General features: G+C 73.7%; 52 protein-coding genes (1 of these 52 running past the window's edge). 19 read left to right on the top strand and 33 right to left on the bottom strand.

What is annotated here, in order from left to right:
- From WMF33_RS10735 to WMF33_RS10720, 4 genes are all read right to left on the bottom strand, one after another.
- On the bottom strand, positions 1–495 hold the 5' end (the start) of the coding sequence (locus WMF33_RS10735; protein ID WP_437337053.1) for an adenylate/guanylate cyclase domain-containing protein. It extends 945 nt beyond the left edge of the window; only the first 495 of its 1,440 coding nucleotides appear in the window; the start codon lies at positions 493–495; its stop codon lies off the left edge, out of view.
- A complete protein-coding gene (locus WMF33_RS10730) occupies positions 492–2,504 on the bottom strand; it encodes a hypothetical protein (RefSeq protein WP_437337052.1) in 2,013 nt (670 codons plus the stop codon). Before WMF33_RS10730 ends, WMF33_RS10735 begins: the two co-directional genes overlap by 4 nt.
- Before the next feature lie 2 nt (positions 2,505–2,506).
- Complete coding sequence (locus WMF33_RS10725) at positions 2,507–2,728, bottom strand: Franean1_4349 family RiPP (RefSeq protein ID WP_044985711.1); 222 nt, start codon at positions 2,726–2,728, stop codon at positions 2,507–2,509.
- A gap of 89 nt (positions 2,729–2,817) precedes the next feature.
- The gene (locus tag WMF33_RS10720; protein ID WP_437337051.1) at positions 2,818–3,936 is read right to left on the bottom strand and encodes a geranylgeranyl pyrophosphate synthase; all 1,119 of its coding nucleotides are present in this window, start codon (positions 3,934–3,936) and stop codon (positions 2,818–2,820) included.
- A gap of 134 nt (positions 3,937–4,070) precedes the next feature.
- Here WMF33_RS10720 and WMF33_RS10715 point away from each other — a divergent pair, with 134 nt between their 5' ends.
- Complete coding sequence (locus WMF33_RS10715; RefSeq protein ID WP_437337050.1) at positions 4,071–6,074, top strand: C1 family peptidase; 2,004 nt, start codon at positions 4,071–4,073, stop codon at positions 6,072–6,074.
- 9 nt (positions 6,075–6,083) lie between these two features.
- On the opposite strand, the gene WMF33_RS10710 is transcribed toward WMF33_RS10715, so the two are convergent.
- From WMF33_RS10710 to WMF33_RS10685, 6 genes are all read right to left on the bottom strand, one after another.
- The gene (locus WMF33_RS10710) at positions 6,084–6,881 is read right to left on the bottom strand and encodes a TetR/AcrR family transcriptional regulator (RefSeq protein ID WP_437337049.1); all 798 of its coding nucleotides are present in this window, start codon (positions 6,879–6,881) and stop codon (positions 6,084–6,086) included.
- 151 nt (positions 6,882–7,032) lie between these two features.
- Positions 7,033–7,380 carry a hypothetical protein gene (locus WMF33_RS10705; RefSeq protein ID WP_437337048.1) on the bottom strand — a complete coding sequence of 116 codons (348 nt, stop codon included), beginning with the start codon at positions 7,378–7,380 and terminating at the stop codon, positions 7,033–7,035.
- A 135-nt stretch (positions 7,381–7,515) separates the two neighbouring features.
- On the bottom strand, positions 7,516–7,962 hold the full coding sequence (locus WMF33_RS10700; RefSeq protein ID WP_437337047.1) for an NUDIX hydrolase: 447 nt from the start codon (positions 7,960–7,962) through the stop codon (positions 7,516–7,518).
- Positions 7,959–9,617, bottom strand: a complete 1,659-nt coding sequence (locus WMF33_RS10695; RefSeq protein WP_437337046.1) for a transglutaminase-like domain-containing protein — start codon at positions 9,615–9,617, stop codon at positions 7,959–7,961. The genes WMF33_RS10700 and WMF33_RS10695 overlap by 4 nt, the downstream gene beginning before the upstream one ends.
- Before the next feature lie 102 nt (positions 9,618–9,719).
- A complete protein-coding gene (gene pcnB / locus WMF33_RS10690; protein WP_020734128.1) occupies positions 9,720–10,970 on the bottom strand; it encodes a polynucleotide adenylyltransferase PcnB in 1,251 nt (416 codons plus the stop codon).
- Between the two features lie 397 nt (positions 10,971–11,367).
- A complete protein-coding gene (locus WMF33_RS10685; protein ID WP_437337045.1) occupies positions 11,368–12,327 on the bottom strand; it encodes a serine/threonine-protein kinase in 960 nt (319 codons plus the stop codon).
- A gap of 403 nt (positions 12,328–12,730) precedes the next feature.
- Here WMF33_RS10685 and WMF33_RS10680 point away from each other — a divergent pair, with 403 nt between their 5' ends.
- Entirely contained in the window at positions 12,731–13,762 is a 1,032-nt protein-coding gene (locus tag WMF33_RS10680; protein WP_437337044.1) for a site-2 protease family protein, read from the top strand.
- Between the two features lie 12 nt (positions 13,763–13,774).
- Here the strand turns inward: WMF33_RS10680 and coaD are convergent, their stop codons facing one another.
- From coaD to WMF33_RS10665, 3 genes are read right to left on the bottom strand one after another with little or no spacing between them, the layout of a single operon-like run.
- Complete coding sequence (gene coaD, locus WMF33_RS10675) at positions 13,775–14,272, bottom strand: pantetheine-phosphate adenylyltransferase (RefSeq protein WP_044987969.1); 498 nt, start codon at positions 14,270–14,272, stop codon at positions 13,775–13,777.
- Positions 14,273–14,277: 5 nt separating this feature from the next.
- Positions 14,278–15,741 (bottom strand): tetratricopeptide repeat protein, encoded by a 1,464-nt coding sequence (locus WMF33_RS10670; RefSeq protein WP_437337043.1) that lies wholly within the window; start codon positions 15,739–15,741, stop codon positions 14,278–14,280.
- A gap of 7 nt (positions 15,742–15,748) precedes the next feature.
- On the bottom strand, positions 15,749–16,645 hold the full coding sequence (locus tag WMF33_RS10665) for a 3'-5' exonuclease (protein ID WP_061621746.1): 897 nt from the start codon (positions 16,643–16,645) through the stop codon (positions 15,749–15,751).
- Between the two features lie 322 nt (positions 16,646–16,967).
- Between WMF33_RS10665 and WMF33_RS10660 the strand changes: the two genes are divergently transcribed.
- Positions 16,968–17,633, top strand: a complete 666-nt coding sequence (locus WMF33_RS10660; RefSeq protein WP_437337042.1) for an HNH endonuclease — start codon at positions 16,968–16,970, stop codon at positions 17,631–17,633.
- Positions 17,634–17,690: 57 nt separating this feature from the next.
- On the opposite strand, the gene WMF33_RS10655 is transcribed toward WMF33_RS10660, so the two are convergent.
- Positions 17,691–18,179 (bottom strand): hypothetical protein, encoded by a 489-nt coding sequence (locus tag WMF33_RS10655; RefSeq protein ID WP_437337041.1) that lies wholly within the window; start codon positions 18,177–18,179, stop codon positions 17,691–17,693.
- A gap of 145 nt (positions 18,180–18,324) precedes the next feature.
- On the opposite strand from WMF33_RS10655, the gene WMF33_RS10650 reads away from it, so the two are divergent.
- Both WMF33_RS10650 and WMF33_RS10645 read left to right on the top strand, forming a co-directional pair.
- The gene (locus tag WMF33_RS10650) at positions 18,325–18,972 is read left to right on the top strand and encodes an AgmX/PglI C-terminal domain-containing protein (RefSeq protein WP_437337040.1); all 648 of its coding nucleotides are present in this window, start codon (positions 18,325–18,327) and stop codon (positions 18,970–18,972) included.
- A gap of 28 nt (positions 18,973–19,000) precedes the next feature.
- Positions 19,001–20,611, top strand: a complete 1,611-nt coding sequence (locus WMF33_RS10645; protein WP_437337039.1) for a hypothetical protein — start codon at positions 19,001–19,003, stop codon at positions 20,609–20,611.
- A 416-nt stretch (positions 20,612–21,027) separates the two neighbouring features.
- Here the strand turns inward: WMF33_RS10645 and WMF33_RS10640 are convergent, their stop codons facing one another.
- A complete protein-coding gene (locus tag WMF33_RS10640) occupies positions 21,028–21,408 on the bottom strand; it encodes a hypothetical protein (RefSeq protein ID WP_061628413.1) in 381 nt (126 codons plus the stop codon).
- A 477-nt stretch (positions 21,409–21,885) separates the two neighbouring features.
- On the opposite strand from WMF33_RS10640, the gene WMF33_RS10635 reads away from it, so the two are divergent.
- From WMF33_RS10635 to WMF33_RS10625, 3 genes are all read left to right on the top strand, one after another.
- Entirely contained in the window at positions 21,886–22,710 is an 825-nt protein-coding gene (locus tag WMF33_RS10635; protein ID WP_437319210.1) for an OmpA family protein, read from the top strand.
- Positions 22,711–22,720: 10 nt separating this feature from the next.
- Positions 22,721–23,656, top strand: a complete 936-nt coding sequence (locus WMF33_RS10630; RefSeq protein WP_437337038.1) for a Ppx/GppA phosphatase family protein — start codon at positions 22,721–22,723, stop codon at positions 23,654–23,656.
- A gap of 623 nt (positions 23,657–24,279) precedes the next feature.
- Positions 24,280–24,786 carry a CarD family transcriptional regulator gene (locus tag WMF33_RS10625; protein ID WP_012234339.1) on the top strand — a complete coding sequence of 169 codons (507 nt, stop codon included), beginning with the start codon at positions 24,280–24,282 and terminating at the stop codon, positions 24,784–24,786.
- Between the two features lie 140 nt (positions 24,787–24,926).
- Here the strand turns inward: WMF33_RS10625 and WMF33_RS10620 are convergent, their stop codons facing one another.
- Both WMF33_RS10620 and WMF33_RS10615 read right to left on the bottom strand, forming a co-directional pair.
- Positions 24,927–25,442, bottom strand: a complete 516-nt coding sequence (locus WMF33_RS10620; protein WP_437337037.1) for a hypothetical protein — start codon at positions 25,440–25,442, stop codon at positions 24,927–24,929.
- A gap of 92 nt (positions 25,443–25,534) precedes the next feature.
- Positions 25,535–26,053 carry a tRNA (cytidine(34)-2'-O)-methyltransferase gene (locus WMF33_RS10615; RefSeq protein ID WP_044987962.1) on the bottom strand — a complete coding sequence of 173 codons (519 nt, stop codon included), beginning with the start codon at positions 26,051–26,053 and terminating at the stop codon, positions 25,535–25,537.
- A gap of 291 nt (positions 26,054–26,344) precedes the next feature.
- Here WMF33_RS10615 and WMF33_RS10610 point away from each other — a divergent pair, with 291 nt between their 5' ends.
- Positions 26,345–27,406, top strand: a complete 1,062-nt coding sequence (locus WMF33_RS10610; protein WP_437337036.1) for a hypothetical protein — start codon at positions 26,345–26,347, stop codon at positions 27,404–27,406.
- A 44-nt stretch (positions 27,407–27,450) separates the two neighbouring features.
- Here WMF33_RS10610 and WMF33_RS10605 read toward each other — a convergent pair whose 3' ends face one another.
- The 3 genes from WMF33_RS10605 to WMF33_RS10595 are packed head-to-tail and all read right to left on the bottom strand — an operon-like array spanning position 27,451 to position 29,011.
- Positions 27,451–27,870 carry a hypothetical protein gene (locus WMF33_RS10605; protein ID WP_020734115.1) on the bottom strand — a complete coding sequence of 140 codons (420 nt, stop codon included), beginning with the start codon at positions 27,868–27,870 and terminating at the stop codon, positions 27,451–27,453.
- Positions 27,867–28,691: a ribonuclease III gene (rnc, locus tag WMF33_RS10600; protein ID WP_044987960.1), complete on the bottom strand. Its 825-nt coding sequence runs from the start codon at positions 28,689–28,691 to the stop codon at positions 27,867–27,869. Before rnc ends, WMF33_RS10605 begins: the two co-directional genes overlap by 4 nt.
- A 26-nt stretch (positions 28,692–28,717) precedes the next feature.
- Positions 28,718–29,011: a 4a-hydroxytetrahydrobiopterin dehydratase gene (locus WMF33_RS10595; RefSeq protein ID WP_020734113.1), complete on the bottom strand. Its 294-nt coding sequence runs from the start codon at positions 29,009–29,011 to the stop codon at positions 28,718–28,720.
- 138 nt (positions 29,012–29,149) lie between these two features.
- Here WMF33_RS10595 and WMF33_RS10590 point away from each other — a divergent pair, with 138 nt between their 5' ends.
- Both WMF33_RS10590 and WMF33_RS10585 read left to right on the top strand, forming a co-directional pair.
- Positions 29,150–29,779 carry a hypothetical protein gene (locus WMF33_RS10590; RefSeq protein WP_437337035.1) on the top strand — a complete coding sequence of 210 codons (630 nt, stop codon included), beginning with the start codon at positions 29,150–29,152 and terminating at the stop codon, positions 29,777–29,779.
- A gap of 325 nt (positions 29,780–30,104) precedes the next feature.
- Positions 30,105–30,911, top strand: a complete 807-nt coding sequence (locus WMF33_RS10585) for a hypothetical protein (RefSeq protein ID WP_437337034.1) — start codon at positions 30,105–30,107, stop codon at positions 30,909–30,911.
- 107 nt (positions 30,912–31,018) lie between these two features.
- Here WMF33_RS10585 and WMF33_RS10580 read toward each other — a convergent pair whose 3' ends face one another.
- From WMF33_RS10580 to WMF33_RS10565, 4 genes are all read right to left on the bottom strand, one after another.
- A complete protein-coding gene (locus WMF33_RS10580) occupies positions 31,019–32,053 on the bottom strand; it encodes a peptidyl-prolyl cis-trans isomerase (protein ID WP_437337033.1) in 1,035 nt (344 codons plus the stop codon).
- Between the two features lie 32 nt (positions 32,054–32,085).
- Positions 32,086–32,616: a hypothetical protein gene (locus WMF33_RS10575; RefSeq protein WP_437337032.1), complete on the bottom strand. Its 531-nt coding sequence runs from the start codon at positions 32,614–32,616 to the stop codon at positions 32,086–32,088.
- Positions 32,617–32,757: 141 nt separating this feature from the next.
- The gene (locus WMF33_RS10570; protein WP_437337031.1) at positions 32,758–34,125 is read right to left on the bottom strand and encodes a metallopeptidase family protein; all 1,368 of its coding nucleotides are present in this window, start codon (positions 34,123–34,125) and stop codon (positions 32,758–32,760) included.
- Between the two features lie 117 nt (positions 34,126–34,242).
- Positions 34,243–35,391 (bottom strand): hypothetical protein, encoded by a 1,149-nt coding sequence (locus WMF33_RS10565; RefSeq protein WP_437337030.1) that lies wholly within the window; start codon positions 35,389–35,391, stop codon positions 34,243–34,245.
- Positions 35,392–35,671: 280 nt separating this feature from the next.
- Here WMF33_RS10565 and WMF33_RS10560 point away from each other — a divergent pair, with 280 nt between their 5' ends.
- Positions 35,672–37,054 carry a sigma-54-dependent transcriptional regulator gene (locus WMF33_RS10560; RefSeq protein WP_437337029.1) on the top strand — a complete coding sequence of 461 codons (1,383 nt, stop codon included), beginning with the start codon at positions 35,672–35,674 and terminating at the stop codon, positions 37,052–37,054.
- A 1,127-nt stretch (positions 37,055–38,181) separates the two neighbouring features.
- On the opposite strand, the gene WMF33_RS10555 is transcribed toward WMF33_RS10560, so the two are convergent.
- Positions 38,182–40,995: a tetratricopeptide repeat protein gene (locus tag WMF33_RS10555; RefSeq protein ID WP_437337028.1), complete on the bottom strand. Its 2,814-nt coding sequence runs from the start codon at positions 40,993–40,995 to the stop codon at positions 38,182–38,184.
- Positions 40,996–41,216: 221 nt separating this feature from the next.
- On the opposite strand from WMF33_RS10555, the gene WMF33_RS10550 reads away from it, so the two are divergent.
- Positions 41,217–42,032, top strand: a complete 816-nt coding sequence (locus WMF33_RS10550) for an SDR family oxidoreductase (protein ID WP_437337027.1) — start codon at positions 41,217–41,219, stop codon at positions 42,030–42,032.
- A 174-nt stretch (positions 42,033–42,206) separates the two neighbouring features.
- Here the strand turns inward: WMF33_RS10550 and hemH are convergent, their stop codons facing one another.
- Positions 42,207–43,100 (bottom strand): ferrochelatase, encoded by an 894-nt coding sequence (hemH, locus tag WMF33_RS10545; RefSeq protein ID WP_437337026.1) that lies wholly within the window; start codon positions 43,098–43,100, stop codon positions 42,207–42,209.
- Positions 43,101–43,192: 92 nt separating this feature from the next.
- Positions 43,193–43,612 (bottom strand): hypothetical protein, encoded by a 420-nt coding sequence (locus WMF33_RS10540; RefSeq protein ID WP_437337025.1) that lies wholly within the window; start codon positions 43,610–43,612, stop codon positions 43,193–43,195.
- Between the two features lie 167 nt (positions 43,613–43,779).
- Between WMF33_RS10540 and WMF33_RS10535 the strand changes: the two genes are divergently transcribed.
- Positions 43,780–44,952 carry a hypothetical protein gene (locus WMF33_RS10535; RefSeq protein WP_437337024.1) on the top strand — a complete coding sequence of 391 codons (1,173 nt, stop codon included), beginning with the start codon at positions 43,780–43,782 and terminating at the stop codon, positions 44,950–44,952.
- 12 nt (positions 44,953–44,964) lie between these two features.
- On the opposite strand, the gene recO is transcribed toward WMF33_RS10535, so the two are convergent.
- From recO to tsaB, 5 genes are all read right to left on the bottom strand, one after another.
- On the bottom strand, positions 44,965–45,684 hold the full coding sequence (recO, locus tag WMF33_RS10530) for a DNA repair protein RecO (protein ID WP_437337023.1): 720 nt from the start codon (positions 45,682–45,684) through the stop codon (positions 44,965–44,967).
- Between the two features lie 69 nt (positions 45,685–45,753).
- Positions 45,754–46,188, bottom strand: coding sequence for a helix-turn-helix domain-containing protein (locus WMF33_RS10525; RefSeq protein WP_061622925.1), 435 nt, complete (start codon positions 46,186–46,188; stop codon positions 45,754–45,756).
- A gap of 108 nt (positions 46,189–46,296) precedes the next feature.
- A complete protein-coding gene (locus tag WMF33_RS10520) occupies positions 46,297–47,139 on the bottom strand; it encodes a tetratricopeptide repeat protein (RefSeq protein WP_437337022.1) in 843 nt (280 codons plus the stop codon).
- 234 nt (positions 47,140–47,373) lie between these two features.
- Positions 47,374–48,216, bottom strand: coding sequence for a Crp/Fnr family transcriptional regulator (locus tag WMF33_RS10515; RefSeq protein WP_437337021.1), 843 nt, complete (start codon positions 48,214–48,216; stop codon positions 47,374–47,376).
- Complete coding sequence (tsaB, locus tag WMF33_RS10510; RefSeq protein ID WP_437337020.1) at positions 48,213–49,034, bottom strand: tRNA (adenosine(37)-N6)-threonylcarbamoyltransferase complex dimerization subunit type 1 TsaB; 822 nt, start codon at positions 49,032–49,034, stop codon at positions 48,213–48,215. The genes WMF33_RS10515 and tsaB overlap by 4 nt, the downstream gene beginning before the upstream one ends.
- A gap of 126 nt (positions 49,035–49,160) precedes the next feature.
- Between tsaB and WMF33_RS10505 the strand changes: the two genes are divergently transcribed.
- The 5 genes from WMF33_RS10505 to WMF33_RS10485 all read left to right on the top strand — a co-directional run bounded on the left by WMF33_RS10505 (position 49,161) and on the right by WMF33_RS10485 (position 54,087).
- Complete coding sequence (locus WMF33_RS10505) at positions 49,161–50,135, top strand: hypothetical protein (protein WP_437337019.1); 975 nt, start codon at positions 49,161–49,163, stop codon at positions 50,133–50,135.
- Positions 50,136–50,255: 120 nt separating this feature from the next.
- Positions 50,256–51,686: a trypsin-like peptidase domain-containing protein gene (locus WMF33_RS10500; RefSeq protein ID WP_437337018.1), complete on the top strand. Its 1,431-nt coding sequence runs from the start codon at positions 50,256–50,258 to the stop codon at positions 51,684–51,686.
- A 98-nt stretch (positions 51,687–51,784) separates the two neighbouring features.
- The gene (locus WMF33_RS10495) at positions 51,785–52,024 is read left to right on the top strand and encodes a DNA gyrase inhibitor YacG (RefSeq protein WP_437337017.1); all 240 of its coding nucleotides are present in this window, start codon (positions 51,785–51,787) and stop codon (positions 52,022–52,024) included.
- A complete protein-coding gene (locus WMF33_RS10490; protein WP_437337016.1) occupies positions 52,021–52,881 on the top strand; it encodes a hypothetical protein in 861 nt (286 codons plus the stop codon). The genes WMF33_RS10495 and WMF33_RS10490 overlap by 4 nt, the downstream gene beginning before the upstream one ends.
- A gap of 39 nt (positions 52,882–52,920) precedes the next feature.
- On the top strand, positions 52,921–54,087 hold the full coding sequence (locus WMF33_RS10485; protein ID WP_437337015.1) for a PrsW family intramembrane metalloprotease: 1,167 nt from the start codon (positions 52,921–52,923) through the stop codon (positions 54,085–54,087).
- A gap of 27 nt (positions 54,088–54,114) precedes the next feature.
- Here the strand turns inward: WMF33_RS10485 and dnaJ are convergent, their stop codons facing one another.
- Positions 54,115–55,200: a molecular chaperone DnaJ gene (gene dnaJ, locus WMF33_RS10480; protein ID WP_044985705.1), complete on the bottom strand. Its 1,086-nt coding sequence runs from the start codon at positions 55,198–55,200 to the stop codon at positions 54,115–54,117.
- Between the last annotated feature and the right edge of the window lie 162 nt (positions 55,201–55,362).

Genomic DNA, 55,362 nt, shown 5'->3' with positions numbered 1-55,362 from the left:
CGGGCTGATCGGGATCGCGCCGGTGTAGACCGTGATCGCGAGCACGATCGAGTTGAAGAGGACCGACAGCCCCGCCGAGTACAGGCACGCCGCGAGGCTGTAGCGGAAGCCCGACATCAGGTTCCAGAGCACGTAGACGGTCGCGAGGTAGCTCGAGAAGTACTCGATCATCCCCGAGTGGTTCCTCGCCGTCGCCAGCGCCGTGAGCGTCAGGAGCGCGAGGTCGACGAAGATGCTCACGTACTTGAGCCAGCCCGCGTAGGCGTTGGGGCGCAGGCGGAAGAACGCGTAGAGCAAGAGCGAGAACGCGAGGTACCCGCCGATCTGGATCGCGAAGATCTGGTTCGCGGCCGGCGTGTTGACCGTCCACACGTGCGCGAACGTGTAGGCGGACAGCAGCGCGAACACGAACCGGACGTGGTTCACGATCTGCTCGCCGCGCATCTCCTGCGCCTGGAGGATCCGCACGATCTCCGGCGACTTCTCGATGTTCATGCGCGCCGCTCCCCTCCGCGCTCGAGCCGGGACCACGCCGCGGCGAGCCCGCGGGCGCAGAGCGCGGTCGTCAGCGCCCTGCCCTGGTGGTGCCCCTCGCGTCCGCGCTTCATCGGCGCCCGGTAGAGCGGCTCGGCCGGCCAGGACCCATCCACGAGCTGGCGCTCGCCGAGGTACCGCAGCCCCCGCTCCAGGAGCAGCGGATCCGGCGACGCCGCCATCGCCGCGCCCTCGAGGCACGCGGCCGTGCCGAGCGGCGTCCCGAAGCCGCCGTCGAGCCGCTGCGCTCCGAGCATCCGCGACAGGATCGCGGCCTCGACCGCGGCGACGTCGGCGGCCCGCGGCGCCTCCCCCGCGCGCTCCCGGTAGAGGCGCGCGAAGCGGAGGAACGCGAGGTCCGTGTACGCGGCGTCGTAGAAGCACGCGCCCTCGATGCCGCCCTCCGCGGCGGCGCCGAGCACGCGCCGCGCGTTGTCGTCGATGAGCCGCGCGAACCGCGCCGCGTCGAACGAGAGCAGGCCCGCGAGCAGGTTCAGCCGGACCGCCGTGCAGTCGTCGCCGGCCCACGCCGCGCCGGGCGTGGTCGGCCCCGACGGCCCGCGGTAAAACCAGGTCGGCACGGCGCCATCGTCGCCCACGTTGGCCAGCATGACCTCGATCCACGTCTCGGCGCGATCCCGGGCGGCGCCCGTCTCGGCGACCAGCTGGAGCATGATCGCGAGGTCGTCGGCGTCCGGCGGGAGATCGCGGAACGCGCCGAAGTAGCGGAGCTCTCCGGCCGGGATCTCGTCGAGCAGCGCCGCGGCGTCGGCGCGGACGTCGCGCCCGGCGTCCCCGATCTCGAGCAGCGCCTTCAGGATCGTCGCCCGCACGAACCAGTGGCCGACCGGCTGCTCGCGCGACCCGAGCACGCCGAAGCGCTGCACCTCCCAGGACTCCGACCACGGCGCCGCCTCCGCGAGGAACGCGACCGCCGCCTCCAGATCCGCGCCCGCGTCCTCGCGCGGCGCGCGGTCGCCCTGCGGCCGCAGCGGCGCGGGCGCCGCGCCGGCGCCGAGCAGATCGCGGAACGCCATCAGCCCCTCGAAGAAGCGGAAGCGCTCGGCGAGCGCGTCGACGAACTCGAGCTGCGCCTCGGCGAGGCCGCGCTCGGTCGAGCGCGCGCGAGGCGCGCCGGCCGCCGCCGCGCGGGCCGACGCGAGCGCGCCCCCCGCCCGCGCGGCGAGCGCGGCCCGGTACGGGCGCGCCGCGAGCAGGCCGTGGATCTCGCGGCGGCGCACGGGGGACGCGCGCTCGCCCGCGAGCGCGCGGAGCAGCGGAGGAGCGAGATCCGCGCCGCCGAGCCAGAGCGCGAAGAGCGGCGTGAGCGTCGGCGCCGCGAGGTCCGGCGCGGCCGGATCGAGCCAGAGGCGCGCGAGCCCGTCGAGGAGCCAGAGCGGCTCGGCCACGGCCTCTCCGAAGCGGCGCGCAGGCGCGAGATCGTCGCCGGCGACGAGCGCGGGCGCCGTCCAGAGGGCGACGACCTCGCGCGAGCCGGCGGCGCCTGCGCGCCCCGCCGCGGCGTCCGGCGCCGCGCCGGCGACGCCCGCGACGACCGGGTTGCGGGGCCACGAGGCCTCCGCGAGCCCGCCCAGGTCCACGAGCCAGCAGCCCGCGCGCGCCTCGCCCGCGTGACGCGCGAGCAGGCGCGCCGCGAGCGCGCCCCGCGCGAGCGCGTCCGGAGCGCCCTCGACGCCGCCGGCGGCCACGGCGGCGACCGCCACGGCGGCGTCGGCCGCCGCGGCGGGCGCCGACACGCGGCCGCACAGCCGGAGCGCCCAGCTGGCCCACGGGATGCTGCGCCCCGGCGGCGCGCCCACGCCGCGTTCGATCGCGGGCGCGCCCCAGGCCGCGTCACCGCGCTGGAGCGCCCCCGCGGACAGCAGCGCGGACCAGGAGCGCTCGCACGCCACCTTGTCGTCCGCGTCGAGCCAGGGCCAGACGGCGGTCGCCCCTGACGCAGGAGACAACGTCACATACCGACCCCGCCCTCACGCGCCGCGGCCGCGATGGCCGCATCGACCGCTTCGGGCGTCGAGGTCGCGGCGTCGCGGATGCGCTGGAGCGTCTCCGGCCCGACCTCGTACCCCTCCGCGTCGATGGTGCGGTCGGGATCGGCAAGGAGCTGCTGGCGGAAGCTCGAATCCACAACGGCACGACCAATGAGCTCTGCCTCTGTTTTCTTCGACGTCACGACTCCTCGCTTTCTCGCTCGGGAGGCTAGGAGACCTGCAAACGGCTAGCAAGTACCAGCAGGCGCGCCGCGCGCGCCCGGGCGCCGGCTCACCGCGGCGCGCCGCCGCTCGCGGCGGGCTCGCCCGCCAGCGCGCCGAAGAACGCGCGGAATACGCGCCGCTGGATCTCGGTCATGTACCGCGCGCGCTCCCCGCAGAAGCGCGCGGCCTCCGGCAGCCCGAGCGCCCCGGCGGCGACCTCGGCGCGAGCGAGCTCACAACGCGCCTCCTCCAGGATGGCGTCGAAGCCGCCGCGCGCGAACAGCTGCGCGCGCAGGGCCGCCGCGCCGCGCCCCGCCGGATCGTGGCGCGGCTCGCCCCCGGCGGGGACGGCGCCGTCCGGCCGAGGCCGCCCCGCGTCCCTCGCCTCGACCTGCGCGCCGAGCCGGGCGAGCACGTACGTCGCGTTCCCGAGCGCGCGATCCTTCTCGGCGTGGAGCAGGTCCACGAACAGCTGGTGCGCCGCGGCGAGCGCCGCGACGAACTCCTCGAGCGCCGCGAGGCGCTCGGCCTGCGACAGCGCGAACAGGGCCGCGGCCGCGGGGAGCACCAGCGGTCGCGAGCGGGCGAGCACCCGCCGGAACGTGGCGGCGTCGCGCGGGCCTGCGCCCTGGTGCAGCCGCCGCTCGAGGAGCATCGCCTCGCCGTACCCGAGCCACACCTCCTCGAAGAGATCCCAGAACGGGCTCCCGCCGGGCAGCGAGCGGGCGAGCAGCGCCTGGTGGCGGGCGAACAGCGCTCCGGACAGGAGCACCGCCGCCCCGGGCTCGCCGACCCCCTCGTCCAGCAGGTCGTCTTCGATGCGGACGTGCAGGTACCCGACCGCCGCGGCCTCGGCGAGCTCGACCGCGAGCGGCGGGATCGCCTGCGATCCGGCGTCGGCGGCGGGCGCCGGGCCGCCCGGCCGCGTCGCGACCCAGAGCGGCAGCTCGAGCACCGGCAGCGCGGCCGGGTGGGAGAAGTAGCCCTCGCCCGGCTCGCCCTCGAAGAGCCGGAGGCGCGCGGCGAGCTCATCGAACAGCGCGCCGAGCTCGCCCCCGAGCCGGCCTCGGAACGACGCGAGTCGCCGCAGCACCTCGGCCTCGAGCCGCGCCCTAACGTCGACGACGTCGACGACGTTGCCCTGCGCGCCCTCGCCCCCTCGCTCTGCGCGGCTATCCTCGTTCATCCCACCTCTCGACGGCGCGGCGGCGCCGCACGGGCGACGCTAGCACGAGCAGGCTCGTCCGAGGGGCGAGCGCAGCCGACTTTGCCAGGAGCGCCGCCCGTGCGACACTCGGCGACTTCACGAGATCGGAAACCATGATCGACTCCGAGCGTTTCGCCGAGCGTCACGGGGACATCACGACCGACGCCCGCGCTGACGTCCTCGATTTCCGCGACACCCTTTATCGGCCCACGATGATCGAGGTGCCTCCGGTCATGCCCCCGGAGCGCTTCATGGACCACGGCGTGCCCGTGCTCGACCAGGGCAGGAACAACGGCTGCACCGGCTTCACCGTCGCCACCGTGGCCCACTTCCTGCTGCGCAAGCGCAAGGTCTCCCCGGAGTACGGCCTCGTGAGCCAGAACATGGTGTACACGATGGCGCGCCGCTACGACGAGTACCCGGGCGAGGACGACGCGAGGGGCTCCAGCCTGAGGGGCGCCATGAAGGGCTGGCACAAACACGGTATTTGCTCTTATGAGCAATGGCCGTGGGACCCGAACGATCTCCACGGCACGCTCACGCCGGAGCGCGCCACGGACGCGATGCTCCGGCCGCTCGGCCTGTATCAACGTGTGAACCACAAGGACCTCCCGGCGATGCACAACGCCCTCGCGGAGGTCGGGATCATCGCGGCCTCGGCGCTCATCCCCTTCAATGGCTGGTATTACGGGACCCAGAAGAACGGCATCATCCCGCCGGTCGACAAGACGAACCCGTTCATCGCCCCCTGGGGCGGCCACGCCTTCGCGATCGTGGGGTATGACGCGGAGGGCTTTTGGCTCCAGAACTCCTGGGGGCTCGGCTGGGGCAAGAGCGGCTTCGGGCGGCTCTGCTACGACGACTGGCTCCAGTACGGCTTCGACGCGTGGGTCGGGCGGCTCGGCGTCCCCATCCGCCTGAACCAGCCGCGCTCGCTGCGCCCGCTCGCCTCCACGAGCCGGACGTTCGCGAGCCTGAGGCCGCACCTCATCAGCGTCGACATGCACGGTCAGCTCCAGCAGCGCGGGGCCTACGGCACGTCCTCGGAGGACGTCCGCATCATCATGGAAGAAGACTTCATGAGCGCGACCGAGAGCTGGAGGCGCCGCCGGCTCGTGCTCATCGCGGGCGGCGGGCTGCGCCGGCAGATCGACGGGATCAACCGGATGTCGCGCCTCCGGCCGAAGCTGCTCGGCCACGAGATCTACCCCATCGAGCTGCTCTGGGAGACCGACCACTACCCGCGCCTCCTCGAGATCCTCCACCGCGCCACCGAGGGCCGCCGCCACGACGGCTATGATCCCAGGGCGTTCGGGTTCATGATCGATCGCCGCGACGACGCCCTGGAGCCGCTCGTCCGGCGCATGGGCGGCAAGGCCGAGTGGGATCGCATGAAGCTCGCCGCGGGCGACGCGACCATGGACGCCGATCACGGCGGCGTCCGCGAGATGATCAGCCGCCTCGCGTCGCTGATGGACCAGGACCCGAGGATCGAGCTCCACCTGGTCGCCCACTCCAGCGGCACGTTCCTGCTCGCGCCGCTCGTGCAGCTGGTCACCGCGGAGAAGGGCAAGCGGATCGAGGGCGGCCCGATGCGGGGTCAGCTCGGGCTCGGGCTCCCGATCGAGTCGCTGTCCCTGCTCGCTCCGGCGAGCGCCCTCGACGCGTTCCGCGACACGTACATGCCGCCGATCAAGAGCGGCATGGTCCGGAGGTTCGCGCTGTTCACGCTCACGGACGAGGCGGAGCTCCAGGACCACTGCGAGGTCTACGGCAGGTCGCTGCTCTACCTGGTCTCGAACGCGCTCGAGCGGCGCCCGCGGGTGCCCGGCACGAGCGGCGTCTCGCTGCTCGGCATGGAGGCGGGGCTCCTCGACCCGGAGAACGCCGACGTCCTCGCGCTCCTCACGGAGAACCGGGATGATCGGCCCACCGTGTTTCCGCGGGCGGAGTGGATCAAGGGGCCCAACACGAGGCCCCCTCCCCACGGCTCGGAGGCGCGGCGGCACGAGGACTTCGAGAACGACGCGACCACGTGGAAGTCCGTCATCGCCCGCATCCTCAACCAGCCGTTCGCCGATCACCTGCCGCCGATGTCGGCGCGGGATCCGTGGTGAGCGCGCCCCTCACCCCTCCGGGCGCCGCCGCTCGGCCGAGGTGATCCCGTGGAGGGGGGGGGCGCCGAGCCGCTCGGGCGCGAGCTGCGGCGCGAGCGCTCCGCTCAGGAGGATGGCAAACGAGGCCCGGATCTCCTCGCCGAAGTTGATCCGGAAAAGGCCCATATCGGGCCGGCTGCGGATATCGCGGATCACGTCGCTGGGGTCGCAGACCTGGCGCATGCCGATGAGCAGGGCATACATGCGGATGAGGATCGGGCCGCCCTGCCCTGGCGCGAGCGACGGCAGACACCGCTCGAGCAGCGTCCCGGTGCGCTCGATGTTGGCGACGAGGGAGACCTTGAAGCGGAGGGCAGCCTCGTAGCTGACGTTCTGCTCGAGGACGCTGTGAAGGATGGAGAGCAAGCGCGTCATCGCGTCGCGCGCCACGAGGGTCGCCGACAGGATCGAGGCGATGCTGCCCGCGGCACCCGCGCCGGGCGCCGCGGGCGCGCCGCGTCGGGCGCGCGGCGCCCGGGGGCGCGCCGCGGCCTCCTCGCCCTGGGAGGCGCCGAGATGCGTCAGGCGGATATCCACCTCATGGAACCACTTCGCGAGCTCTTGATCGACCACGGCGAGGAAGAGCTCCTCTTTGGTGGTGAAATAGAGGTAGAGGGTTCCCTTGGCGAGCCGCGTGCGCTCGGCGACCTGCGCCATGGTCACCTCGAGATACGGCGTCTCCTGGAACAGCTGCCAGGCTGCGTCGATGATGATCCTCCGCCGCTCCTCCTTCTGCTCCTCCTTCCGCGCTCTTCGCGTCGAGCTCATCGACTTCTCGGTTTACGATGTCTCCAGAAGCGCCGCAATGCAGACGCCGCGGCAATCGCGTGCGAATTCGATTTCACGATCGCGTCGTCAGCGCTCGCGCGCCGCGCGCTCGCTCAGCCGGCCATCGCGCTATCGCGGGTAGCCGCGCTCATCACATTTCACCGGACACGGTCACACCGAACCCGTGCAGACCGAGGAACATCGGGGCGACGCCCGAGCGCACCGCCCGCTGGACGGTCCTTGAGAGCGCCCGCGCGATGCGCGCCGCGAGCCCGCCCGGGTCCTCGGCCGCGCCGCCCTGCGCGCCGGGCGGCGCGGCGGCGCGCAATGCGCGGGGCGCGGGCAACGCGAAGAGCCCAGCGCCGTCGTTTCCGGGCCGCGCGAAGCACTGAGGAGCAGACAGCAGGGTCGCCGCCACGACAACCACCATGCCCTTCACCATGGCTGGACCAGCGCTCATCCCGGCACCCACGTGAAACCTAACGCCGTCGACGCGCATGTCGTGAGCGATGGGACGGTAAAATAACGCTGCTACTGCCGAACGCCGGAGCACAACGTGGAGAGTCGCTCCTCGGACGACATCCCGCCTCGGCGCGGGCTGCGCCAAGTCGGGCTCTCCCTGGATCGCGCGGCCTCAGCCCGCGGTCGCCATGGCCAGGGCCCGGTGGATCACGCGGAGCGCGACGTCGGTGAGGCCATGGGCGGGCAGCTCGGGGATCGGCACGAAGGCCGCGTCGGAGGCGTCGTCTCCGGGAGAGAGGACGCCGCCGGTCGACTCGCACAGGTAATCGAGGATCACGTAATGGTACGGAGTCGCCACGATCTCCACGACCTCCACGAGGGGGCCGACGCGGATCTCGAGGCCCGTCTCCTCGCGGATCTCGCGGGCGAGGGCGTCCGCGAGCCGCTCTCCCGGCTCCACGCGTCCGCCGGGGAGCGACCAGGAGCCCTCGAGCGGCGGGCGGGCGCGCCGGATGAGGAGCACGCGCGGCGCGTCGGACGCGCCCGGGCGGCGCTCGATCACGACGGCGCCGACCGCCACGCGCGGGGGCTCCAGGGCGCGTCCCGGCGCGTCGCTCACGGCGCGGCGGCCTCGGTGCGGCCGGCCTTGCAGCGGGCGTCGCCCGGCGTCGCGACCGCGAGCTCGTAGTCGCCGAGCGCGACATCGCCGGGGATGATCACGGCCCCGTCGTAGCGGCCGCGCTCATCGGTCGACAGCGAGCCGATCGTCAGGCCCTGCGGCGCCGCGTTCCCCGTCAGGATCACGTCGACGCGCACGTGACCGCACGGCGCCCCGTCGCTGCTCACCTGGCCCTGCAGGTGGAGCGGAAACCCGCGGCGGATTTCCCTGTCGAGCGCGGTCACGGCCACGTCGGTGCGCGCCGCGGCGCGCTCGGCCGCGTCGCTCGTGGGGGTGGGCGCCGGCGGGGGCGGAGGCGGCGGCGCGCCGGCGCTGGCGGAGCCGGCGCCGCCTGGGCCGGGCGGCCTCTGCTGCGTCTGCTCGGCGCGCGTCCGATCGGCGAGGTCCTGGCCCGAGTCGCGCTGCTCCGGCCAGCTGTAGGGGTCCGGCGGCGGCACGTACGGCGGGCGGCTCGGATCGACCTCCTGGTCCATGTTGAGGGCGGCGCCCCCGAGGTCGATGCGATGCCAGAGCGAGCCGTCGAAGACCTCGACCCAGGCGTGCGCCTCGTTGACGACCATCCGCGCGGGGATCCCGATGTGCAGGGCCGTGACGAGGAACGCGAAGGCGCGATGGCGGCAGACGCCTTTTCGCGACAGCGCGAGATCGAGGTAGATGTCCCCGTGCCCCTTGGGCGGGTCGTCCGACGGGGCGAACGACCGGAAGTACTCGACCATCCTCTGCACGACCTCGCGCGGCCGCATCGCCGTCGAGATGCCGATCGCCTGGGCGACCTGCTTGAACGCCGCGTCGTGGGAGGGCTCCTGCGGCGGGCGGAACGGCGCGAGCTTGCCCCAGTCGACCTCGGCGAAATCGCTGCCGAAGGTCGCGCGGGCGATCGCGAGCTGCACGATGAGCCGGACGCGCGCGCTCTTCGTGCCGCGCACGAACCAGTTGTCGGCGCCGTCGCGCAGCACGACCACGGGCGTGTCGGGGTTCACGTGCACCCGCACGAGCCGCGTGTCCGGCCCGACCGTCGGGATCCGGACCGGCTCGTTCGGCACGAGGTCGACCGCGATGTCCCCGTAGAACGCCTCGTCGCCCGCCGCGACCTTGCCGCCGACCTCGACCGCCTTCAGGCTCCGATCGCGGACGACGAGCGAGTAGTCCGCCCTGACGGCGTCGTAGGCCTGCAGCCGCTTGAACGGCGCGGTCGCCGGGGAGAACGGGTCGTCGTAGCGCTCGATGTTCGGCCGGCGGGTGTCGCGATCCGGCTCGTAGGAGGCCTCGGGGCCGGCGTCGGAGCCGACGGTGCTGTAGACCTGCTGCTGGTTCGACGGCGGGCGCTGCGGATCGGGCGCCGTGGCCAGGCCGCTCGGCGTCTGGATCGCGGCCGGGAGCCCTCCGTCGAGCGTGGTCGTGGCGAGCGAGACGTCCTCCGCGGGGTCCGGCGCGATGAACTCGTGGAGGAGCGACACCTGCGCGTCCGCGAGCGGCGACACGGCGCAGGCGAGCGCGAACACGAGCAGGCCGCGCGCCCAGCCGCCGAGCCGGCGCCGGGAGGCGGAGACAGCGGGCAGAGCAGCAGGGCGCGGGCGCGCGACCGGAGCGGACATCAGGGGGCTGTTATGAAACCAGAAACCCCGGCGATGTTCCACGCCGGCCGGTCCGTTCGCGCCCCTGCCGCCGGCCGTCGCGGTCGGCCACCGGCGCCCCGGTCAGCGCCGGTGCTGCGCCGCATCGGCGTGGTGGCGCCGCGGCTGCGGGGCGGAGCGGAGCCGGTCGATCGCCTCGGTGGATTCCCCGCGCGCGGTCAGCTCGGCGGCGAGCACGTCGAGGGCGGGCTGGAAGATGTCGGTCCGCGCGAAGCGGCCGGCGCGGCCGCCGGCCAGCCTCGGCAGGACGGCGACGATGCGGCGCATCCCGTCGGCGTACCGGCGGGAGATGGCCAGCCGGTCGATGAGCGGCTCGAGGAAGTCGGCGACCGCCGCGGCGCGATCGCGGACCCCGTCGCAGGCCTCCTTCATCGGCTCGAGGAGCAGGAGCGTCCAGAGGACCGTGTCGTCGAGCGGCCGGTCCGCGGCGGTGCGCCGGTCGACGTAGTCGAGCACGCGCCAGAGGCGCTGGCCCGGGCCGTCGTCGCCGCGATCGTCGTAGAGCAGCGCCGAGACCTCGGGCAGGAGGACGTCGAGCACCCCCGTCTCCCACGCGAGGTAGATGGTCCGACGCGCCTGGCCGCCGCGCAGGAGGCGCAGGATCTCCTCGGAGAGGCGCGGGCGCGCCGCGAGCGCGAGCGCGTCGCGGCAGTAGACGACCGCGTCGTAGACGTCCGGGGTGATCGCGAAGCCCAGCCGGCCGGCGAACTTGAGCGCGCGCAGGATGCGGATCGGATCCTCGCGGAAGCGCGTCTCAGGGTCGCCGATCGTGTGGACCACCTGGCGGCGCACGTCCTCCATGCCGCCGACCCAGTCGAGGATCTGCCGCGCCTCCACGTCGTAGAAGAGCGCGTTGATCCGGAAGTCGCGGCGCAGGGCGTCCTCGTGCGCGACGCCGAACGCGTTGTCGCTCCGGATGAGCAGCTCGCTCCCGTCCTCGGAGTCCTCCTTCGGGTTGCGGCGGAAGGTCGCCACCTCGATGACCTTCCCGCCCTGAAAGAGGACGTGCACCAGGCGAAACCGCCGGCCGATGATGCGCGAGTTGCGGAACAGCTCGCGGACCTCCTCCGGCCGGGCGCTGGTGGCGACGTCGAAATCTTTCGGGCGGCGATCGAGCAGCAAGTCCCGTACACACCCGCCTACCAGGTAGGCCTGGTATCCGTGGCGAACGAGGCGTCGAACGACTTTCTGGACGTCCGGATCGATCCGCGCCTCGTCGAAGACGACCTGGAAGCGGCGCGGGGTGGGGATGTCTTCGTCGACGAGCTCGACGCGGAACGGATCGCCGTCGAGGGCGCCCGTGTCCGTCGGCACGAGCTCGCCCTCGGGCCCAACGCGCAGCCCGGGGGCGCTTCGGACCTCGTACGTCGGAAGATCGGCGTCTTGATGTGCCGCTGTGCCGTTATCAGGAGATGGGGTCGCGCGACCCATAATCAGCAACCGAGAAAGCACCAGGCAGCGCCTGGAGGGAGTGGAGGACGACTGGCGCGCGATTCTGGGTACTCCCTGGAGAACCGACCCGCGCGATGAGGCCCGCGCCCGCGGACCCCCGAACCGTGCCGGCTCGCTCGCCTCGGCCTGCTTCGGCCTGGCGAGCGGATCCGGCTGTCGCCCGGAACAAGAGATGCTACCGGCCGTCTAGCAGGGCTTCGCCGTGAGAGCAAAGCCGAGGCGCAGGGGAGCCGACAGAAGCTTCCGGAGCGAGCCGGCGTCACGGCTTGGTACCCCAGTGCCCGAGCCCGGGGGCCGGCGGCGGGGCCGCGTCCGGCTGGGCGGCGAGCGGCGCCCCGGCGCTGGCCTCCGGCGTCGCGAGCAGCGCCTGCCGCAGCTCCGCCATCGAGGCGAAGCGGCCGCGCGGATCCTTCACGAGCGCCTTGCGCACGACCGCGTCGAGCTCGCGCGACATGAGGAGCCCCGGGTGCAACCGGTGCGGCGGCGGCGGCGGCTCGCGCGCGTGCTTCTCCGCGATCGCCGGGTACGTCCCCTGGAACGGCACGCGGCCCGCGAGCATCTCGTAGAGCACGATGCCGAGGGAGTAGACGTCGACGGCGGGCGCCGCGGGAGCGCCCTGCGCTTGCTCGGGCGCCATGTACTCGGGCGTCCCCACGACCCGGGGGAAGAGCGCGCCTTCGCCCTGGCCCGCGATGAACGAGAGCCCGAAGTCGAGCAGCTTGACGATCTCGCGCCCGTCGGCGGCGTGCACGAGGAACACGTTCTCCGGCTTCACGTCGCGGTGGATCACCCCGGCCCGGTGCGCGGCCTCGAGGCCCGCGGCGAGGTCGGCGGCGATCCGGACCGCGCGCGCGGGGACGAGGGAGCGCGTGAAGCTCAGCGTGTCGGCGAGGTCGAGGCCGACGAGCAGATCCATCGCGAAGCACGGCGCGTCGCCGGCGCGCTCGAGCGCCTCGACGCGGAGGACGTTGGGGTGACGGACGCGCGACGCGGCGTCCGCCTCTCGCTCGAACCGCGCGACGAGCAGCGGGTCGTCGCGGAGCTCTGCCCGGAGGACCTTGAGCGCGACGCGCGACGGCGCGGCCTGCTGGGGCCTGCCGGTGCGATCGGCGAGGTAGACGTGCCCGACCCCGCCGCTGCCGAGCAGCTGCACGACGCGGTACTTGTTGCAGAGGAGCTTGCCCACGAGCGCTTCGGCGGCGACGCGAGCAGGAGGCATGGATCGATCGTAGCGCAGTCGCGCCTGTCGAAGGGCAAACGCGCGCAGCGGCGGCGCAGAAGAGCGCGCGGGCCGACCCGGCGCGGCGCGCGGGCGCAGCGGGAGGTTCGCCGCCGCACCGATCCGCGGCCGCGGCGCGCTCGCCTGCGAGGGCCCGGGCCGGCGCGGCCGCTCCCGCCGGCCCGGCTGGCTCCGCCGGAGGACGAGGGCGCAGGGCTGACGCGCAAGGTCATCCGGCGCGGCGCGCGAGCCTGGCGGCGCCTGCTGGGACCGTCTCGCGCGGCGGCGACGGGCCGGCGCGACGAACGCGGCCGCGCGCGGCGCGCGGCGAGCTGCCCGCCCGGACGCGGGATCGCGCGGACCGCTTGAGCGGCGACGCGGAGACGGCCACGCTTAGCGGCGCATGACCGACGATCGTCGAACCTCCTCCCCGAGCGCGCTCGACCTGGACGCCGAGCTCTCGCCCTCGGCGGCGAGCTTCCCACGGCCGAGCGCCGCCGCCTCGCGTCCGCCCCCGCTTCGCTGGAAGAAGAACCTCGCGCTCTTCTGCCTGACGGTTGTCTCGGTGTTCGCCGCCGGCACCTTCTGGGCTCAGGTCACGCCCGAGGACGACAGCGCGCTCTCCCTCGTGAAGGCGTTGTTGCAGGGCTGGCCGTTCGCGGTGCCGTTCCTGTCGATCCTGCTGGCGCACGAGTTCGGGCACTACTTCGCGGCGCGCGCGCACGGGGTCGAGGCGTCGCTCCCCTACTTCATCCCGCTCCCGCTCATCGGCCCGCTCGGCACGATGGGCGCGGTGATCTCGATGAAGGGCAGGATCAAGTCGCGGAACGCGTTGCTCGACATCGGCGCGTCCGGGCCGCTCGCCGGCCTCGTGGTTGCGCTCCCGGTCCTCTTCGTGGGCCTGATGCACTCGGAGGTGCACGCCACGTCGGGACCCGCGCTGCAGGAAGGGCGGAGCCTGCTCTATCTCCTGCTGAGGCGGCTCGCTGTCGGTCCGATCCCGGAGAACCACGACGTCTTCCTCGGCCCCACGGCGATGGCGGGGTGGGCCGGGCTGCTCATCACGGTGCTCAACCTCTTCCCGGTCGGCCAGCTCGACGGCGGGCACGTCGCCTACGCGCTGTTCGGCAAGCGGCAGGACCGCTACGGCCGCGCCGCGCACGTCCTGATGCTCGCGCTCTTCGTCGGCAACGTCGTCTACTTCACGCAGCACTTCATCGCGGACGGGCTCTACGACGCGCTGCTCGCCGGCGTCACGAACGGGATACCGTGGCTCACGTGGTTCGGCCTCGTCTACCTGATGCTGCGGATCGGCGGGCGGGAGCACCCGCCCACGGAGCCCGGCGAGCTGTCGCCGGGGCGCAAGGCGATCGCGGTGGTGACGCTGCTCCTCTTCGTGCTGCTGCTGATGCCTACCCCGTTCGGCACCTACTGAGCGCGCCGGCGCTCAGGGCTTCGCGGCGCCGAACTTCGCCCGGAGCGCGTCGCAGACGACGGCGGGGGCGTAGTGGCTGACGTCGCCGCCGTGGCTCGCGATCTCGCGCACGAGCGACGCCGAGACGAAGCCGTAATGCGTGCGCGTCGGCAGGAACACGGTGTCGACGCCGGGGAGCATGTCCGCGTTCGCGTGGGCGATCTGCAGCTCGTACTCGAAGTCGGTCGCCGCGCGCAGCCCGCGGACGATCACCCGCGCGCCGACCCGCTGGCAGTACTGGATGAGCAGCCCCTCGAACGAGTCGATCCGCGCGTTCGACACCTCGCTCGTGGTCTGGCGCAGGAGCTCCAGCCGCTCCGAGTAGGTGAAGAGCGGGTGCTTCGTCGGATGCCGGCCGACCGCGATGATCACCTGATCGAACAGCTTCGACGCCCGCTGGATCAGATCGAGGTGACCGAACGTGATCGGATCGAAGCTCCCCGCGTAGACCGCCAGCAGTTCCTTGGCCATCGCGCTCACCGGTCCGGCGTCCGCTTGGGAGCGCCCGCGGGCGGGGTCGACTTCGGCGCGGCCGCGGGCGGCGCCGGCGGCGCCTGGGGCGCGGGCGCCTGGGGCGCGGGCGAGCTAATCCCGCCCGCGGGGCCGGCCCCGTCCGCGGGGGCGGCGGGGACCTGCCCCTCGTTCGCGGGCGCCGGCTCGCCGCCCTGGAGCACCTTGTTCACGGCGGTGTCGTCCTCGATCCACATGAGCCGGCCGCCGTCGGCGAAGGTGACGCGGAAGTAGGCGAGCAGCCCCGCGCCGATCACGCCGTCCAGATCGAGCTGGAGCTGCTTCTCGACGGCCTGGAGCGGCGCCCCGTACACGCCGGGGACCTTGGGGATCTCCAGCGCGCCGAGCCGCAGCATCGGCACGACGCCCTGCTTCAGCTTCTGCTCCGGATCCTGCTCGACCCGCTTCAGACCGTCGGCCTCGAAGCCCGCCTTCTTCCAGCCCTCCTTGTCGAGCGCGATCGGGAACGTCATCGACGTGTCGATGAGCATCGGCCCCTGCACCGCCTTGTCGGGCCCGAGGCTGCTGCGCAGCACCATGCCGCCGCCCTTGATGAAGGCCACGTCGACGCGCGTCGCGTCGGGCGGCGCCGGCGGGGAGAAGCTGCGCACGACGAACTGCCGGCCGGCGTAGTCGATGGTCGCGTTGAGGTGCCGGATCAGGTTCACGCCGAGGAGCGCCTTGACCGGCGCGCCGATCTGCTTCGAGATGCCCGAGAGGTCCTGCGTGAGCGCCGGGACGTCATTGACCTCGAGCCGCCGGCCGAAGCGGAGCGAGACCCAGCTCGGCTCCTTGCGCGTGCTGCTGTCGAGGACCACCTCGCCGGTGCCGGTCGACACCATCGCGAGCGCCGACTCGCCGTCGATCTCGAGCTCGACGACGAAGAAGGGCGCCGCGGGGTTGACGTGGGGCATCTCGATCGCCGCCAGGAGCCCGCCCGAGAGCGTGAACGGCGCGCGCCCCGCCCCGCGCCGCGCCAGCTTGGCGATCGACTTCGCCCAGTCGTCGACCACCTCCGGATCGTCGAGCATCGCCTCGAGCTCGTCGGCGGCGGCGTCGAGGTCGCCCTTGTACCAGAGCGCGCGCCCGCGGATCCCGGCGGCCTCGGAGCCGGCGACGCCCTTGAGGAGGCGCAGCGCCTCGGCGTAGTCGAGCCGGGCCAGCGCGATGCGCCCCGCGAGCAGGCGGGCCTCGGTGTCGGCAGGGACGATCGTCAGCGCCTTCGCGACCGCATCGCGCGCGTTGTCGACGTCGGCGGACTGGAACTCTTGTCGAGCGCGGGCGAGCCACTTCTCCGCCGCCGGCGGGCGGGCGGACTCCGGGCCGACCATCGTCGAGCACGACGCGAGGAGGGTCGCGGTCAGCAGGCCGCCGAGGCGAACAGCGAGGGAGCTCCTCGTCGGCGCGTTTCGATTCGAATGGATTCGCACGTGGATCTCAGGCCCTTTGCGGCGCGCCGTCCGGGCCGATTTCTCCCGACGAAATCGGCTCGATCGCCAGGATGCGATCGGCCCGTAGCTCGCGGCGGCTGCGCGACGGGAGCAGATAGCCGAGAACCCGGGGTGGGTCGAGGTCCGTTCGCACCCCCGTCACCCGTACGACGAGCTCCTCCGGCCCGCGGCGCGCCGGCCGGTACCGCACCCGCACCGTGGCGCCATGCTCGGCCGCGCGCACCGCCGCGGCGACCAGCTCCGGGCGGGCGTGGCGCTCGCCGATCCGGACGTGCCACAGGTCGCGCGGCGTGCGCGGGGCGAGGACCTCCAGCACCTTGCGGAACACGCCGCGCAGGGCGTGCACGTCGTCCTCGGCGCGGTGGGCGCGCTCGCGGTGCACGCCGAGCTCCCGGCAGAGGGAGGCGAGGCTGTGGCTCGGCAGGGCGAAGGCCCGGCGGGAGAGGACGAGCGTGTCGAGGTAGTACGGCACGCGCTTCGCCTTCCCCGCCCGCGCGAGCTCCGCCTCCAGGAACGCGACGTCCCACGCGGCCGCGTGGGCGACGAGCACCGCGCCCTCCGTCACCTGAGCGATGCGATCGCAGAGCTCGGCGAACGTGGGCGCGCCCGCGAGCTCCTGCGGATCGATGCCGTGCACGTGCGCGTTGCCGAACACGCCCGGCTCGGGCCTCACGAGCGACGTGATCGCGTCCTCGCACGTGTCCCCCCGCACCCGCTCGGCGCAGACCTCGATCACGCGGTCGCTCTCGGGGCGCAGGCCCGTCATCTCGAGATCGAGGAACACGAGCGGCGCGCGCTCGATCGGATCGTCCCACGGCGAGCCGGCGGGGGGCTCCGCGCCGGTCGTCCGCTCTGGCTCCGCTCCTTCGCGCTGCTCCGTCATCCGACCTGCTTCCCCACCCCGGCGGCTCGACCCAGGAGGCGACCGTCCCTCGGCATGGAGGCGTCTTACCGAAACCGGCGCCCGACCGAAAGCGGTCCGCGGCGCGGGGTGACGTCCCCGGCCGGCGATGCTCGGGCGCCGGCCCCCTGGCCTCCCGCGGGCCCTGCCCCGATGACGCCCCCCGCCCCTCGGCGGACCGGGCGCCGCGGTCTCCAGGCGACGGCCCGGGGCGCGCGTCCCTCCGCGACGGCGGCGTTCCAGCAGAATTTCCGCGCTGCAGCACCGGATGTTCAAGGGGGCTTTCGTTGCTACACTCCTCAGCGTGCCGGACGGGGTAGCTACAGTCCCGGGGGGCTCTCCTCACGAGGAGCTCGATCTCGGCGACGCGTCTTCGGGGTTTCACCGCGAGCGCAGGACCGAGCCGCTCGATCTTCCCGTCCTCGTGGTGAACCGCTTCTTCCAGCCTGTGCAGATCACGACGGCGCGCCGCGCTTTCCTGTTGCTCTTCGGCGGCGCCGCCCTCGCCATCGACGAGCTCGGTGAGCTCCACGATTTCTCGGCCTGGCGGCGGCTGCCGGTGCGGGACAAGGACGACGGCCTCCCCGTGGTCGGCGGCTCGCTCCGCGTGCCGCGCGTCCTGCACCTCCGCCGCTACGAGCGCATGCGGCGCCCGACGATCCGGCTCACGCGAAAGAACGTGATGCTGCGCGACGCGCACCAGTGCCAGTACTGCGCGCGCCGCCCGCCCGTCCGCGATCTCAACATCGACCACGTGCTCCCTCGGTCGCGCGGCGGCGAGGACTCCTGGGAGAACCTCGTGACCGCCTGCCGCACGTGCAACCTCCGCAAGGGCTGGCGCACGCCGGACGAGGCCAGCATGCGGCTCATCCGCCAGCCGGTGCCGCCGCGCTGGTCGGCGACCATGCAGATCCTGCTCGGCCTGCCGCACTCGTTCGACGAGTGGAGCCCCTTCCTCAAGGCCGGCTGACCGCCCTCGCCCCTGCGCCGCGCCGGCGGCCGAGGCGGGCGCCGACGGCGGCATCGCTCACGGGATCACGGCGACGCGCCCCTGGTCGTCGCAGTAGGCGACCGCTCTCCACCCCTCCTCGGTGCAGAGGAAGAAATCGATGCAGCCGGTCCGGCACGCGGCGTCCGCGCAGGTCTCGGCGGCCTCCGCCGGGCAGTCCGGCAGCTGCAGCGCGGGCGCGCAGCCCTGCGCCTCGCCGCCGTGGTCGAGCGTCACGGCCTCGCACCCGCCGTCCTCTCCTCCGCCGGCGCCCGCGTCTCCGCCCCCTGCGCCCGCGTCCACCGCGGGCTCGCCGGGCCGATCGCACCGCGCGACCTCGGTCCAGGCGCCGTCCAGGCAGTCGTGGAGGGCGCGGCACGCGGCGTCGTCGCAGCTGCCTCCTCGGCCGACCGGGCACCCTCCCGGGGGGATCTCCCCGCACAGCTCTGGCTCGGCGATGGGATCGCAGCCGGCCGGCGCGAGGACCGCGAGGGCGGCGCCCGCGATGAATGACAGCGGAATCTTCAAGGCGGCAGCCGTAAGCAGCCGTAAGCAGCCGCCAAAGCGAGCTCGGACCGCGGCGCGCGGGGGCGAAAAACACAAGGCGCCTCGCTTCCGCTCATCCGGAGCGATTAGTATGCGCGCCATGCGTCCCTGCGCCACTGCCAGCGCCGTGTTCACCGGAGTCCTCCTCGCCGCGACCCTGTTCGCGGCCTGCTCGAGCGGCACCGCGCCGCCCACGCCCCCGGACAGCGCGCCGCTCGGCGCAACGCCTCCGCCCGAGTCGCAGCCGCCCGCCGCCGCCGAGCCGGGCGCCGCCGAGCCGGGCGCCGCAGCCCCGGGCGCCGCCGACCCGGGCGCCGCCGCCGCGCCGGCGCAGCCGGACAGACCCGCGGCGCGCAAGAAGGCGCCCGAGACGGTCGAGGACTGCAAGGTGATCGCCTCCGAGATCACGAACGATCCGCCCGACGGCGGGGTCGTGATGAACAACGCGATGACCTCCGCCGACGCGGGCTCGAGCGACCGCTTGCAGCCGCTCGTCGACGCGATCAAGGCGAGGCGCGACGGCTTCCGCTGCTGCTTCGATCTCTACGCCCGCAAGCACCCGGGCGCGCAGGGCAGGATCACGTGGCAGCTCAAGCTGAAGCCCGACGGCACCTTCGAGGAGGCGAGCATCGTGCGCGACAAGAGCGACGTGACCGCGCCGCAGATCGAGTCGTGCATGGCGGAGCTCGCGAAGTCGATCACCTGGGCGCGCTCGCCGAGCGGCAAGGAGACCGTGCTGACCTACCCCTTCGACTTCAAGCGGCGCAACTACTAGCAGCGCGCCGCCGGGGAGGAGCACGTCAGTGTCGAGCGACGCTTCGGGGATCCTGCGCGGCTCGGGCCACCCCGGCCGTAACGCCTACGCCGAGCTGCTCCGCGACACGCGCGGCCTGAGGCGCGAGCAGCAGCAGGCCCGCGAGGCGTGGTTCGCGCGCCTCGCGGCCGACAAGAAGGACGAGACGCTCTTCGAGCTCGAGATCCTGCTCAAGGGCGTCGCCTGCTTCGCGAACCCGCGGAACCACCCCGGCGCCGGCCGGCGCCAGACCATCGTCAGCCACGACTTCCGCGAGCACCTCCAGCACGCGCGCGACGGCATGGCGCGCGTCGTCCAGCTGACGCGCGCCATGCTCGGCGACCGTGATCGCGCCTTCGTCTTCCAGCGCTACCTCGAGACGGTGCTGCCGGAGGACACCGCGCGCACGCGGCTCCTGCACGCGACGATGGCGCAGGAGTCGCCCGAGTCCAGCCTCTTCGTGCTGCGGCACGGCTTCACGAACCTCATCGAGGTCGCGGGCGGGCTGCTCCGGCTGCCGCGGGTCAACTTCAGGCTCTTCTACGCCCACCTCGCGACGGCGATGCGCGAGATCGCGCAGAGCACGTTCTTCAACCCGCTCCACGCGCTCGAGTTTCGCCCGGAGTTCGATCGCATCGCCTCCACGCAGGTGCTCGAGCTGATCCACCGCGTGCCCGGCGAGCAGGCGCACCGCCTCGTGGCGCTCACGTTCCTCGCGCTGTTCCGGATGCTCCGGTACCTCCGGCTGCTCGACGCGATCGCGCTCGATCACTCGGATCACCGCGTCGCCGGGCGCGGGTACCTCGTGCTCGCGGTCCTGCGCAGCGACGCCCGCGCGCTCTCGAACTACCTCCGGCGCCGCGCGGGCGCGCTGCTCGCGGACAGCTTCGAGCGCGATCTCCTGCGCGTGCCCGCGAGCGACGTCGTCGCGCGCCACGACGAGCTCGCCGCCGAGGGGCACCGCCTGCTCTCCACGAAGGCCGCCCTGACCGGGCTCGCGGCGAACCTGCGGCTCGAGATGCGCCGCGCCTTCGAGCACGATCTCCCGCCCGCCGACGCGCTGGTGAGCGAGTCCGAGTACCGCGTCCGCCTCCGCGCCGTCGCGCACGGCCTCCGCCCCGCGCTGCAGAACGCGATCCTGTTCCTCGGCAGGTCGCTCGGCGCGAAGCTCGAGGAGGGCCGCGTCTTCGACGACCAGGCGGCGCGGCGGGCGACGAGCGATCGCCTCCGGCGCGACGTGTGGATGTTCGCCCAGATCGCCCGCGCGTTCGCGAGCAAGGCGCGCACCACCGGACCGGCGCCCGATCGGTGGACGGGCATCGCGAGCTTCGCGTTCGTCCGCGAGTTCCTCTCGTACTTCCGGGCGATGGGCTACCCGCTGCTCCGGGTGGGCGACTACCCCCGCGTCGACGCGTTCGTCTCGGCGATGACGGCGCTCGAGGAGAGCGATCTGCTCGATCCCCAGCGGCTCGACGCCGCCATCCGCGAGTGCGAGGCGTTCTCCGAGTTCCTGGTGAAGCTCTTCGAGCAGATCTCGAAGCGCGAGGACCTCGTCGGCGTCCCGTTCGACCGCAAGGGCGCCGCGCGCGCCCTCCGGCTCTACCTGGGCGAGCGCGCCTGATCGTTCGGGCGCGCGCCTGACGACCGCCCTCGACGCCGCGCCGCCGCGCTCTCTCGACGAGCGCCCCCGGCGCGCCGCGCCGCCGCTCCACCCCCGGGAGCCCGTCCGCCGCCTGCGGCGCCGGCAGGCCTCTCCGCCCGCCGCGCCGGCCGGGATGCACGCGCGCCGCGCGCCGCTCCAGCGCCGCGCCGCGTAGCGCGGCAGCGAGCCGCGCGTCGCGCCGATGCCGGTCGCCGCGGCCCTGGGCGCCGTCGCGGGGACCTCGTCCACCCGCGCGCCCGGCCTGGCTCAGCGCGCCGTCGCTGCGGCGTCCTCACCCCCCGGACGTCTTAGTCGTCGGATTGTCTCGTCGCGGCCGGCAGGCCCGCTCGCGGCGCCTCGAGCTGTAGAGAAACGCGAGGCGCGCCTTCTGCGCCCTATTCAGACTCGTCGGACGGCCCGGTGCTCGCGGGGGCCGGGGCCGGCGTGCTCTTGCGCGCGCCGCGCGAGCCCCCGCCCTTGGCGGGAGCGCGCTTCGCGGCGGCGCGTCCGCCCCGGGGCGCGGCCGCCTTCTTCGGCGCGGCGGCGCGCTTGCCGGCCGCCTTCGCCTTGCGCTTCGGAGCGGCCTTCTTGGCGGCGGGCTTCTTGGCGGCCGCGCGCTTCGGGGTCTTCTTGGCGGCGGCGCGCTTCGGGGCGGCCTTCTTCGCTGCCTTCCGCGCCGGCTTCTTCGCGACCTTCCCGGCCTTCGCGGCGGCCGGCTTCTTGGCCGACTTCGTCACCTTCTTCGCAGGCTTCTTCGCGGTCTTCTTAGCAGCCATTGGAAATCCTCCTGCATTTGCCCCGGCGCGGCGGACATCGCCCAACGTCCTCGCCGCTACGAACTCCTGACCGAGGCAACAGATGTTGCACGACGTATATTGCCACGCATGGTGATGGTCAAGGAAAATCTTGCAGGCCCTAAACCGATGTATCCCATGTGTTCCAGGCAAACTGGTCCGCAAGCGTTGCGAGGGTAAACGCCGGATCAGGCCGTGGCGAAAACAACCAGACCGCACTGGACAACGGATTTTCGTTGACAATCGCTCGAATGTCTGTCTTGGCCCTCCGCGCTCCTCCCTGGCGATCGCGCGCCCGCGCGGCGCGGCGAACGGCGCCGGAGAGCTCATGCTCGCATGGAGCACCAGCGTTGCGCAGGCTCTAGAGAGCCTTGTGCGGCGCCATTCGCCTCGCTACGGTCGCGCCGCCGGCGCGGCGCCCCTCATGGCCGAGCGCCGCGCGGCTCTAGGAGGAAAGGTATGTTGGTTCGTCGCTCGACGTCGTGGTTGCTCCTGGGTGCAACGCTCCTCGCCGGCTCTGGGCCGCTCGGGTGCGGCTACTCGGAGGAGGAGATGCAGGCGAAGGTCCGCGAGATCGAGGGCCTGAAGACCCAGCTGAGCGCCGAGCAGGCGCAGAACAAGAAAGCCAAGAGCGAGCTCGACGAGGCGGCGGCCCGGATCGAGCAGCTCAAGTCCCAGCTCAAGGCCGCGGGCGTCGACATCTCCAACCTGAACGCGAACCTCGAGCAGCAGGCCCGGGCGCTCGAGGACTTCCGCCGCCGCGCCCAGCAGCTCGAGGACATCAAGAAGCGCTTCGAGGTCCTGCGGGAGAAGCTCCAGGCCCTCACGAAGCTCGGCCTCAACGTGACCGTCCGCAACAACCGGATGGTCATCCAGCTGCCCGGCGACGTCCTCTTCGACTCCGGCCGGGAGACGCTCAAGAAGGAGGGCCAGGACATCCTGCTCAAGGTGGCCGAGGTCATCCGCAACGACGCCGGGCTGTCGTCGCGCTCCTTCCAGGTCGCCGGGCACACGGACAACGCCCCGCTCGCCGGCGGTCGCTTCAAGGACAACTGGGGGCTCAGCGTGATGCGCGCTCGCGAGGTGCTGGCGTTCCTGCTCCAGCCCCAGGACAAGGGCGGCGGCGGCCTCAAGCCCGAGAAGTGGAGCGCCTCCGGCTACGGCGACACCGACCCGGTGAAGCCGAACGACACCCCGGAGAACAAGCAGGCCAACCGGCGCTGCGAGCTCGTGGTGCTGCCGAACGTCGAGGAGATGCTCGACCTGAAGACGCTCACCCAGTGAGGTCTCCGGCATGAGCGTCGCGGCCATCGACATCGGGACCAACTCGGTCCTCCTTCTCATCGCCGAGCGCCGCGGGGGTGAGCTCGTGGCGCTCGTCGAGCGCGCGACCATCACCCGGCTCGGCCAGGGGGTCGACGCGGCGCGCGCGCTCGCGCCCGAGGCCGTCGCGCGGACGCTCGCCTGCCTCGCCCGTTACGGCGAGGAGCTCAGGTCCCTGGGGGTGGAGCGCGTGGACGCCGTCGGGACCAGCGCGATGCGCGACGCCGCCGGCGGCGAGGAGTTCATCGCCCGCGCCCGCGAGCTCCTCGGCGTGGCGCCCCGCGTGATCTCCGGACCGGAGGAGGCGGAGCTCACGTACGCCGGCGCGCTGACCGGGCTCGACCTGCCGGCCGAGGGCCCCAGGGTCGTGTTCGACGTGGGCGGAGGCAGTACGGAGATCATCGTCGGCGACATCGGTGGCGCGGTGGAGCGGGCGGTGAGCCTCGACGTCGGGAGCGTCCGGCTGACCGAGCGCCACATCCGCGCGGATCCGCCGGCCGCGGAGGAGCTCGAGGCGGTCCGCGCGGACGCCCGGGCCGCCCTGGCGACGGTCCCGTCCGTGCGCTTCTCCTCGGCGCCCACCCTGGTCGGCGTCGCGGGGACAGTGACGACCCTTGCCGCGCTCGTCCGCGGCGTCGCGCCGTACGACGGCGCCCGCGTGCACGGCGCGCGGCTCTCCGGGGCGGAGATCGTGGCCACCACCTCCCACCTCGCCGCCCTGACGCTCGCCGAGCGCAGGCAGCTGCCCGCCCTGGATCCGGCGCGCGCCGACGTCATCGTGGCGGGCAGCGTGCTCATCGAGGAGATCCTCGCGTGGGCCTCGCGGCTCGCCGGAGCGCCCGTGGATCTCGTCACCTCGGATCGCGGCGTCCGTTGGGGACTGGCCGAGCGGCTCTGCGCCGCCTGAGCCCCCGGCCCGTTCGAGGTACGGACGGCCACAGCGGTAGGTACCGTTGTGGCTGCCAGATTTTTCGACCCATCCCACCCCGGTCAGGTCCGCCACCTCTCCCGGAGACGCCCGCTCTGCCCTAGACTAGGGGGCGTGAGCCAGCGTGCATCCACGCGGATGCCCCCATCGGTGCACACTGTGACCCCGCCGGATCCCGAGAGAAAAACCAGAATGATCACGCCACGATGGGTCATCTTCGGGGATTTTCGTTGACGTATTTAGGCCGGCTCACTAGAGTGCGCGCGCCTGGCGCAAACTGGCCCTTGTTCGAGAGGGCCGTTCCCCCAACTTCAATCCCTTCCGCCCGGAACCGTCCGCTTCTACCGCCGCTGCTCAAGATTCCACTGTGCACGCCGGAGCACCGACCTCTCGAAGGTCATGGCGGTGGTGCTCGCGCGTCTGCTTCTCGCACAGCGGTCTCGAGAAGCGGCTCACGGCTCTTTTCTAGGAATGCGCGACGGTGTCTGTCGGTTCTGCGGGTCCAGGTTCAACCGCATGTTCAACGGCCGCTTCCCGAAGAGGATTTCGGGAGGCAGACGAAAAAATAAAGAGACGGCGGGGTGGAAGGCAAAGGAGACGATATGCAGGCTCGTTCGGAGATCCAGTTCAAGGTGGGCGACAAAGCCGTCTACCCGGCCCAAGGCGTTGCCGAGGTTGTCAACATCGAGGAGAAGGACATCGCTGGGAATCGCCAGCGATTCTACGTTCTCCGCATCTTGGACACGGATCGCAAAATCATGGTCCCTGTCAGCAACGCGAGCGCGGTCGGCCTTCGCCAGGTCATCTCTGAACAGGAAATCCGGGAAATCTTCGACATCCTCCGCGAGCGTACCATCGCGTTCGACAATCAGACCTGGAACCGCCGCTACCGCGGTTTCATGGACAAGATCAAGACCGGGTCGATTTACGACGTCGCGGAGGTGCTCCGCGACCTCTACCGCCTGAAGACGGACAAGCAACTCTCGTTCGGTGAGCGCCGCATGCTCGACACCGCCCGGACGCTGATCGTCAAGGAGATCGCGATCGCCCGGGGTCAGACGGAAGAGCAGGTGAAGACCGAGATCGAGGCGATCTTTCTCGCCAACTGAGGCGAACCCTCATGGCTAGCGGCCATGTGGCCGCTGCCGATGGAGGCCGGCACTGCCGGCCTCCGGGCTTTTGTGGGCCGGAAATCTCGCGCAGGGGCAGCGCGCCGCGGCCGGCGCCGGCCCCGTCGGGTCGAGCGCGCTCAGAGATCGCTGCCCGGCCGCTTCTGGACGGGCGGGAGCGCGGGCAGCGCGAGATCGACGCGCCACCCTGCGTCCTCGTAGACGCAAGGGATCTGGGCGCGGTCGCCCGGCAGCAGGCCGGCGACGTCCACCAGGGCGTGGGCGCCGGCGATCTGGGCGACGTACCGCTGGGGCTCGAAGCGCAGGAGGAAGCGGGACGGCGTGATCATCGCCTCGGGCGCGATCGCCTTGCCCGTCGCCGCGCTGTAGCGCTGCGCGCGCGCGGCCAGGTTGTCCCGAGCGCGCCGGGACAGGAGCTCGAAGGCGGCCTTGGCGTCCGCCGGGTCGCCGTGGAGCTGCCGCAGGCGGGCGACGAGCTCCCGGACGGCGCCGTCGGGCGTGCCGTTCGGGGGCCGCCTGCTGCACCCGGCCGAGGCGAGCGCCGCGACCGAGAGCGCGACGGCCACGCCGGCCCGAACGAGGCGCGCGACCGCCCCTCCGCCGCGGTGCCGTGCGTGCTGCCGGTGCGCGATCATCGGCCCCCTCCCTTAGAACGATGCCCCGCCGGCGTCCACCGCGCGCGCCGCCGCGCGGGGGTGAAGCCGCGCGCTCGCTGCGCCCCGCGGCGTCACCCCGGCGCGGCGCCCGCGAGCGCGCCCACCTGGCGGAGCGCCTCGTAGAGGACGATGGACACCGCGTTGGCCAGGTTGAGGGAACGCACGGGGCCCAGCGTGGGAATGCCGAACACGTCGTCGGGCATGCGGGCGAGGAGATCGGGATCGAGGCCCACGCTCTCCTTGCCGAAGACGAGGGCGTCGCCCGGCCGGAAGTCCGCGTCGAGGTAGCTCCGCTGCGCCACGGCGCTGAACAGGCGCAGCCGCGCGTTCGGGTGCCGGTGGCGAAAGTGAGCGATGTCAAGGTGCTGCTCGAGCGTGACCAGGTGCCAGTAGTCGAGCCCCGCGCGGCGGACGCTCCGCTCGTCGATGCGGAACCCCAGCCGCCCGAGCAGGTGCAAGGGGCTCTGCGTCGCAGCCGCGAGCCGCGCGATGTTGCCTGTGTTCTGCGGGATCTCGGGCTCCACCAGCACGATCCGGAACGGCGGATCGAGCGGCGCCGCGCGGAGCCGGGGGCGACCATCTTTGAGCACGCCCTCTCTTTCCGCGACGCGCCCGCGCGCCGCAAGCCCCGAGCGGAGGGATCGCGCGCGGCTAGGCTCACCCTCACCCTCACCGCCGCCGCCGCCTCGCCGGGTGCCGGCCCACGCGCCGCGCGCAAAACGCGATCGGAAGCGGCCGAGGCGCCTCTGTCCGCTTGACGGCTGTACGAGCGGACACGTAGCCTCCCGCCTCGGAGACACGGAATGCGCGCATCGTGCTGGATCGCATCGGCTATTGCCCTCGCGGGGGTGGCGTCGTCCTCGCTGGCGGCTGCAGACTCCATGGACCCGGCGCTCGCGCGGCTCGTGCGCGACCGGGCTTCGAGCGCCGGTGCCGCCGCGCCCTGCAGCGTCCGAGGGCCGGACGGCGGCGTCTATTACAACCCCGCGTCGGGCTACGAGCGCTGCCTGACCGACGACGCGGCGTTCGCGAAGCTCATCGCGCAGTACGGCTTCGCGGTGGCGCCCTCGGCGATGCACTCGGCGCGGACCACTGGCTACGGCGGGTTCGAGATCGGCATCGAGGCCGACTACACGAAGATTGACAGCGAGGCGGACTACTGGAAGCGCGGCACGCAGGGGCCGCCGGATCCGGCGAGCGGGCAGTCCTCGATCGAGAACCGGAGCCCGGACTCGTTCCTGCAGCACTACTCCCTCAAGGTGCGCAAGGGCTTTCCGTTCGGGTTCGAGCTGACCGGCGCCGTCGGGTTCCTCGCCAACACCAGCCTCGTGAGCGGCGGCGCCGACGTGCGCTGGGCGCTGTTCGAGGGGTTCCGCCGGGGCGTCCCCGCGATCTTCCCGGAGTTCGCCGTCGGCGGCAGCGTCCGGACGGTCACCGGGACCGAGGAGTTCCAGCTGACGGTCGCCGGCTTCGACGCGCAGATCTCGAAGCCTCTGCCGATCGGCGGCACCGTGGTCATCACCCCGTACGCCGGCTACCAGTGGATCCACATCTTCGGCGACTCGGGGCTGATCGATCTCACCCCGAACACCGACGCCGTGAGCTACTGCAACTTCCGCGGGCTGAACTCGCCCGCGAACCCCGTGCAGGGCTCGAACGGCGAGACGCTCCCCCACGACGGCCAGCCGGTGTGCGACGGCGGCTCCCAGGCGGACTTCAACAACACCGTCGTGTTCGACGCCGTGCGCATGACGCGCCACCGGCTCCACTTCGGCGCGCAGCTGCGGTTCCAGATGGTCAAGCTCGGCGCGCACTTCGTCACCGACGTCGTGAGCCCCGAGGACGCGAACCAGGGCTCGAAGCACGAGATCAACGGCGAGAACAAGTTCGCCGGGCTCGGGTCGCAGTGGACCCTGGCGCTCGATCTCGGCGCCGTGTTCTGAAGCGCGCCGCGCCGCGCCGGGACGCCCGGCGCGGCCGCAGCCCCTCAGCGCTTCGAGCTCAGATCGGGCAGCGCGTAGCCGAGCTCGGCGAGGAGCGCCCGGAACGCGCGATCCTCGTTCCGCGCCACCGTCAGGTGCTCCATGAACTTCTTGAAGTTGCCCTGCGCGGCCGCGTCGGCGGCGCGCTCGCTGTTCTCGAGCACGAGCAGGAGGTGGGGGTGCGCCTTGGAGACGGAGGCTGGGCACTCCATCTTGCTCGCCACCCGGGCGCGCGCCTCGGCGAGCGCGTGCACCACCATGATGAGCTCCTTGTCATGGGTGCGCGGCAGCAGCATGTCGCCTTCCCTGCGCGCCTCCTCGAGGAGCAGGCTCGCCCGGTCCAGGTAGCTCCCGGCCCAGGCCGGCAGCGCGACGAAGAGCGAGCAGAGCGCGAAGGTGAAGGCAAGAAACAGGTGACGGATCATCGGCTGGGTCCTCGGTCGTTCACGGATTGCTCGGAGGAGCTCCCGCCGGCTGGCGGGGCCCCCGCGCCCTCGGGCGCGCCGCCCGCGGCCTCGGCGGGCGCTCGTTCATCGGATGCGGCCCTGGGCTCCGGCGCGGCGCACGCCACCAGCGCGGCGCGCGCGGCCGCCTGCTCCGCGAGCTTCTTCGACCGGCCCCGGCCGGTGCCGATGACCTGGCCATCGACCTCCACGGCGACGAGGAACGCGCGGTCGTGGTCCGGCCCCTCCGTGCCCATCAGCCGGTAGCGCGGCGACGCCGCGCCGCGCGCCTGCACGCGCTCCTGCAGCTCGCTCTTCGCGTCGCGCCCGAGCATGCTGCCGCTCGCGAGCTGCGCGAGCGGGCTCGCGACGATCTTCCGGCTCAGCGCGCGCGCGCTCTCGAAGCCGCGGTCGAGGTAGAGGGCCGCGACGAGCGCCTCGGCCGCGTCGGCGAGCACGTTCGTCTGGTCGCGCTCCCCGGCGACCTCCGCGCCGCGCCCGACCCGGAGCGCCGCGCCGAGCTCGATGCCCCGCGCCCACGCCGCGAGCGCGTCGGTGTTGACCAGCGCCGAGCGCATCATCGAGAGCTCCCCCTCGCGCGCCCCCGGGAACCGCTCCATCAGGAGCTCCGTCACGCAGAGCCCGAGCACGGCGTCCCCCAGGAACTCGAGGCGCTGGTTGTCCACGCGCCGGCCGCCCCGCTGCTCGTTCGAGAAGCTCGGGTGCGTCAGCGCCTCCTCGAGGTGCGGCAGCTCGCCCTCCAGCCCCAGATCCAGACGTCGCAGCAGCTCGCTCGGGAGCATCGCCAGCACCTTGCCCACGCGCGGGGTCAGCCCGTGCTCAGGCGGTCGGTCAGCTCGGCCAGCTCCAGGTCGAGCGCCGTCAGACCGCCAGCGTCATGCGTGGACCACGCGACCCGCACCTTGCCCCACGACAGCTCGATGTCGGGGTGATGGTCGCGCCGCTCGGCCAGGAGGGCGACCCGCATCACGAAGCCCACGCTGGCCCCGTAATCCGGGAACGAGTAGCTCCGCTCAAGCCGCTCGCCCGCCTGCACCCAGCCCGGGTGAGCCGCGACGAACCCGGCGATCTCATCGCCCGAGAGCCGATCACGCTTGCCCATGGGGCGCAACTATGAGCTAAGCCCCGCCTCGGTGGAACCCCGAATGCGGACCTCGCCCCCCGCGCGCCGTCCGCCGCGCGGCGCGCCGTCCGCCGCTCGCCGCGCGCTCGGCCGCTGTGCGCTATACCTCCCGCCGCGATGACCGGGCTTTACGCCTGCCCCTTCTGCCGGGAGATGTTCGAGGCGAGCGAGGCGCCCACCTGCCCCGCCTGCGGCCTCCGGCTGGAGGCGCTCTCGAAGCTCCCCCCCTCGTACGAGGCGCTCCACGAGGACCCCGACGCGCCGCTCCCGCCGCACATGGAGCCGCTCCCGTGGACCTACGTCGGGCGCGGCAGAGGGGCCCTGCTCGCGCTCGCGGTCCTCGGCCTCGCGGCGTTCTTCGCGCCGTGGGTCCACGAGACCGCCCCGGAGCTCCGCGACCTCAGCGGCTTCGGGCTCGCGCGCAGGCTCGGGTGGATCTGGGCCCCCGCGGTCGCGTTCTTCGTGATGATCCCGCTCGTGCTGACGCGGCGCTCGATCCACAAGATGCGCGGCGCCCGCGTGGCCGTCGCGTTCCTCGCCGCGGTCGCCCTCACCACCGTCGCGATGCGCCTGCTGTTCACGCCGGCCAGCACGCTGCTCCGTCCAGTCCGCTTCGCGTGGGGGTACGGGCTCTACGCGACCGGGGCGATCGCGCTCCTCGCGCTGGCGACCGCAGCGTTCTTCGGGGGAAGGATCGACGACCTCCCCACGGGACAGCGGCGGCGGGGCGACGAGGTGCTGCACTGAGCCCGCCGCGCGTGGCGCGTGGCGCAGGACAGGAAACGATGGCCGATCTCCGGCATCGTGACGCTCTCCGCTCCGAGCGCAGCGCCGATCCCGCGCCGCGAGGGTGCCGGTGAGGCCGGTGAGCATCGCGCTGCGGGCGCGCATGCGGAGGCGCGCCCGGCACGCGGACGGGAAACGCGGACGGGAAGCGCGGCGGGAAGGACGACGGGAAGGACGACGGGAAGGACGACGACGAGCGCGCCCGGGGGCGTCTCGGGTCGACAGGCCAGCTCGTGCGACGTAACCTTGGTGGGAGTGGCCTCCGTCCGCTCCTCGAAGGTGCGCAATGGCCAAGAAATCTGCCAGCGTACGCCGTGAGCTCTCGCGGGACGACGAGGTGTTCGACGTCCCCGCGGCGGTGCTCTGCGCGTGCTGCGGCCAGCCCGATTGCGCCGGGTGCGCCGCGGCGACCGACGAGGGCTCCGGGGTCGTCGCGATCATCCCCTGGGAGCGCACGATCGACGGGGTCTGGTCGCGGCTCTGGGCCACCTCGAAGGCGACCACGCTGGGGGCCGAGACGTTCTTCGCGGCGATCCCCGACGGCGCGATCTCGGCGGCCATGCGGTTCGCCCTGCTGGCGGAGACGCTCGCGATCCTCTCGATGATCGTCGCGCTCCTGCCCGTCGCCGCGCTGGCGCTGCCGGGCCTGACGCTGGAGCTCGCCCGGAACCCGGCCGCGCGCGAGAGCGCCCTCCAGTGGCTCGCGCTCGGCGTCCCGGGGCTCACCGTGTGGATGGTCCTCGCGCACGCCTTGCACGGCGCCGCGCTCGACCTCGGCGCGCGCCGCCAGGGAGCGCGGCCCGAGCGACGGCGCGCGATCCGCTTCGGGCTCTACGCGTGCGGCTGGGACCTCATGGCCGGCCCGCTCGGCGCGCTCGTCATGCTCGTCACCGGCGGCGTCAAGGGCGCCGAGCAGCTCCTCTCGGCCTCGCTCCGGGTGCCGGGCAGGGCCGCCACGGCGCTGCTCCTCGGGGTCTACGCGCTCCACCCCGGCGCGGCAGAGCGCGCTCGACGCGCCGGCAGCCTCGCCGCGCTCGCGCTCACCATCGCCTCCGGCCTCGCCGCCATCGTGCTCGCCGTCGCCCTCAGCTGACGCTCGCCCCCGATCGAGCGCGGCGATCCGAAGGCGTCGGCGCCGCGCTCCGCGCCCGGTCGCCGCGCCCGCGCCAGGTCGCCGCGCTCCGCGCCGGTCGCCGTGCGTCAGCGCATGTCGTTGCGCGGCACGGGCGACGGCGGGGGCGCGCCCGGGCGGCGGCTGCTCGCGAGGGTGCCCGGGCGCTTCAGCGGCTGCAGATCGCCCGTCGAGGTGACGTCGATGAGGTCGACGAGCTCGGGCGCATGGCCCGACACGTCCTGCGCCCGCAGGCGCTCGAGGAGCTGCTTCACCTGCGCCTCGGCCTTGCCGTGCGCGAGGATCTGGCGAATGGACGGCGCCTCCTGCTCCAGCGAGCGGCTCACGGGCCTCCGGCTCTGGCGCCGCCACAGCACGGCGAAGCGATCGCCCTCCGGCACCGGCTCGGGCACGAGCTCCGCGTCCTTCACCCGGGCGGCGGCCTGAAGGAGCCCCGAGGCGACCTTCAGCCCCGGCTCGGACGTGGCGCCGTCAGGCGCCACGAAGCCGAGATCGCCGCCGCGCATGCTGGTCGCCTTGTCGAGCGACCTCTCGCGCGCGATGTCCTTGAACCGCTGGGGCGACGGGTCCTTCTTGAGCTCCGCCAGGATCGCCTCGGCCTCCTCGCGCGTCGCGACCAGGATGCGCCAGAGCGCGACCATCGCCGGGGAGCTGAACTTGTCGCGGTGGGCCTCGTAGTAGGCGCGGACCTCCTCGTCCGTCACCGGGGAGCTCGCCGCCGCCTCCGCCTGGAGCCGCTGCAGCAGCGCGGCGCGCAGGACGCTGCGGACGCGATCCTGCACGTCGGCGCGCTCGGTGAGCTTCTGCGCGGCGGCCCCCTGGGCGAGCAGCTGCTCGCGCACGAGGACCTGGCTCACGAAGTTCTTCCGGATCTCCTCCGGCGTGCGCCCGAAGCTCTGGAGCTGGAACGGCGGGATCTGCGCGAGCCTGCGCTCGACCTCCGGCGCCGTGATCACCCGGTCGCCGACGCGCGCCACCACCGCGTCCGCCGCGCCGCCGGCCGGCGTCTGCGCCTCGGCGCGGAGCGAAAGGCCGGTCGACGCCGCGCACACGGACGCCACGGCGGCCGCGGCGAGGGAGAGCTTCACCGTTCTCGCGCGCATCGGAGCGGTTATCCCCGCGCGGGCGGGCAAGGTCAAGCCGCGCCGCGGCGCGCGGCCTCGGCGGACGCGCCTTGCTCTCCGCGCTCGCTGCCCCGCAGCACCCCCGCCTTCCGCAAGGCGTGCGCGTCGAGCCCGACGAACCGGTACACGTCCGCGGAGAAGCCGTAGGCGCGGTGGAGGTGCCGCAGGCCCTCGACGAGCTCGGCCGTCACCTCGACCGGGGGCGGCGGCGGGTACGCCTTGCGGATCGAGGCGAGCGGCTCGCCGAGCTCGAGGAGCTCCTCGACCCGCGACAGGACGTCGATCGGCTTGAGCGCGCGCTTGCCGCGCCGCGCGACGCCCTCGGCCAGCTCGGCGAGCAGGCGCCGACGCCGGCGCTCGGTGCGGCCGTCGCCGGCGCGGCCGCCGCCGCCCAGCAGCAGCTCGTTGAACCGGCGCGCCGCCCGGCGCTTCTCGACCGCATCCGGGCTTCCCCGGCGGTTCTGCGCATCGCCGTTCCGCTTGGCAGCACGGGGCGCTTTGGTGGATCCGGCCCTGGCGGCCGGCGAGCTCTTCGTCTTCACGATCCTCGGCAGGAGCACAGCGGCGCTCGAGGAGCCGGAATTCCCCGGCACATCTTGTTGCTGTCCCCGCAGTATAAACAGCTCATCCCCCGCTTCGAAGAAAGCGGCGAGCGCGGGGGCGGCGCGCGCGGCGCCTGCGCGTCAGCGTCCGCCCTCGCACCACGCGAGGGCCGTTCCGACCGCAGCGATCACCCAGGCCGGCCACGTCGCGCGCGCGAAGCCGGCGAGATCCGAGAGCGCGCCGCGCCGCGCCCGCCGCGCGGCCTCGGCGTGGCCGATCCGGCGCAGCTCCTCGCGCTCGATCTGCGCGTGCTCCTCGTCGTCGAGCGGATCGCTGCCGGCCAGGTGGTGCAGGTGGTGGGTCACCTCGTGGTCGATCGTCTCGGCGATCTCCGCGTCCACGTCGAACCCGGGGTCCGCGCGAGCTTCCGACCGAAACGTCCGGTAGAAGATCCGGATCTCCGGAGGGCGGGCGATCCCGAGCTCGTCCGCGGGCGTCCCGGGCGTGTAGCAGCCGAGCAGCGGCTCGCCGCCGTCGTCGCAGGCGGGCACCCCCGCGTCGATGAAGAGATCGATGTTCCGCACGCCGCGGGCCGCGTAGATGCGCTCGGCCGCCGCGCGGACGCGCGCCTCGAAGGCGTCGAGATCCGGGAAGGCGCCCGGCCTCCCCGCCGGCGCGCCGGGCTCCTCGGGATCGTCCGCGCCCGCTTCGGGGGCGCGGAGCGGCGCGCGCGCGAGCTCGCGCTCGAGGGGCACGTCGAGATCGTTGCGGGCGCCGCAGCCCTGGCAGCGGTGGACCGCGACGAGCCGCGCGGGGTAGCGCGCCTCGTGGTAGAGGTCGACGATCGCCGCCCACGCCTCGTCCGGCGCCGCGGCGAGCGCGTCGGCGATCACCTTCGCGCGCCGCTCGCGGCCGAGCGCCGCGATCCCCATGGCCACGACCAGCGACGGCGTGATCCGGAGCGCGCCCTCGCCGGGCAGGCGGAGCAGCGGCATCGCCTCCTCCACGGTCCGCTCGGCGAACCGCACGCCGCGGCAGACGGCGCGCCCCACGCGCAGCGCCGGGATCGGGTGCAGCGCGCCGAAATCGAACGGGCGATCGAGCTCGGGATCGTCGAGCTCGCCGTCGGTGAACGGCCCGATCTCGAGCAGGCGCGACGGGGCGACCTCGAACGGGGCGCCGCAGTTCTCGCAGGTGTACGCGCCCGGCTCCTCGGGGACGACGCCGGCCGACGCGAGGAGCGCGCGCAGGACATGGGCGTCGGCGAGCGGGAGGCCGAGCGGATCCAGCGGCGCGCCGCGCGCGTCGGTCAGGACGGACGGGCCCGCGAGGACCTGCACGTCGCGCGCGCACCTGCCGACGGAGGAGCGCTCGTCGCCGCCGCGGCCCCCGGGGGCGCCGAAGAGGGTCGCGGCCTCGGCGCGCGCGGCGGCGTCCGACAGGCGCACCACGGTGCCGGAGGGGAGGTGGACCTGATCGGGCAGCGGGCGTTGCGCGGGGCTCGGCATCGCTCGGCGCCTATAAAGAAACGCGAGCGCGTCTTCCAGCGCGGCGCGGCCTCGTCGCGCGCCTTCCAGCGCGGCGTGACGTCGTCGGGCGTGGAGCGCCGCCGCGGGCCGTCGTCGTCAGGGGTCCTCGGTCGCCGGCGAGCCGCCGGGGCCGCCCTCGCCGGGCGGAGCCGAGGAGCCCCACCCCTCGCGGTCCCTGCCAGGGCCGGAGGGCTCGCGCGGCAGCCGCCCGCCGTCCATGCCGGCGGCGCTGGCGATCCCGGCGGCGCTGGCGAGCTCGGCTGCCACCGCGGCGGAGAGTGAGCCTCCGCTCAGCGGGGACGTCCCCGCGACGGTGGACACCGGCGACGGCTCCGAGGACATGCGATCGCGGCGGCGGCCTCGACCGAGCACCGGCGCGCGCTCGCCGTCGCCGGCCGGATCCGGCGCGGCGGCGCCGACGCGATGCACGGTGGGGCGGAGCTGCATGCGCCCGAGCGACAGGCTCGCCGCGCTGGCCGGAGGCACGCTCGACGAGGGCTCCGCGCCCACCGGGATGCCCTTCCCGAAATCGAGGTACCGGGTGATCGCTAGGGCGTAGATGAGCTTGCGCACCGTCGACTCCGGCGCGACCCCGGACCGGATGAGCGCGGGGAGCGAGGGCGCGGAGCACTGGACCACGTCGAGCACGGCGAGCTCGCCCTCGCTGAAGCCGAAGCGACCGGGCTCGAGGGCGGGGTGCAGGCGGAGGGGCACCGACTCGATCCGCTCCAGGGTCCGGTGGAGCCGCGTCGAGCGCTCGCCGTGGTCGCGCAGCCCGGCCCAGAGGAGCCCGAGCGGATCGACCTTCGCTGGATCGCCCCCCCAGTCGGCGAGCACGTCGAGGCCGTCGAAGTAGCGGTACTTCGTCTCCGGAGGCAGGTCGAAGAGGCGCACCATCCGCCGCACGAACTGGATCTGCGCGAGCCAGTCGATGGTCGGGGCGTCGAGGAGCCCCGTCAGCAGCAGCACGTCGCCGAGGAGGCCCCTGGTCGCGAGCGCGTCCGACAGGATGTCCGCGGAGATCACGCCCTCCTCGAGCAGGATCTCGCCGAGCCGGGCGTAGCCGTCGCTCGGGCGGATCTTGACCGGGGATCCGCGGACGATCCGCAGGGTGTGCTCGGCGCCGGTGGGCTCCACCAGGATGAGCGCGCCGGTCAGCCGGTGGTCGACGGCATAGACGAAGAGGTGAGCGAACGGCGTCCGCTCCAGATCTCCTTCCGCCGTCGCCGGACCGTCGGCAGACATCCTGCGTCAAGCTACCATAGCGCACGGGCGCCGGAGCCCCTTTCTCCATGGCGCGCACGACGGAGGCGCGGCGGGGGTCGCGGCGTCACGGACCGCGGCGAACGGGGCGCGGCGCTGCGCGCTTCCGGCGCGCGGGGGCGGCGCCTGCGGCGCAGCGGCGCCCGCGCGTCGGGCCGTTCGCCACGGGTTCTTGTCGCTGCCGACGCGCGCTCGACGCACTCTGTTGCTTGCGCGCGCCGTCGGGCGTCGGCCGCGGCGGTTCCGCGCTACGGTGGCAAGCATGCCGCGCGGACATGTGCTGGTGCTCGATGACGAGCGAGCGATCTTGACGACATTGCAGAAGGCCCTGTCGCTCGAGGGCTACACGGTCGACGTCGCCGGCGGCGTCGGCGTGGCCGAGGAGAAGCTGGCGAAGCGGAGCTATGACATCGCGCTCTTCGACGTCTCGCTGCCGGACGGCGACGGCGTCGAGCTGCTCCAGCGGATCCGCGCCGCGGGGTCGGAGATCCCGGTCGTGATGATGAGCGGCCACGCGACGGTCGACGCCGCCGTCCGCGCGACGCGGCTCGGCGCGATCGACTTCCTGGAGAAGCCGCTGTCGACCGATCGTCTGCTCTTGGTGCTCGAGAACACCCTGCGCCTGGTCCGCGCCGAGGCCGAGGCGAAGGCGCTCCGGACGCAGACCGGCCAGGTGGGCGAGCTCATCGGCGGGAGCCGGGCGATGCTGGAGCTGCGCGAGCAGATCGCGCGGGCGGCGAGGGCGACCGCGACGGTGTTCGTGACGGGCGAGCGCGGCACCGGCAAGGAGCTCGTCGCGCGCGCGATCCACGCGGCGTCGAAGCGGGCGCGCGGGCCTCTGGAGAAGATGAACTGCGCGGCGGTCCCGAGCGAGCTCATCGAGAGCGAGATGTTCGGGCACGAGGCGGGGGCGTTCACGGGCGCGACGAAGCAGCGGCGGGGGAAGTTCGAGCGCGCGAGCGGCGGGACGCTGTTCCTCGACGAGGTCGGGGACATGCCGCTCGCGATGCAGGCGAAGCTGCTCCGGGTGCTGCAGGAGCGGGAGATCGAGCGCGTGGGCGGGAACGAGACGATCAAGGTCGACGTGCGCGTGGTGGCGGCGACGAACCGCGACATCGAGGCCGCGTGCCGCGAGGGGCAGTTCCGGCCGGACCTTTACGATCGGCTGAACGTGCTGCCGCTGTCGCTGCCGCCGCTCCGGGCGCGGCGCGAGGACGTGCCGCTCTTGGCGCGGCATTTCCTGGCGCTCGCGACGCAGGCGAACGATCGGCCCGGGATGGCGTTCACGGAGGGCGGGATGCGGATGCTCGTCGCCTACAGCTTCCCGGGGAACGTGCGGGAGCTGCGCAACATCATCGAGCGGCTGGTGATCCTGACGCCGGACGAGACGATCGACGAGGGCGACGTGAAGGTCTGCCTGGGCGGGCAGCAGGCCGCGATGAAGGGCGGGATTTTCCGGCCGGGGGTGCCGTTCCGGGTGCTCGCGGAGGAGGCGGAGCGGACCATCCTGGAGGAGGCGCTCGGCCACTACGGAGGGCAGATGGCGGCGACGGCGCGGGGGCTCGGGCTGGAGCGGAGCCACCTGTACAAGAAGTGCAAGGCGCTCGGGTTGCGCGGGGACAAGGGGGAGGCGGAGGACGAGTAGCCGGAGGCGGCGGCGGCGGCGGCGACGGCGACGGCGACGGCGAGGGGGCCCTGCCGGGGGGCCGCGCCGAGGGGAGGGTCTGCGCGGCGGCCGCGGGTGGGCGCTCGGCCATCCGCCGAGGCGGGGGCGTGGGAGCTTGCGCTGAGAACACCGCCCGGCATGTCTCCCTTCGGGCCTTGCCACCTGGGACGTTTCGTCGCGCGCCACACAAGGCGCGCCTGAGACGTGAGAGCCCGCTGGGACCTAATGGCACCTCGGTCGGTGCTCGCCGCGCCCACCCGCGGCCGCCGCGCAGACCCTCCCCTCGGCGCTACGGGCGTCCTTTCCAGACCGTTTCCGGTTCCCCGACGGCTCCCAGCTGCCTCTTCGAGACCGTTTCCGGTTCCCAGGGGGCTCCCCAGCTGCCTCCTTCGGACCATTTCCGGTTCCTCGAGGGCTCCCCAGCTGCCTCTTCGAGACCGTTTCCGGTTCCCAGGGGGCTCCCCAGCTGCCTCCTTCGGACCGTTTCCGGTTCCTCAAGGGCTCCCCAGCTACCTCCCCCGGACCGTTTCCGGTTCCCAGGGGGCTCCCCAGCTGCCTCCTCCGGACCGTTTCCGGTTCCTCAAGGGCGCCCCAGCTGCCTCCCACAGACCGTTTCCGGTTGCCCGAGGGCTCCCCACCTACCTCCCCAGACCGTTTCCGGTTCCCCGACGGCTCCCAGCTGCCTCTCCGGAATCGTATCCGTTCCGCCGAGGGCAGGCCGTGCTCGTCGAGCGCGAGGGTGGGGGGGAGCGTTGTGTTGCTGTGGTCGCCCCGGCGCCTGGCAGCTTGATCTGACACCACGCGAGCGCCGGAGGGGGTCTCCGCGCGGCAGGGCGCGGGTGGGCGCGGCGAGCACCGACCGAGGTGCCATAAGGTTCCAGCGGGCTCCGCCTCTCAGGCGCGCCTTGTGTGGCGCGCGACGAAACGTCCCAGGTGGCAAGGCCCGAAGGGAGACATGCCGGGTGGTGTTCTCAGCGCAAGCTCCCCCGTCCCCGCCTCGGCGGATGGCCGAGCGCCCACCCGCGCCCTGCCGCGCGGAGACCCCCTCCGGCGCGTGCAGCCCGGATCTCCGCCCTCCCCTCCCCTCCACCCCTCGGCATCTCCCCTCAATCCGGCATCGCCCGCGGCGCCGGCGGCGACGCCCCCCGCATCGCCTTCTGGTACTCGAGCGCCTGCTTCGCGTAGTCGTCCTGCTTCATCTTCGCGTACGCCTTGGCGAGCTCCCCGTAGATCTCCGCCGCGTCCCCGGGCCGCGCGCCGGCGATGAGCGCGCTGTTCAGCTCGTAGATCGCCGACACGTGCCGCCCCGTGCGCGCCAGCGCCCGCGCGTACAGCCGGTGGATCTCCGGGTTCGCCACGTCGACGTAGATCGCGCTCTCGCCGACCTTGCGCGCCTCCTCCCACGCGCCGCGCTCCACGAGCAGCCGCAAGAGCCGCCGCCAGACCCGGCGATCGTGCTGGTCGAGCAGCGAGAGCCGCCGCAGCGCCGCGAGCTCGCCCGCCACGTCCTTCTGCCGGCGCGCGAGGTCGTAGAGCCCCTGCAGCGGCTCCGCTTGCGTGGGATCCAGCCGCGACGCCGCCTCGAGGTTCGCCTTCATCCTCGCCGCGTCCTTCTTCAGCTCGGCCAGATCCGCCAGCTTCATCCGCACCACGTAGCCGTCGTGGCCGTCAGCGACCATCTTGCCCAAGAGCCTCGCCGCCTCGTCGAGCTTCTTCTCGCCGAACGCCGCGCGCACCTTGAGGTAGTTCGCGTCGGGCTGCTTCGGGTCCACCCGGAGCGCCTCGGCGAGCACCGCCTCGGACTCCTGGTGCTGCCCGTCCTTGTCCAGCGCGAGCGCGAGCTCGACCAGCCGCCGCGCGTCCTTCGGGGCGCGCGCCGCCGCCTTGCGCGCGTCGTCGAGCGGCGGCGCCTGGAGATCGGGGACGTACTGCTTCTCGTAGCGCTCGAGCCGCGGCTTCAGCCACGCGCGGAAGCGCCGATCCAGCTCCTCGGTCCCGACGCCGAGCGACTCCTTCACGACCTCCGGCGTGCGCTTGCCCGCCGCCCACCGCGGCAACATCGACACGACCTTCGAGAAGCCGAACTCCTCGACCATGAAGACCACGATCTGGCTCGCCGCGAAGTACGCCATCGTCACGTCCGAGATGTCGTCGACGTGCGTGAAGGCCCGGTTGAACCCCGCGACCGCCGGGATCCTCCCGCCCTTCAGCGCCGCGAACAGCGCCGGATCTTCCTCGCGGTGCCACTCCGGCCGCCGCACGATCGTCTCGTACTCGCTGAGCCCCTCGGTGAACCAGCGCGGGACGTGGTTCTTCGAGAGCTGGATCGCGAAGACGTGCCCGAGCTCGTGCCACAGCACGTTGCCCCAGTTGAACTCCGCCGCCGCCGGGCTCAGCGCGGCGAGCGTCTGGCCGAAGCAGACGCCCTGGATCCCCACGTTGGGCAGGCCGCTCGTCCTCACGCTGAAATTCTCCGTCGACGCGTAGAGCTCGATCGAGACCGGCACCTTCGGCGTGAAGCCGTAGCGCTTCACCATCGAGCCCCAGGCCTCCTCGAGCATGCGCGGCACGTACCGCTCGAGGATCGCCCGCTCCTCCTTGTGGTAGCGGACGCGGAACGTCTGCCCCTCCACGGTCACGTACTGGGTGGCGATGTCCTTCTCGTAGAGGTTCAGCGTGTTGAAGACCCGGACGTTGAAGCGATCCTTGTCCCACGCCTTCTGGAGCGCCTGGAGGCCGCTCTTCTCGTCGCCGGCGCGGATCAGGTTCAGCCCCAGCGTGGCGTGCGCCTTCGCGTCGCTCGGATCGACCTGCGTCGCCTCCCCCATCATCTTGACGATGTCGTCGTAGCGGTGCTCCCACTCCGCGAACTCGCCGACGATCTGGAAGAACCGCGAGAACTCCGGGTTCAGGCCGAGCACCTTCGCCTTGAGCGCCTCGAAGCCGGCCGCGTCGTCGGCGAGGAACCTGCCCGCCGCCTTGATCGAGAGCAGCTCCAGATCGCCCGGGTTCACCTGGAGGCCGCGGCCTGCCGCGGCGTCCGCGGCGTCGATGTCCATGTCGCGGAGCGCGAGCCCGGCGCGCACGAAGTAGGCCTCGGCGAGGTTCGGGTTCACCGAGAGCGCCTGCGCGATCTCGCTGTCGGCGCCGCCGAAGTCGAGCGCGCTGTCGAGCTTCACGCGCGCCATCGCGACGTGGACCATCGGGTCCTTCGGGGCGAGCTTGAGCGCCTCCTTCACCACCTGGCCGGCGTGGCCCGGGTCGTACTTGTCGAGGAACAGCTCGGCCCGCCAGAGCAACGTCTCGACCCGCTGCTTGCCGCCGACCTTCTCGGCCGCGTTGAACGCGTCGTTCGCGTCGCGCGCGCTCCGGAGCAGGTGCGCCGCGCGCCCGACCAGCGACAGGCCCTCCGCGTCGTTCGCGGTGATCTTGTCGTCGTTGTAGTCGTCGATGATCGTCATCAGCGGCGCGCGCGCCTCGCCCCGCTTGCCCGACTGGATGAGGAGCTCGCCGAGCACGAGCCGCGCGCGGCGGGCCTCGTCCTCCCGCTCGACCTCGCGCGCCGCCGCGATCGCCTCGGCCAGCTTCCCGCGGCGCGCGAGCGCCTCGGCCCTGAGCGGCGCGGCCGCGATCTTCGCCTCCCTGCCGAGCGCGGCGGCCGCCTTCGCCGTCTTCGCCGCGTCGTCGTAGCGGCCCGTCGCGAGCTCGATCCGCGCCTTCGTGAGCAGCGCGGCGGCGCGCTCCTTGCCGCCCTGGAGCGCGACGAGGACCTTCTCGGCGCCGGCGTAATCCCCCTGCGCGACGAGCGCCTCGGCGCGCGCGAGCGAAGGGGGCGGCTCCGCGGACGCGGGCGCCTGGGCCGCGCAGGCGGCGGCGACGAGGAGGGCGGCGAGAGAGCGGCGGATCGAGTGGCTTCGCATGAGACCCCGTGCGCAACCGTGCGCCATCGTTCGCAGTCGTACGTAACCGCACGGGAGCCGTGCGGAGCCGTGCGGAATCAATCGAAGGTTCCCGCTGGGAATGCGGCGCCCGGTCGGGCCGGGCAAGCCCATCCTAGCCGAGAGGAGGAAGGCCGAGCATGAGCGAGCGGCCGAGGGCGCGCCAGGGTCGGCCGCCGCGCGATCGTGGTATGCGAGGGGCCATGGCGAGCAGGCTTGCAGGGCAGGTCGTCCTGATCACGGGCGCGTCGTCGGGCATCGGCGAGGCGCTCGCCCGGGAGGTCGCCCGGCGCGGCGGCCGCGTCGTCCTCGCGGCGCGGCGGACCGAGCGGCTCGAGGCGCTCGCCGGCGAGGTCCGGGCGTCCGGCGGCGAGGCGATCGCGGCCGCGTGCGACGTCACGCGCGACGGCGACGTGGAGCGCGCCGTCGCGCAGGCGATCGAGGCGTTCGGGCGGCTCGACGTCGCCATCGCGAACGCGGGGTTCGGCGTGATGGGCCGCGTCGAGGACCTCTCGCTCGACGACTTCCGCCGGCAGCTCGAGACGAACGTCTTCGGCGCGCTGCGCACCGTGAAGGCCGCGCTGCCGGAGCTCAAGCGGGCGCGCGGCGGCGTCGCGCTGATGGGCAGCGCGAGCGGCTACCTCGCGTTCCCCACGATGGGCGCGTACACCATGAGCAAGTTCGCGGTGCGCGCGCTCGCCGAGACGCTGCGCGCCGAGCTCCACGCCGACGGCGTCGCGGTCACGCACGTCGCCCCGGGGTTCGTGGACAGCGAGATCCGCCGGATCGACAACGCGGGCAAGCTCCGCGACGGCGCCCGGGAGCCGGTGCCGCGCTGGCTCATCATGCCGACGCCCACGGCGGCGCGGCAGATCATGGACGCCATCGCCGCGCGCCGCGCCGAGGCGATCGTCACCGGCCACGCGAAGCTCGGGGTGTCGCTCGCGCGGTACGCGCCGGGGCTGCTCAACGCGGCCGTCGCGCGGCTCCCGCGCAAGGGTCGTCGCACGGGCGGCTGAGCCGGCGCGGCCCAGAGCGACCTTCGCCCGTCTCTGTTGCATGCGTTGCAGAGCGGCGGTCACCCGCACAGGAGACGGGTCCAGCTCGGCGTTTTCGGCGCGGAAGCGCACTCCGGTGCGCTGAGCACCGAAAACGTCGAGATGGGCCCGTATCCGAAGCGGGTGACCGCCGCTCTAGGGCCCGAGCTCGCGGCGGACGAGCGCCTCGAGGGCGTCGATGAAGCGCGGCCGCGTGTTCACGGCCGGCGCCCGCTCGAGCCGGGCGAGGCCCGCCTCCCGGGCGATGACGTGCGCCTCGACGTCGAGGTCGTAGAGGGTCTCGACGTGATCCGCGACGAAGCCGATCGGCGCGACCAGCGCCTCGCGCGCGCCGCGCGCGGCGAGCGCCTCGAACGTCGACCGGAGATCCGGGCCGAGCCAGGCGTCGCCGGTCATGCCCTGGCTCTGGAACGCGACGAGCACCGGGTTGCCCCGGGGCGCGACGCGGCGCTCCACCTCGGCGGCCATCGCGCGGAACTGGCGCTCGTACGGATCGCCCGCGTCGATGATCCGCTGCGGCAGGCTGTGGGCCGAGAGGATCACCGCCACGCTGGCCCGGCGCTCCTCGGGGAAGCGCGCGAGCGCCTCGTCGATCACCTCGACGAAGGCGTCGATCAGCGCCGGCTCGAGCCCCCACGCGGGCACGCACCGGACCTCTACGCCGCCTTGCTTCGCGGCCGCGTCGCGGACCACGGCGTGGTAGACGTCGACGGACTGCGGCGCGAGCGGCAGCGAGACGACGCGGCGCACGCCGCTCGCGTGGAGCGACGCGAGCACCTCGCCGGGGTACGGATGAAAGAGGCGCCCCGCGATCGCGACCGGGAAGCCGATCCGCGCGGCGAGCGCGTCCGCCTGCGCCTGCGTGATGCGCATGAGCGGCGAGCCGCCGATCCTCTCGAAGCGGCGCCGCACCTCGTCGATCAGCTCCGGCGGGGCGGGCCGGCCGCGGCGGATGTTGGCGAGGAACGCCGGCAGATCGTCGAGCCGCTCGACGGTCCCGTGGCAGCTGAGGAGGACGGCGGTGGTCACGGCGCCACTCTACATCGCCTCCGCGCGGGCAGCGCCGGCGTCGGCGGCGCGTGACGGCGCATGACGGCGCGCCGCCGGCGCCTCGCAGCGGATCACTCCGCGTCCCAGGCGACGACGACGCGATCGTGGCCGATGAGGCCGTTCCTCTTGCGGGCGAGGTGCTGCGCGACGACCCGGTCGCCCGCGGCGTAGATCCGCACCTCCGTGAACGCCAGCCCGTCGTCGGTCTCGATGCCGTCCAGGATCTCCGCCGCGTCCAGCTGCCGCGCCCAGCCCGAGACCGGATCGCGGAAGAGGTCCTCCTGGAGCCGCTCCAGGATCGCCGGCCTCCCGGTGGTGACGTTGGGATGGGCCGGGGGATGCCGACCGCTCACCTCCTCGATCACCGCGTCGTCGGCGTAGATCCGGGAGAGGGCCTCGATGTCCTTGCCCCTCAACGCGCGGGTGATCTCCGCGAGCAACCCGCCGCTCACCCGCTGGGCCGAAGGTCGCGTCCGCTCCGAGCCTTCCATACATGCTTGCATGGGACGCGTCGGCGCGGGCGTCGAGCCCAGGAGGGACGTGTCCGCGATGCCGATGTCGAGCGCTGAGCTCGCACGCCGCGATCTTCGTCCCGGCGAGATTGCGCGACGGGCGGCGAGTTGCAGCGTCCGGACGGACGTGATGAATAGAGAGGGTTATGACGCAGCGCCGCACGGTTGTCCTCGCCGATCTCCACCTCGTGCGCCAGACGCCCGGCGACGTGACCGCCGATCTCGCCCGGTTCGTGGCGGCCCACCCGGGAGCCCGCATCGTGGTCGCGGGCGATCTGTTCGATCTCTCGTCCGAGTCGCCCTGGATGCCGCGGCCGCGCGCGCTGCGCGAGGCGCTCTTCGCGCACCCGACCGCGCGGGCGGCGCTCGCCGAGCACCTCGATCGGGACGGCGAGCTCTGGCTCGCGGGGGGCAACCACGACGCCGAGGTCGGAGCGCCCGACTTCCCGCAGGCGCTGGCCGAGGCGCTCGAGCTGACCGGCGAGGCCCGGTCGCGGATCCGGACGACGCCCTGGTTCTTCCGCGAGGGGGCGATCCACATCGAGCACGGGCACCTGTACGACCCGGACAACGCCCCTGCCCACCCGCTCGTGGTCGGCGAGCGCAGCCTCGGCGTCCACTTCGTCGAGGAGTTCATCGCGCCGACCGGCGCGCACCGCTATCTGCAGGCGAACGACCAGACGCCGCTCCGGCTGTTCCTGTCGGCGTTCACCTGGTACGGCCCCCGCGCGCCGTACGTCATCTACCGCTACTTCCACGCGGCGATCGGCGCGATGCTGAAGAGCGGGCCGCTGTACCGCGCGCGGGGCGAAGCGGAGGTGGGGGCCGAGGTCGTCGAGCGCTTCGCGCACGAGCTCGGGGTGCCGCGCGCGATGGCCGACGGGCTCCTCGGGCTCGCGGCCACGCCGACGCTCGAGAGCGCGGCGAGCACCTTCACGCGGCTGTACTTCGATCGCGTGATCGCGACGCTGTCGATGGGCGCGGGGCTCGCGGCGCTCGGCGTTGGCGCGCGGGAGACCGGCGCCGCGGCGCTGAGCCTCGGCGCGCTGCTGATGGGCGCGAGCTGGGCGAGCGGCCACAACCGCTACGCCGGCACGGTCGCGGAGCGGCTGGCCGAGAGCGCCGGCCGCGTGGCGACGACGACCGGCGCGAAGCTGGTGGTCTTCGGCCACACGCACAAGGAAGCGCTCGGCGACGGGTACGCGAACACCGGCAGCTTCTCGTTCCCGCGCACCGCGCCCGGCAGGCCGTACGTGGAAATCGAGGGGCCGCCGGACGCGCCGCGCGCGGTGAGCCGCTTCTGGAGAGCGGTCGCGTGAAGCGCTGACGACCTAGCTGCCGCTCGCGTGCGCGGTGAGCGCGCCCTCGACCAGGTCGAGCGCGATCGGGACGTCCTCCTCCGGGATCGGCGTCCCGCCGAGCATCGCGGCGAGCAAGCGCTCTCGCGGCTCGGGGCGCAGCAAGAGCGGGCCGCCGCCGCACGTGCGGCACACGAGGCCGCCGCGCGCCGGATCGGCGTGGGCCGACTGCGTCGCGTCGCAAGCGCGCCCGCACCGGACGCACTGCGTGAGCTCGAGACCCCAGCCGAAGGCGGCCAAGAGGCGCAGGCCGGTCTCCGCCAGGAGCGCCTGAGGCGGCGCCACGGACGCCTCGTCGAGCCGATCGAGGAGCTGGTTCAGCTCGCGCCACGCCGCCGGCTCGGCGGTGTGCGCGGGCGCGATCTCGCGCACCCACCGCAGCGCCCGCCCCGCGACCTCGAGGCGCCCGAGATCCCCCACGAGCCGCAGGCGCGGGCGCTCGATCGCGGCCTCGGTGAGCTGGGCCAGCTCGGCGCCGGGGCGGACCTCCAGGGTCACACGCAAGAGGTGCATCGGCTCGAGCGCCGGGAAGCGCTTGGCCGAGCGGCGCGCCCCGCGCGCGGTGGCAGAGAAGAGCCCGGCCTGCTCGGTGAAGAGCCCGACCAGGAGATCGGCTTCACCGAAGGGGACACGCCGGACCAGGAGCGCCTCGGTGCGGAGCCGCTCCGTCCGCGGGCGAACGGATCGGGGCATGGCAGGAGATGGCAGGGAACGGCAGGTTGAACCGCGAGCCGCGGCGAGCGCGCGGCGAAAATTTGGCCCTCAGGCCGAGAGCGAGGTACGAGCCGCCGCGACGGTGCCCTCGGACAGCTCCGGCGGCATGTCGTGGCCGCGGGGCCGGAGCACGATGCTGAGCGCCAGCGTGAACAGGATGAGCAGCAGCACGAACGCGATCGCGACCCCGAACCGCCGGCTCTGGGTGCGGCGCGCGGGCGCCGCGATAGGCAGCGGCGTCACCAGCGCGATCCGGCGGCTCGCCGTGTATCGGGCCAGCACCTCCTCCATCGGGAGCGAGACGGCGCGGGCATACGCCTTCAGGAACCCGCGGACGAACACCTCGCCGGGCAGGTCATCGAAGTGATCTGCCTCGATCCGCTCGATGGAGATCACGGGGATGCGCGTGGCGCGGGCGACCTCCTCCACGCTCATGGCTCGGGCCTCACGCGTGCGTCTCAGGTAGCGTCCGATCGACTCCATCCCATTCCACCCATCGTCATTCGGTCGTCACTCTACTCACCCCGAGAACCGTTGCTCAACCCCTTAACGCTCCCCGAGCTCCTTCTCGGAGCGAGGCGCGCCGAGGACCTATTGCAACGTCTGTAACTGTGCAGCGCAGCGCTGCCCCACCGGCGTCGACGCGTCGATCTCGCGGCACCGCTCGAGATCGGCGCGCGCGTCGTCGACAAGCCCCCTCTTCTCGGCGACGCGGGCGCGCGCGTCGAACGCGTCCTGCAGCCGCCGGCACTCCGGCTGGTCGGTCTCGACCGCCCTGGTGAACGCCTCGCGCGCCAGATCGAGCTCGCCCCGCTTCTCGTAGGCGAGGCCGAGCCGGTACTGCCCCACGCAGAAGAGGGGCTGCGCCGCGACGGCGCGGCGTAGCGCGTCGATCGCCGCGTCGTTGTCGCCCTTGAGCAGGTACGCCCAGCCCAGGTTGCCCCACGACTTCTCCGGCGAGGCGTAGAGGATGTCCCCGGTGAGCGGCTTGAGCACCGCGATCGCCTCGTCGTAGCGCCGCTGGTGCACGAGGATGACCCCCAGCGCGTTCTTCGCGTCCCGCATCTCGGGGTTCGCCTCGAGGGCGCGCCGGGCCATCTTCTCGGCGCTGTCGAACCGGCAGTCGCTCGAGTGGGCGTCGCCGGCGCAGAAGCCGAGCAGGATCAGCGCGCCCAGATAGGCCGCGTCCGCGTTGTCCTCGTCGAGCGCGAGCGCCTTCTCGACGTGCGCGAGCGCCTCGCGCAGGCGGCCGTGCTGGAACGCATCGCGCGCGAGATCGTACTCGGCGAGCGAGCGCGTCTCGTCCGCCTGCGCCGCGGGCTGCGCGCCGCCGCACGCCGCGAGCGGCGCAACCGACGCGACCGCGAGCAGCGACCGGAGCGACAGGACGGCAGCCGCGCCGCGGATGCACCCCGCGCGGGTCGCTGCTGTCATGTGTCGCTGCGATGTCATGTGCGATCTTGATTCCGCTGCTGAGCAACGCCGCAGCGCGGCAGCACGTCAGGGCGAGAGGTGAGCTGCCCTGCGGGGACCCCTGAGTAAACCAGGCCGCTGGTCACGTCAACCCGCGAATCTGCCTTGTAGACGCGGCGCGTCCTCGCGATCGCGATTCCGCTTTCAGCAGATGTCAGGTCAGCCTAGGATGCCGGAGCGGGGGATTCCTGGACCTCACTGTTCGCCGCGGATCTCGTCCTTGAGGCCGAGCAGGCCGAACAACCTCCGCAGCGCCTCGATGTCGGGGATCTCGAGGCGCTCGTCGGCGACGCGCAGGTACTGGCCCTCGCGGAGCTGCTGCACCGCGCGCTTCACGGTGTCGACGTCGAGGCCGACGCGGGTCGACAGCTCCATCGGCGAGATCGCGAACGAGGCGCCGTTCGACGAGGCGCCGCTCGCGGCGCGCGACTGCTGCGCGAGCTTGAGGAGCGCGTTCACCACCTTCGACTGCGTGTCGTTGAGCATCATGATCTCGATCTGGTCCTCCGCGTCGCGGAGCCGACCCACGAGCTGCTTGATGATGCGCAGGGCGACGGCCGGGTTGCGCTCGACGAGGTTCTGCAGCGTGCCCTGATCGAGCGCGAGCGCGACGCCGCGGGACAGCGCGATCGCGGTCGACCAGCGCGCCGCACCGCCGAGGAGCGCGGACTCGCCGAACAGATCGCCGGGCTTCAGGACCATCAGGCTGCGCTCGGCGCCGCGGACCTTCTTGATGAGCCGGATCCTCCCCTCCTCCAGGAGATAGGCCTCGGTCCCGGGCTCGCCCTCGCGGAAGATGACGTCGCCCGCCTCGAAGGGGCGGCCGAACCGGGCGCGGAGCCGCTCGGGATCGGGCGCCGAATCGGCCGGCTCCGCGCGGGCGGAGAGCTCGTCGGGCGCCTCGGGCGCCGCGGGGGGGGTGGAGCGAGGGCGCGCAGGCGCCGCAGCGGGCAGCGGCGCGGGCTCCGCGTCGCTGGAGCTCGAGGCGTCGCGCTCCGCGTCGGGTGCGACGCCGTCCCCTTCAGACGAGCTGGTCATCGGGGCGGAGTGTATCCCAGCTCGGCTGGCTTCGCGTCCGGCGCGCGCACATAGAGCGGCTCGAGGAGCTCCGGGTCGTGCCCGCGGGCCGCGCTCCCGCGCTCGCCGCCCAGCGCGGCGGCCCGGAGCCGGCCCGCCGCGAGGCGCGCGATCCACGCGGCGTCGGGGAAATCCAGCGCCTCGCCGCGGACGGCGAGGGGCCGGAGCACCTCGATCTCCTCGGCGACCGCGCCGACGACGACGATCCGGCGGCCCGCGGCGAGCGCGGCCACCGCGTCGAACGCCGCGTCGCGCGGCAGGTGCCGCGGCGGCATCGACGGCGGCGCGGCGGGCCGGTCGAAGGCGGCGAGGAAGACCTCCCCCTTCTTGGCGTCGATCAGCGGGACGAGCAGATCGCCGGGGGCCGCCGCGCCTCCGGCGAAGGCGGCGGCGGCCATCGCCTCGAGCGACGTGACGCCGGCGATCGGAACGTCGAGCGCGAGCGCGACGCCCTTGGCCGCCGCGACCGCAACGCGCACCCCGGTGAACGAGCCGGGCCCCACGTCGCAGCCGAGCGCCTCGACCGCCGCGGGCGGCACGCCCGCCGCGGCGAGCACCTCGTCGATGGCGCCGAAGATGCGCTCCGCGTGGCCGTGGAGGTCGGCGTACGCCGTCGCGGCGAGCAGGCGCGCCCCCGCGCCCAGCGCCGCCGCGCGCTCGGCGGCGGGGGCGGCGCCGCCCGGAGGCGCGGCCGCCTCGGCGGAACCGTCCAGGTTCGCTGCATCGAAGAGCGCGACGCTGCCGCGCGGGGTCGAGGTCGAGAGGGCGAGGAGCTTCAAGGCGCGCTCGGGAACGTTGCAGACGCGGTGCTGTCTGGCAGAACCACGGGCCACGGGCAACGGGCTTCAGCGAGGTGCTGGGCGCCGCGGCCCCTTCGACCGGGCCCGGGCGCGGAGTGCGAGCGGATGCGCGATCAACGAGCGATGCTGCCGGCGCTCCTCGTCTCGACGCTCGTGCACCTCGGCGCGTGGGGGTCCGCGCGGCTGACCCCGGAGGCGCCCGCGAGCGCTCCCGCCGCGCCCGCGGCGGAGCGCGAGCCCATCGATCTCTGGACCGGCACCACCGCGGCGCTGCCGGGCAGCGGCGGCGCCACGCCCCCGGCCGACGCGCGCGCCGGACCGGAGCGCGCCCCGGCGGCGCCCGCTCCGGCCGACGCCGCCCGGCTCGAGGCGCCCGCGGCGCGCCATGACGAGGCCGGCGGCATGCCGGCGCCGCCCGCGACGGCGCCGCCCGCGACGGCGCCGCGCGTCCAGGCGGCGCCTCGGCCCAGGGCGACGCCGCGGCCCAGGGCGGCGCCGCGGCCCGCGGACGGGCGCCGGGCGCCGGCGGCGGACGAGACCGCCGGCGACGCGGCGCGCCCCGCCGCGGCGCGGACGGGCGCGGGCGAGGGCGGAGAGGGCGACTTCGGGGCGGCCGGCCCGAGCGCGGTGCGCAGCCTCGGGCGCGCGTTCACGAGGGCGATCCCGCCGGCGTGCCAGGCGGATCCGACCTGGGCGACGCTGCCGCTGGGGAGCGCCGGGAAGGCGCGCTTCGTGATCGACATCGACGAGGCCGGGCACATCGCGTCGTGGCGTCCGGAGGGGGAAGAGCCGCCCGCGCGGCACCTCGGCAACCTGGCGAAGCGGACGATCGCGCTGCTCGGCCGAGGGACGTTCGCCGTGGCGCGCGGCGCGGTGACGTCCGGGAAACAGACGCTCGAGATCAGCGCCGTGATCCGCGCCGGCGCCGAGGACGGCGAGACCGGCGCGCCGGCCGATCTGGCGTGGCGCTTCGAGGGCGGTCGCGGCAAGGCGTCGTTCGCCCAGCCCGGCGGCCGCCTGGTCGAGGTCGTCGTCCAGGTGGTGCGCACGGAGGCCGCGCGGGGCGCGCCCCCCGGCTGAGCGCGTCGCGCGACCTCGTGCAGGCCATGGCGGCGCGTCGCCCGCCTGCGCGCGGGGCGCGCTCTCCAGCGCGGTCCCGGCGCTGCTTGCGGTCTCCCCTCGAAGCCCTACGTCCGGCGCGTGGAACGGCTCCGCGCTGCCGCATGGGCGTGTGTCGGGCTCCTCGGCGCCGCGCCGCTCGCCGCCTGCGACGACCGGGCGGCCGCGCTCTCCCGCCCGGCGGCGCCCCGCGAGGCGGCCGGCGCGCCGTGCTCGATCCCGCGCGAGGAGCTGCCGCCGGCGGCCGGCGGCGCGTGGTCCCTGCCGGCGCTGCCCCTGCCCACGCTGATCGAGCAGGTGCGGCCCGTGGTGGTGACCGTCGCCACCCTGCGCGCGACCTCGCTGCCGGACGGGCGCGCGACCCCGACATCCCCCTTCGACCGCAGCGCGCCGCGGGTGGAGCGGGCGATCGGCTCGGGGTTCGTGATCGCCGCGGAGGGGCTCGTGCTGACGAGCGAGCACGTGGTCGGCGACGCGTTCGCCATCGAGGTGCAGCTCTCGGACGAGCGGGCCTTCGAGGCGACCGTGGTCGGGCGCGACCCCGCGCTCGACGTGGCGCTGCTGAAGCTGCGCGGGGCGGGGTCGCTGCGCGCCGCGTCCCTCGGATCGAGCGCTCCGATCCGGCCAGGGGACGACGTCCTCGTGATCGGCAACCCGTTCGGGCTCGGGCCGACGGTGACCCGCGGCATCATCAGCGCGACGTCGAGGCCGATGGGCGCGGGGAGCCTCGACGGGTACCTCCAGACCGACGCCGCCATCAACCCGGGCAACAGCGGCGGGCCGCTCTTCAACGCGGCGGGACAGGTGATCGGCATCGCGACGGCGATCCACGAGGGCGGCCGCGGCATCAGCTTCGCCCTGCCGATCGACGAGGTGCTGGAGATCCTCCCCGAGCTGCGGGAGACCGGCCGCGTGGACCGCGGGCGCCTCGGGATCAGCTTCCAGGAGGTGACGTCGCAGCTCGCGCGCGCGCTCCGGCTCCCCGGCCGGATGGGCGCGCTGATCACCGAGGTCGAGCCGGAGAGCCCCGGGTCGCGCCTGGGCTTCAGGCCCGGCGACGTGATCACGTCGGTCGAGGGGCGCCGCGTCGATCACGCGCGCGAGCTCGCGCGCGAGCTCCGGCGATCCAAGCCCGGGGACGAGGTGAAGATCACCTACAAGCGCGGCGGCGCGGACCGGCGCGCCACGGTGAAGCTCGAGCGATCGGCCCTGCGCGATCCGCCGCCGGGCCGGCGCGCGCCGGACGGCCGCGCCCCCAGGGACGCCGAGGAGCCGCCGTTCGGCGTGCTGGCGAGCGACGCGCTCGAGGGCGCGCTCGTCGAGTCGATCTCGCCGCAGAGCCCGGCGGCCGGCCACCTCGAGGTGGGCGACGTGGTCCTCGACCTGAACGGCGCGCCGGTGCGCGGCGGCGCCGATCTGACGGCGCGCCTGCTCGCGGCCGGGCGCCAGGATCTGCTGCTCCGGGTGCGGCGCAACGGCGCGACCCGGTACCTCGCCGTCCCGGCGCGCTGAACGGGCGCCGCGCCGGCGAGCTCGGTCCACGCGCGTGAGGGCAGGCTGGCGGGCTGGCGGGCTACATGCCCGCGATGGAGGCTGCTACGTTACGCCGCATGGGAGCTTCGGCAGGCGCGAGTTGCCCGATTTGCCGCAAGTCGGCGGGGCCCAGGCCCGAGAACCCGGTCTTTCCGTTCTGCTCGCCCCAGTGCAAGCTGGTGGATCTCGGCCGCTGGCTCGACGGCAGCTACCGGGTGCCTGGCCCACCCGTCTCCTCGACGAACGACGACGAGGCCCTGGAGTCGAGGGGACGGACGGATGGGCTCGGCGGCAACCTTCACGAAGAGGACGAATGATCGCTCGCCGCGCGCTTTGCCTGCTCACCGTTCTCGCGTCAGCCGCCGCGGCGTCCACCGCCGCGGCGCAGCCGGGCCAGCCGGCCCTGGGGGCGTCGCCGGGCGACGGCGCGGCCGCGGCCGCGCCGACGAACCCGTACGATCCTTCGATGCAGGCCGGCGGCCTCGCGCCGCCACCTCCGATGACGACGCCCGAGCCGGAGCCCGTGTCGCCCGACGACACGGAGAGGCGCCTCGACGACGCGAAGAAGGAGGACTCGGGCCGCGGGCTCGAGCTCATCTGGCTGAACGTCGAGGGGGGCTACGAGAACGTCGGCCTCCAGACGTTCAACATCGACGAGGAGGAGCTCACGGCCGGGTTCATCTCCAGCTCGGCGAACGGCGGCGTCCTCGGCGCCGGGGCGGGGGTCCGGCTCCTCTACTTCACGCTGGGCGCGCGCGGGCGGGTCGGGTTCTTCGACGACTGGCAGCTCTTCACCCTCGGCGGCGAGGTCGGCCTGCACCTCCCGCTCGGCCGGCTCGACCCGCACGTCGATCTGGGCTTCGGCTACGCCGGGCTCGGGAGCTTCAAGAGCGCGGTGAGCGGCGCGGCCGACGCCATCGCGATCCGCGGCGTCTACGGGAGGATCTCCGGCGGGCTCGACCTCTATCTCTCGCCGGTCTTCTCGATCGGCGCGAACGCGAGCTGGGAGCTCCTGGCGCTGACCAGGCCCGGGCTCTCCTCGGCGCAGATCGACCGGATCAAGGGCGAGGCCGCCGCCACGCCGCAGCAGGCCAAGGCCGATCTGCTCGCGGCCGAGGGCTCCAGCGTGGGCTCGGCGCTCGCCTTGACCGCGGTCGCCGGGCTCCACTTCTAGCCGCCGCGCCGCCGGCCCCACCGCCCTGCCGCTCGCGCCATGAACGCCGCCTCCGTGCTCCTCTGGCTCGCCACCGTCGCCGCGCCGGTCGGGGGGCTCACCGCGCTCCTCCTCGCGTCGCAGCGCCTCTACGGCAGGCGCCGGTTCGTGGTGGCGACCGCGGTGCTCGGCGCGATCGCGTTCGTGCCGGCGCTGCTGCTCGAGAGCTTCCTCCAGCGCTGGCAAGGCCTCGACAAGAACGCCGGCGCGCTCGACGCGGTGACGCTCGTCTACCTGTTCGCCGTCGCGGCGCCGCTGGAGCAGGGGCTCAAGGTCGCGGCGGTCGCGCCGATCGCCCGGCTGCGCACGGTGGACGAGCCGTTCGACGGGCTCGTCTACGCGGCCGCCGCGGCGCTCGGGTTCGTGTCGGCCCACAACGCCGTGTACCTGTGGGGCCGGCCGCTTTCGTCGATCGACATCGCGCGGGCGCTGCTCGCCGTGCCGGCGCACCTCTCCTTCGCCTCGCTCTGGGGCTACGCGCTGGGCCGCGAGCGCAAGCGGCCGCTGGGCGGGCGCCGCTTCAACGCCGCGTGGCTCGTGGCGATGCTGCTCAACGGCGCCTACGACTACATCGTCTTCGCGTGCCGCCCGGTCGCGCTCTTCCTCGCGGCCCCGGTGCTGCTCGGCCTCGGCGTCGTGGTCTTCCTGGCCGCGCGCGATCTGCTCCGCCGGAGCGCGTCGCCCCACAGCTCGCAGCGCAAGCAGCGCCGCTTCCTGCCCCACATCGCGCCGCCGTCGCTCGGCACGGTGCGCGAGGCGCTGCGGCGCACGGAGCGGCCGGTGATGCTCACCTGGATCGCCTTCGGCGCGCTCGTGACGGTCGGGGTGATGACCACCACGCTCGCCCTCGCCGTCGCGCTCGGCCACCGCTTCGGCGTCGACTTCGCGGCGGTGGATCGCGGCGACGCGTCGACCGCCGCGGCGGCGCCGCTCCTGCTCCTGGTCGCCGGGGCGATCGCGGCGTTCCCGTTCGCCGGCTACCTGGTCGCCCGGGCCTCGTCGACCGGCAGCCTCCTCGAGCCGGCCGCCTCCGCGGCGCTCGCCATCGTCGGCACGCTGGTGCTGCTCGGCCTCGCGGCGCCCGTCGCGGTCGTGTTCGCGACCGCGCTCGCCCCCATCGCCTTCAGCCTCGCGTGCGCGGGCGCCTGGATCGGCACGACGCGCTGAGGGCGCGGCGCGCCCTCGCGACGGGCGCTACGCGGTCGCCGCCTTCGCCGCCGGCTGGTGCTTCGCCACCTCGTCCTGGAACCTGCGGAGCAGCTCCTGCGCCGCGGGCGAGAGGTTGCGCGGCACCTCGACCTGGACGATCACCTGGAGCGAGCCGCGGCCGCGGCCGTCGATCCGCGGCGCGCCCTTGCCCTTGACCGAGATCACCTCGCCGGGCTGGACGCCCGCCGGGACCTCGACGTCGACCGCCGTGTCGTCCGGCAGGTCGATCTTGACCGTGCTGCCGAGCGCCGCGTCGACGAAGGAGATGGGCACGCGCGTGATGAGGTCGAGGCCGTCGCGCTCGAAGCGCTCGTCCGCGGCGAGATCGACGTCGACGTAGAGATCGCCCGGCGGCGCGCCCTGGGCGCCCGGCATGCCCTGGCCCGGCACCCGCAGCCGCTGGCCGCCGTCGATGCCGGCCGGGAAGTTGACCACGACCTTCCGCGTCTTCTCGACCGCCCCGAACCCCTTGCAGACGGCGCACGGCGTCTTGATGACCGACCCCTCGCCCGAGCACTCGGGGCAGGTCTGGGTGAACATCACGAAGCCGCGCGAGGTCGAGACCTGACCGGCGCCGCCGCACGTGCCGCACGGCTTGCGCTTGGTCCCCGGCTTCGCGCCCGAGCCGGAGCACTCGTCGCACGCGACCGGCGTCCGCAGGACGACCTCCCGCTTGCAGCCGAGCAGGGCGTCGCGCAGCGAGAGCCGCTGCTGAACCCGGATGTCCTGGCCGCGCGCCGGCCCACGCCGCCGCCGCTGCCCGCCGCCGAAGCCGCCGAAGAACTCGGAGAAGATGTCCTGGAAGTGCGAGAAGATGTCGCTGTCGGCCGCGCCCCCCATCCCCTCGAGGCCGGCGTGGCCGAACTGGTCGTACCGCCTGCGCTTCTCCTCGTCGGAGAGGACCTGGTACGCCTCGGTGGCCTCTTTGAAGCGAGCCTCCGCCGACGCATCGCCGGGGTTCCGGTCCGGGTGGTACTTCAACGCAGCCTGACGATAGGCCTTGCGAATGTCGTCAGGCGTCGCGTCTCGCGCGAGGCCAAGAACTTCGTAGAAGTCGCGCTTTTCACTCATGAATGGTGGACCGCCGCGTCGATCCTGCCCGACAGGGGGCATAGGCGCCGGCAGACCATAAGTCGTCGCCCGCGCCTGTCAACGCGTAATACAGCGTGAACGCCCAGGTGACCCGGGCGTCGCGAGATCTTCCGTGCGGGCCGCGGGGCTGCTACTGGCCGC

Source organism: Sorangium sp. So ce394 (assembly GCF_051474665.1).
GTDB classification, from domain to species: domain Bacteria; phylum Myxococcota_A; class Polyangia; order Polyangiales; family Polyangiaceae; genus Sorangium; species Sorangium cellulosum_D.
The sequence above is the reverse complement of the archived record's forward strand: the minus strand, read 5'-3'. Positions and strand labels throughout refer to the sequence as shown.

Excerpts from the sequence above, each read along its gene's own strand:
- WMF33_RS10720 (WP_437337051.1), bottom strand. The coding sequence starts at position 3,936 with ATGAACGAGGATAGCCGCGCAGAGCGAGGGGGCGAGGGCGCGCAGGGC.
- WMF33_RS10715 (WP_437337050.1), top strand. The coding sequence starts at position 4,071 with ATGATCGACTCCGAGCGTTTCGCCGAGCGTCACGGGGACATCACGACC.
- WMF33_RS10710 (WP_437337049.1), bottom strand. The coding sequence starts at position 6,881 with ATGAGCTCGACGCGAAGAGCGCGGAAGGAGGAGCAGAAGGAGGAGCGG.
- WMF33_RS10705 (WP_437337048.1), bottom strand. The coding sequence starts at position 7,380 with ATGCGCGTCGACGGCGTTAGGTTTCACGTGGGTGCCGGGATGAGCGCT.
- WMF33_RS10695 (WP_437337046.1), bottom strand. The coding sequence starts at position 9,617 with ATGTCCGCTCCGGTCGCGCGCCCGCGCCCTGCTGCTCTGCCCGCTGTC.
- WMF33_RS10685 (WP_437337045.1), bottom strand. The coding sequence starts at position 12,327 with ATGCCTCCTGCTCGCGTCGCCGCCGAAGCGCTCGTGGGCAAGCTCCTC.
- WMF33_RS10680 (WP_437337044.1), top strand. The coding sequence starts at position 12,731 with ATGACCGACGATCGTCGAACCTCCTCCCCGAGCGCGCTCGACCTGGAC.
- coaD (WP_044987969.1), bottom strand. The coding sequence starts at position 14,272 with ATGGCCAAGGAACTGCTGGCGGTCTACGCGGGGAGCTTCGATCCGATC.
- WMF33_RS10665 (WP_061621746.1), bottom strand. The coding sequence starts at position 16,645 with ATGACGGAGCAGCGCGAAGGAGCGGAGCCAGAGCGGACGACCGGCGCG.
- WMF33_RS10640 (WP_061628413.1), bottom strand. The coding sequence starts at position 21,408 with ATGGCTGCTAAGAAGACCGCGAAGAAGCCTGCGAAGAAGGTGACGAAG.
- WMF33_RS10635 (WP_437319210.1), top strand. The coding sequence starts at position 21,886 with ATGTTGGTTCGTCGCTCGACGTCGTGGTTGCTCCTGGGTGCAACGCTC.
- WMF33_RS10630 (WP_437337038.1), top strand. The coding sequence starts at position 22,721 with ATGAGCGTCGCGGCCATCGACATCGGGACCAACTCGGTCCTCCTTCTC.
- WMF33_RS10625 (WP_012234339.1), top strand. The coding sequence starts at position 24,280 with ATGCAGGCTCGTTCGGAGATCCAGTTCAAGGTGGGCGACAAAGCCGTC.
- WMF33_RS10620 (WP_437337037.1), bottom strand. The coding sequence starts at position 25,442 with ATGATCGCGCACCGGCAGCACGCACGGCACCGCGGCGGAGGGGCGGTC.
- WMF33_RS10610 (WP_437337036.1), top strand. The coding sequence starts at position 26,345 with ATGGACCCGGCGCTCGCGCGGCTCGTGCGCGACCGGGCTTCGAGCGCC.
- WMF33_RS10605 (WP_020734115.1), bottom strand. The coding sequence starts at position 27,870 with ATGATCCGTCACCTGTTTCTTGCCTTCACCTTCGCGCTCTGCTCGCTC.
- rnc (WP_044987960.1), bottom strand. The coding sequence starts at position 28,691 with ATGCTCCCGAGCGAGCTGCTGCGACGTCTGGATCTGGGGCTGGAGGGC.
- WMF33_RS10595 (WP_020734113.1), bottom strand. The coding sequence starts at position 29,011 with ATGGGCAAGCGTGATCGGCTCTCGGGCGATGAGATCGCCGGGTTCGTC.
- WMF33_RS10590 (WP_437337035.1), top strand. The coding sequence starts at position 29,150 with ATGACCGGGCTTTACGCCTGCCCCTTCTGCCGGGAGATGTTCGAGGCG.
- WMF33_RS10585 (WP_437337034.1), top strand. The coding sequence starts at position 30,105 with ATGGCCAAGAAATCTGCCAGCGTACGCCGTGAGCTCTCGCGGGACGAC.
- WMF33_RS10580 (WP_437337033.1), bottom strand. The coding sequence starts at position 32,053 with ATGCGCGCGAGAACGGTGAAGCTCTCCCTCGCCGCGGCCGCCGTGGCG.
- WMF33_RS10570 (WP_437337031.1), bottom strand. The coding sequence starts at position 34,125 with ATGCCGAGCCCCGCGCAACGCCCGCTGCCCGATCAGGTCCACCTCCCC.
- WMF33_RS10565 (WP_437337030.1), bottom strand. The coding sequence starts at position 35,391 with ATGTCTGCCGACGGTCCGGCGACGGCGGAAGGAGATCTGGAGCGGACG.
- WMF33_RS10560 (WP_437337029.1), top strand. The coding sequence starts at position 35,672 with ATGCCGCGCGGACATGTGCTGGTGCTCGATGACGAGCGAGCGATCTTG.
- WMF33_RS10555 (WP_437337028.1), bottom strand. The coding sequence starts at position 40,995 with ATGCGAAGCCACTCGATCCGCCGCTCTCTCGCCGCCCTCCTCGTCGCC.
- WMF33_RS10550 (WP_437337027.1), top strand. The coding sequence starts at position 41,217 with ATGGCGAGCAGGCTTGCAGGGCAGGTCGTCCTGATCACGGGCGCGTCG.
- WMF33_RS10540 (WP_437337025.1), bottom strand. The coding sequence starts at position 43,612 with ATGGAAGGCTCGGAGCGGACGCGACCTTCGGCCCAGCGGGTGAGCGGC.
- WMF33_RS10535 (WP_437337024.1), top strand. The coding sequence starts at position 43,780 with ATGACGCAGCGCCGCACGGTTGTCCTCGCCGATCTCCACCTCGTGCGC.
- recO (WP_437337023.1), bottom strand. The coding sequence starts at position 45,684 with ATGCCCCGATCCGTTCGCCCGCGGACGGAGCGGCTCCGCACCGAGGCG.
- WMF33_RS10525 (WP_061622925.1), bottom strand. The coding sequence starts at position 46,188 with ATGGAGTCGATCGGACGCTACCTGAGACGCACGCGTGAGGCCCGAGCC.
- WMF33_RS10520 (WP_437337022.1), bottom strand. The coding sequence starts at position 47,139 with ATGACAGCAGCGACCCGCGCGGGGTGCATCCGCGGCGCGGCTGCCGTC.
- WMF33_RS10515 (WP_437337021.1), bottom strand. The coding sequence starts at position 48,216 with ATGACCAGCTCGTCTGAAGGGGACGGCGTCGCACCCGACGCGGAGCGC.
- WMF33_RS10505 (WP_437337019.1), top strand. The coding sequence starts at position 49,161 with ATGCGCGATCAACGAGCGATGCTGCCGGCGCTCCTCGTCTCGACGCTC.
- WMF33_RS10495 (WP_437337017.1), top strand. The coding sequence starts at position 51,785 with ATGGGAGCTTCGGCAGGCGCGAGTTGCCCGATTTGCCGCAAGTCGGCG.
- WMF33_RS10490 (WP_437337016.1), top strand. The coding sequence starts at position 52,021 with ATGATCGCTCGCCGCGCGCTTTGCCTGCTCACCGTTCTCGCGTCAGCC.
- WMF33_RS10485 (WP_437337015.1), top strand. The coding sequence starts at position 52,921 with ATGAACGCCGCCTCCGTGCTCCTCTGGCTCGCCACCGTCGCCGCGCCG.
- dnaJ (WP_044985705.1), bottom strand. The coding sequence starts at position 55,200 with ATGAGTGAAAAGCGCGACTTCTACGAAGTTCTTGGCCTCGCGCGAGAC.